Source organism: Pseudomonas sp. NPDC087612 (genome assembly GCF_044743505.1).
In the GTDB taxonomy this organism is placed as follows: Bacteria; Pseudomonadota; Gammaproteobacteria; order Pseudomonadales; family Pseudomonadaceae; genus Aquipseudomonas.
The window spans coordinates 1-51,047 of the sequence record NZ_JBIUWO010000009.1; the positions used below are offsets into that span (position 1 = coordinate 1).

A 51,047-nucleotide genomic window follows, 5' to 3' on the forward strand; every position below is an offset into this window, starting at 1 on the left:
CAAGCAAGCAAGCAAGCAAGCAAGCAAGCAAGCAAGCAAGCAAGCAAGCAAGCAAGCAAGCAAGCAAGCAAGCAAGCAAGCAAGCAATTATAAGCCAAAAACATTATTGGTGGCAAGCACTTTAAGCATACTTTACGGCTGCGCGCCTACTTTTCCGATCGCAAGCACCTTTTTTTCGGAGGACTGCAAAGACCATCAAAGACTCTCAACCTTGAATAATGATTCTTATGAGAATCTCAAGCAAAAACACCCGGAATATTACTGGGAGTTTGTTGAGGGACAAAATAAAAAATGACAACCTCTAAAATTATAGCACCATTGTTTCTATGCTGGCTTTCCAGTAGTGCGTTTGCGAATTGCAGCTACTCAAACTCAGGAAGCACAGCAGTCTCAATACTGATAAATATCAATTCAACCCTGACACTCCCCAGAGACACACCAAACAACTCAACCCTCTATGAATCACCAACACAAACCGCAACTAACGGAGCGACCTTCAAATGTGATAGCGTGACAGCCTGGGGAGTAAAAAACAGTGTTGGGAGCGACTCACCAATTACAACAACATTCCCTATCGGGGATACCGGGCTTGGCTGGCAGTGGATATATCAAAAAAAAGGCCCACTGCAAGGCTATGGGGGGGCTAAATCACTTCCCGCTGGTAGCTACACATACACAGGTTCAGAAAATGCGATCAGGATCATCAAAATAGGGCAGATAAAAAGTAATGCAAAAATACCAGCGGGCGTTATCGGCCATATAAAAACCGCAGACCTATATGGAATTTCACTGCGCATAGCAAATGAAGTGACATTTGTGTCTCAGTCCTGCGAGTCCCCTGACGTAAAAGTAGACATGGGCGACCATGACGTAAGCACATTTCTTAGAGAAGGGTCGCACTCCAGACCCACAAGCTTCAGTATAAAGCTACTCAACTGCCCAACCGGAATCAATAAAGTACAATATCAACTAATAACCACAAGTGGCTCTCCAGCCTTGAGCTCCAGCACTGGCGTCGTAGCGCTTAACAAAAGTTCTACAGCTAAAGGAATTGCACTGCAGCTGATGGACGATACGCAGCAACCGATTGAATTTGGTAAAAACTATGTTTTCCACGACTATTCTTCAACAGGAGGTAGCTTCAATATCCCACTGACTGCCCGTTATCTTCGAATTCTGCCGAGCGGTGATGCAAGTCAACATGATCCTGGTATGGCTGCAGGAACAGCTAATGCTGAAGTCACATTTGTTATGAGCTACCTGTAAGCCATTCTCCTTTAGTGGATGGTCGTACTATCACCATCGACGACGTCCACGTCGAGACCTACACAAAGTTTCCCCCTTCGCCCCACTGCATCACCTGGCCGGGGCGTAGCCATGATCGCCACAATCGCCCAGCCCATCCCCGCCGTGAAGTACGCGGCGGCCATGGCCACGTCCACTGGTCGGCCCTGAGGCGTTTATCGCGTAAACAAGCGTCTACTAATGGTCATGCCCTCTGGCTCTACGAGCAAGAAGCCAATTGAGGTGTGCCACCCATGAGACGCATCCAGAAGATCACCCAGCAGCGCCGCCGGCAGTTGCATGTTCACTTGCCGGCCAGCGGATTAAAAGAGACGTCTTATGGCGGTGGACCAGGCCGAGCGCGACCGGCGCAGGCGCGAGAAGTCCGCGAAGGTGCAGGAAAAAGACCTGCGTTTGAAGGTTCGACCACGGACTGAACAGGTCCTACTGGAACTGATGGAGTGGACCGGGATTGAGGAACAGGCGCGGACTGAAATGCTGCGGCTATCGGCAAGGAAACGAACTGGCCAGCACCTTCGCGCGACGGACCCGGGGGATGAGGTTATTGGCGCCGAAACCTAATCCAGCGCCCCGGTTATCACTTCGTAGATTATGCCCGTGGCAGTAGCAACGAGAATTAGGTCTGTTCCAGCTTGTTGCCACTCATAGCCATCGTAGCGCGGTAGATGGCCAAGAAGTCTCCCGTCGAGCTTTTTGGCAATGCCAGGAGGAAGTGGTTTTCCTCGTGCCAGGTTCTTCTGGATGCCAGGCGGTAATGCTGGACCTGGACTCCAATAACTGTGGTAGCTGTTCAGTACGTTTAGGACGCTACCGCGATCAATACTCGGGCCGTGATCCCAGTCACTCTGTCCTGAACTCTTTCCCTTCGCCCCGCTACCTTGGTTGCCGTGGCCTTGAGAATTTTGAGAGTTACCCTTTCCGTTGCCTTGCCCTTTTCCATTACCGGGGTCAGCGAATGCGCCGACCGAGCCTGTGATTAAGACAAGGCTTGTAAGCAATGAGGCCTTTGTGCGGAAGCGCACATACAGTCTGCCTCGATAGGGATAAGATAAGCGGATACTCTTGTACTTTTCGGAGAACTAGTATGCGAGCTGACCTAAGCACTGGAATCTCAGAGGGAGGTAGTCTGACCACATCCCCCCCAATGTTTCGGCATCCTTATAAGTCACCTCACCTTATTAGTGAATCTAGAGCCGAACCCCTACCAAACACTCTACCACCAGAAGAAGAAAGACAACTCAACACCTTATTAGGTAAACGCATGAAAATAAAGAAAGGCTGTGCGCTTTTTCATGCGAATGACCCACTGCACTTCCTTTATACTGTAAGCGCGGGTACTTTCAAGACGTGCTTAAGTGACAACGAAGGCCGCGAGCGCGTGACAAATTTCTTTATGCCTAGCGACATGATTGGGCTTGACGCTATCAGTACCGAGCGGCATACCTGCAGCGCATTTGCACTAGAGGATAGCGTAGTATTTCCTATATCGTATTATCGCTGGATTTTACTTCCCGGAGACTTCCCAACTATAAAGCAGAGTCTGACCCAACTTCTTAGCCGGGAAATTATTCATGATCATGAAATGCTGTTAATGTTGTGCAGCCTCAACGCCGACGGCCGCCTAGCCAACTTCCTAGTTTCATTATCAAGCCGATTCGTCAAACGTGGCTATTCCGCTAACAAATTTGTACTGAGCATGTCTCGACGCGATATAGGCTCTTACCTAGGCCTTAGGCTTGAAACCATCTGCAGAAGTATAAACTCCCTGAGGACTCTCAATATCGTAAAATTCACAGGACGATCAGTGGAGATAGTTGACATGCTAGCTCTCAAAGCAGTTGAACAGGGTTGCGAAAAACGCAATAAACGTTGGTCGATTGGTCATTGCTTTTAGGTCTTTTTCAGCACAAATTCAAAGCACGCCATAACAATCAGAACCCGCAGCAAAGCGATTAATTAGGGTCGACAAGGGGGCGGGGAAACTCAGCCGATTCAGTGAATCGTAGGTGAGGCGTGACCAAGAACGTGAATCTGATAGTCCGAAACCGCCTGAAACAGAGACTCAGGTAACACGCGCAGGCGCTCTACTTCCTCGCTCGGAGCACCGCTGACGCTTGCCAAAATTCCTTAATGGTATCGATGACCTGCTAAATCAGCGGCTCGCCCGCCTCAATAACTACCGCCAAGTTCTTCTTCAAACTACTGCTCCGCGTGTTTGATCAGCGCAGTATAGGACGCCTCACAGGCCAGCCCAGCTATTCGGGCTCGGTCATAAGCTTTCGCCAGCTCTCCCGCTCGAGCATCAGCCCGTGCGAGCATGTCGGAGAGCACCATGGCGGCGCGGGTGGCTGCCTGGCCTCGGGCGGCAGCGGCGGAATCTGCGGCGCACTTGCTTGCGGCCGCGGCATATCGGCACCAAGCTAAACACCATGATCGAGCGCATGACCTGGGAGCTGTCCGATGCCTTGGTAGAAAACACCGATCTGAAGAATCAGCATATTGGGGGCTGCCCTGCTACCTGGGGCGGATTGCCGCCGAAGGGTTAGCGCTCAGTGCAGCGTGCGTGCAGGTCCGCCAAGCGACCGTAGCTGATACTCAGTGACAGCATGATAGAGTGATTCGGCCTCCAGGCGTAGGCGCTCGATTTCTGCCGCTGGTTCGTCGGCGTCCTGGGCGGCTTGGTAGCGCCGTTGCGCGTCGATTGCCTGCTGAATCAGTGGCTCGCCGGCCTCGATAACTCCCGTCAGGGTCTTCTTCACGCTCGCCGCTCCAGTAATTTGATCAAGCAGTATAGGCCAATAGCGATTCAGGCCTTGCTGTGGGGCGGCAAGACCAGTGACGATCACCAATGTCTGCTTTCGGCCAAAAGGAGCCCATCAGATGTGTCCAGGAAATCAGGGAAGATTCATATGCGCGATGCCATGAAAGGACAGCGATAATGCCGCTTATTCGACGCAAACAACAGACGCTTCTGCACTAGGGAATTCATGCTGTGTTATATAGAGCTGTCCGTTCAGAGCTGCGTAATTTGTTTTCTCTTTTAAAAAAGGGCGAATTTCCGTTTCTGCTTTAAGTGGACCGCACAACTCGCTCGCCCGTCTCTTGACAAAACCAACAACTTGTTCTTGTTTGTTGTAACCGTTACCTTCAAAAGTCACTGTATAGGTATTGGCACCTGTTTTTACGTCGCTGTATCCCCCTTCGTACATTGTCGAGCCTTTAGGAGCATATGGAATACCGGAACAAGCCGAAATAATTACGCAAGAAGCGATTAATGAGAATTTAGATTTTTTTATCATGTATAAACCTGAAAGATTGGCTCTGGAACGATTTTAGACTTGCTCAAGAGGAACGCGATATGGTTAGCGACAAGCCTCGCATTCCCATAAAATTCAGAGCAGCATTCAGAATGCTACTATTTAGCCATCAGCGTGTCCAATGTCCGATTCTGCGCTGAAAAATAGACCTTGCCGAACGGCTACTTCGGGTCGAAAGCGGTCTGTCGCGAATGGCAGCTTTCGACCCATAGCTGTCATTCAAGGCATGCAGAAAGCGATCATCAACAGGCGAAAAACTGATTGATTACCTCTTGGGCCGACTAGATAGGGAGATTGGCGCGGTGGAGCTACACAGTGAGCGTTTAAACATGAGGCAGATAATCGAAGATGACTGGCCGCTGTTCCTCGCGCTGCACGGCGATCAGCGTGTCACCCGATACGTCTGCGATACGCAAACACAATCCGAAGTCCGCGAAAGGTTCGAGTCAAGGCTGCCCCTGTGGTTGCCCGGCTCAACGCACTGGCTATGCCTCGTCATGTTCGATCCACATATCCAAGAAGCTATCGGTGTGACAGGTCTGAAGCTGGCAGAGCCGACCGGCTCGACAGCTGAAGTCGGCTATATGTTGCTCCCGCAATTTCAAGGCAAAGGGTATGGTTCTGAATCTCTACAAGCAGTGATCAGCTATGCCCGAGATGTTCTTTGTTTGGATGCACTCAAGGGCGTCGTTACCGATGGAAATATCGGGTCATGTCGTGTGTTAGAAAAATGCGGTTTTGTGCTTGAAGAACGGCACGCCGATGCCTTCTGCATTGGTGAGCAACTATTTGACGACTTGGTCTATTTGAATCGAATAGGCAGGTGTCTAGAGGGACGCTAATCTGCCTGGTTCAGCCTTTGATCTGTGGCAGCTATTGGCCGATTGCTGCCCTTCGCGAAAGCCCGCTTTGGGTCGAAAGCACTCTCTGTACTGCTTACTTCCCGATGCCTCGTGCGTAGGCCTGGCACGCTCGCAGGGCAATCAATCCTTGGTCACCGGCATCGGTGATGGCGACAATTCGTTGAGCAGCCGCTGCGTCAAGTTCTCCTCTCTTGGCTCCATGAACCAAGCCGCCGGCGGCGGTGGTGGCTGACATCCCACAACCACTACCCTGGGCTGGGGCGGCGAGTAAGACTGACAGCCGGAGATCAGAAGTAGCGAGGCGATCGCGTAGGCGAGCCTGGGTTGCTTGAGCATTGGTTAGCTCCTGATGGTGGGTTTTATCGTTGGCCTGTAGCCGATCTTCAAGGGTGCGGCGCAGGGCCTGCTCTGCGTCCTGCCAGTTGATCACCGCCACAGCAGCGGCCTCTCGTTCAGCCTGGAATTCATTGGCCTGCTTCTCGCTCTTAGCCTGCCATTCCGCATCCATGGTCGAACGCCCGTGCTCGTAAGCTCCCCGGACCGCCCAGACAACCAGCGCCAGCGAAACCGCGGCACCAATCGTGCGCGCACTGATCATGCCGCCTCCAGAAAGAGCTTCCGCTCAGCCTCACGCCGGCGAACAAGGCCAGCCAGAACCTTGCCACCGGCTTTGTTCCAACGCGGGAACTGCTCAGCAGCGCCTGCATAGTCTCCACTGTTCAGCAGACGCAACAGCGTCGACGACTCAAGATTGGCCGAGCCCAGGTTGTAGGTAAAGCTGATCAAGGCATCATGCTGGTTGGTGGTTAGCGGCACCTTCACCAGGCGCTCAACTTCCACTTCGAAACGCGGCACATCATTGGCCAGCATCCGCTCGGCCTGGTCCTTGGTGATCGACATTCCAGGTTTGATGCCGCGCGTGGTGCCATAGCCGATCGTCCACACGCCAACGGCGTCCTGGTAGGACTGCAGACGCAGCCCCTCGAAGGATTTGATGAGGTTGAGGCCTCGTTGGGAAGTTCGCATACATTTACTCCAGATAAGAAAAAGCCCCGACAGTGCGGGGCTTATTGGGCGTGTTCCGCCTCTTGTGGCGGCGGCGCGGTAGCATCCTCGGGGCTTGGCGGCCAGTCGATTGACAAGGGGTAATCGGGCTGCTGGTCCAGGCGATTCAGGGCGATGCGGTAGCGCCTCCAGGCCAGCAGCGCTTCCTGCTCATGCGCTGATGCCTCGCCGAGGTCTACCGCATCCTGCAGGGGCGCAATGCGAGTCGAGGCATAGGCCAACTTCTCGTCGCGCAAGGCCAACCCTTTGGTGCGGATACTCTCGTTCTGCGCCACGGTATCCAGTACCCAGGCGGCGCCGTCCCAGTAATAGAATTCGCCTGGGTATTCCTGGCGGGTCAGTTCGGGAGGCAGCTCGCCAAGGACGCTGTACTCCGTTGCATTGCCGGTCGCCACCTCGTAGACGGTGCCTCGGTTGTCCTCAACCAGGGCCCAGGCATTGCGGGCCAGATCACGAACCACGGCATGGCCTGGCACGGCTTCAGGCGGCGTCTCAAGGTAGGCATACGCTGGAATCAACCAGTGCTCGGCGTCGAGCGGGTCCGGGTCTGCCACACCCTGGCCAATGTACTGCAGGGTTTCAGGGTGTGCGTTGTAGATGATTGGAGCGTCCATTTAAGGCCTCTTCAGTATTTGATACAGGCAAGCAGTGCGATGTTGCGCGGACGCGCTTCGCTGCCGCCATCTGCGTGAATCGTTATGCCGTGAACGTGGTCGGCAACAGCGGCCGCAGTACCAACCACGGGGTGCGCGTGGTTACCACCAGAAGAAGTGAAGTTCCTCCATGCAGTAACCCCGGCGGTGTTGCCCGCCAGCGATACAGCGGTTTCTCCCGGGGCGATGCTGCCGAAGCCCCCCACCCCCACCAGATCAGCGGCGTTTGCAACGGCAGTGGCGGTACCGCTTACAGAGTGGGCATGCCCACCCGCAGCGGAAACCGTGCCGCCGTGCACGTGGTTCGCGTTCTGGCCCGCTTGAATAGAGCCAAGCGCGCGCCCAGGGTCAACGCCGCGTCCTTCATCAAAGCAGCGGATAAACTCCCCGCGCAGGTCCGGTACGTTGAAGGTGCTGTAGCCATCGCCGGCACCGCCAAACGTCCCGATAGCCGCGAACAACGCCGCGTAAGTGGTTCGACTGATCACCGCGCCGTTCGCTTTGAGGAATCCGGGCGGTGGGTTGGCACCAGGGAAGTACACAATGGTTCCAGGTGGCGTGTTGTTGTCGAGCCGCGTCCAGGCGTTCCACTGCTCCCCGTAACAGCTACGGGCATAGACGGCATTGCCCTGGTTGTACTGGATGGCCAATTGAGAGCGGTTCGCTCCCGGGGCCAGGTACCCGTAAAACGTCGTGGTGATATGCCAGTAGTACCTGTTATCCGGCGTGTTGGCGTGCTGGGTCAAAATGACTTGGTTCACGGCCAGGTTGGGGTCTTGATCAACCGGCCCCTGATTCATGCCACTGGCTGCCGTAAGTGCTGCGGCCAGGCCTGAGATGTCCGCCATGGCATGATTGTGCGACGCTGCTGCAGCGCCCAGGGTGTCCCGCGCGGTTGCAGTATTAGCGGCGCCAAGAAGCCCGCGCATCAGTGCCGACAGCGGCGCCATAGCGAACTGATCTACCCCGGTGCTGAAAATGATCTGATTTGCTGCTGTGCTCAGCGCTGCCAGAGCCGACAGGGTGTTATCCATCGGCTGCTTACTTGCCAGCGCATTGGTCATTGTCGTGGCAAAGTTTGGGTCGTTGCCCAGTGCGTTTGCCAACTCGACCAGCGTGTCGAGTGCGCCAGGGGCGGCGCCGATCACGCCATTGATCACGCTTTTAACCCAGGCGGTGTTCGCAATCTGGGTGTCATTCGCCGCTGCTGCAGCGGTCGGCACTTTCGGTGCGCCGGTAAAGCTCGGGCTGTCGATCGGTGCCTTGCTGGCCAGCGCGGCATTGATCGCCTCCAGGTCAGCGATAGTCAGTGCCCGTGACCACTTCATTGACTCGGGGCCTCCCGGGGGCTTGGCGAACTCGCCAAACCAGACCCGGTGCCCGTATTCAAAAACAATAAAGTTCGTCATGTCGGCACGCGGCGTGCTGGCAATAACCCCCAGCAGCACCGAGCCCGTTCCAGCCGGCGCGTTGGGCGTCGGCGCCGACGTTGCCGCACCGTTTGCCTGGTAGAAACCACCCGGCACAATTGCCTTGAAGTCAGGCAGTGCCGGCGCTTTCGTGGCGTCCAAGCCCACTTGGCCAATTTTCAAGGCGTCGGTAATGCCCATGCCGGCGAGCGTGTCCGGGTTCGATGCGCTCACTACGCGGCCGTCAGTGGCTACCTTGACCTTGGTGTACTCGCCTGCAGCCACGCCAGTACGCCCCAAGGCCGGGGCGAAGTTCAGCGGGGTGCTGCCCAGCGTCGGCGGCACCAGGTTGGTCAGCTGCCAGGTAGTGCCGCCGTTGGCCGTGCCGCTCTGCACAGGCACTAGGTGGCCCGGGATGCATTCAACGCTTTCGTTGGCGTCCTGGGCGCGCACCCAGGCCCCGGCCGCTGCGGTGTAGATCCAGTTCTGTGCGGCGTTGACTTGGTTCTTCACCAACACCCGGTCGCCGGCCAGCACGCTCACGCCATCAATGTTCTGCAGACCGCTCAGGGCGATAGGCCCCGTGGTCGCGCAGCGCACCGAACGCTTGGCATCGGTCGCGGTGATGGTCTGAATCGCCTTGAGCAGCTGGCTCAAGTCGCCTTCGGTCGGCGTCATGCCGGCCGAGAGGATCACGTTCAGGATCTCTTCGGTGACAGCGTTGCCCCAATGCGCCGGGATCAGCGAACCGATCTGGCCGAGGGTTGGGTTTTCGTCCACAAACTTGCCGTCCACCAGGCCAACGCCGGGCGTACTCTTGGGGTAGTCCATCAGGGTTTATCCGTATTGAATGAATTCGAGGGTGTGCGCCGGCGCCGAACGCCTGATCACACATTCCAGGGCACCACTTGGGTTCATCCCGAAGCGTTGCCCCCAGTAGCTCGCGCCAAAGCGGCGCCCGAGGCGCAGGCGCGGCCCGGTTTCTAGGGTCCACATAAACTGGGCGGTCCAGGTCCCGAAGTGCGCGGCGCCAAAGCGTGACCGGCCAAAGCGTGGCGCGCGGTGCTCGACCACCCGGGCCTGCGTGTAACCCAGGCTGAAAGCCAGCTCGACAAAGTACGCCGGCGTCTGCCCGCCGACCTCGACCAGCCGGCGACGCACTGCCAGTTGCCGGTCATCGAAGGTCGGCGACTCGCCCAGGCAGGGATCAGGCAGTTTCATGACCCGTTCCCAGTCCGGTACCAGCTCGCGCACGGTGTCCGGCTCGCTCTCGGTGAGCAGGTCCGCCACCCGCAAATCCTCGCGGGCCAGCTCCTGGGCGGCGGCAGCCAACAGCGCGTCAACCTGCGGGTTAAGCTCACGGTCCCAGGCCGGGCCCGGGGGCAGTAGCGCGCGCAATTGCCCGCGGTAGTCCTCTGCCGTCCTTACAGCCACAGCACACCCCCATAGGTCAGCAGCTCATGGGCGGCGGCCGACACGTTGCCCACTGGCGCGGTCAGGGTGTGGTCCCGCTCGCCGGCGGCGCCGCTGATTGCCTCGCTGATATGCGTGGCCAGCAGCTCGGCGCCCAACTCCGACTCGCGGTTGTGCAGATCGATCAACGCCGCCTCGACCGCCCGCCGAACCGCGCTGCTGTCGGGGGTAACCTTGAGCTGGTACTGCACCGGCTTTTCTGCCGGCGGCAGCACGTACACCTCAGCCGTTACCGGCCGTTCTTTCTCGATGTAGGCCGCCACCTTCGCGCAGGCCTCGGCGTTGGGGATGATGTCGATATCGCCGTCACGCACAAAGAACACCCCCACCGTGCCGGGGCCCATCCAGCGGCGTACCACCCAGGCCCGCGTCACCCCGGCCACCTCAAGCGCCCAGGTGACGTAATCGTCTTTACTGCCGCCGTGCGGGATCACCTGATAAGAGCGGATCACCCGGCCGCGCAGTGTCTCGATACTCTCCTGCTCGGTACCGCCCTGCAGGCCGGGCTCCTCAACGGTGAAGACCTCATTGAGCCCGAGCACCGGACTGATAAGCCGCAGCGTGGTACCGGCCGGGGTATTGCCCAGCAGGCCGGCTTCCAGGGCTTCCAGCTTGGCCACACCCTGGGCGGCGCTCAGCTTGACCGTGGCCACCACCCGAAAGCGTGCCCCGTCATCACGCTGCAGCAGCGTGCCGGCATCGAGCAGCGCCGAGACGGCACCGGTAAAGGTCGCGGTGCCGCTGGCCGCAACTGCCGCCAGGCGGTCACGCTTGAGCCGCGCACGGGCCATGCGGCGCAGCGTGTCTTCATCGGCCGTGTCCGGCAGGATCTGCGCGGCGATGTATTCCTGATGCCCATAGCGAGCAAAGGAAGCGCCGCCCAGCACTCGGGCCAGCACTTCCGCGTCAGACCGTAGCAGCGCACTGGAGCCCGCCAAGTCGGCCTGCGCCCGAGCGATCAGCCCGGGTAACGTCGGGGTTTCAAACGGCATTGATCACCTGCCAGAGATTGTCGAGTTTCAGGTCTATGGCGGTGCCGTCCTTCATCGACAGCACCACCAGCATGTTCAGCCGGTCCACCCCGCGCGCGGTCGTTACGCTAACGCTGGTCACCCGCCCGTCCTCCAGCATCCAGGCCAGCGCCTCCCGGGCGAAGGCCACCGCGTCGCGCTCGGTGTCGGCGGTCAGCGTGCGCCGGCGCAGTTGCCACAGGCGCGAGCCAATGCGGTCATTGGCCAGGGTGGGGAAGCTGTCGCCCCACCAGCCATACCGCTGGCTGTCGTCCAAGCGGTCGTCAGCCTCGGCGCGGCGCCAGGTCAAAAGACTGATCACCGCCGCCCGGCGCCAGGCGCTTTCGCAGGCGTCGTCATTGAGCAATGCCATATCAGCCCTCCGGTACCGGCTTTTTGTCCGAGCCTTCGTGAACGTGCAGGGACGTGCTCACGCCGGCGGCGATCTGGTCGCCGGCCGATTCGATACGCCCCGTGGTGCGAATGACCGGCGTGTCGAACTCAACCGCCGTTTCCGCCTTGACCTTGAGGGTCAGCGTGCTGACCTCGATCACGCGGTCACGCTTGAAGTGCAGGTAGTCGCCTTCGTCGGTGTACAACGCCACCTCGCCGCTTTTGAGCCCCTGCAGACGAAAGCGCCGGTCGGACACACAAATCACCACCCCATGCGAGCGGTCGCCGTTCAGAAAGGCCGCCAGGGCCTCCGCGCCGGGTTGGGGATTTGAAGTCAGGCCGTAGGGCTCGAAGTGCTCCATGCCGTCTTTCACTTCATCAGCAGTCAGCCGCATTTGCAGGCCCTGCATCTTGCTGCCGGCGTTCACCAGCGACAGCACGCCCCGGGCCAGGAAGTTTTTAAATCCACTCATGTGCCAGGCTTCCAGTCAGCGGGGATCAGGTATTCGAAGTTGTCCGCCTTGCCGCCCTTCTTCAACTTGCGGGCTTTGTGCGGGTCTTTCGGTTCGGGGTCGAAGGCATCCGGCGGGCCTACGGTGATGTTGGCCACCGTGCCGTTGTCGTCCAGGCTGTATTCGATTTCGCTGATCAGCATGTCGCGGTCGATGCCGATCAGGCCATCGACCACCCGCACGACCATGTTGGGCAGCCATAGCGCGCCGTTGGACTGCCGCCACCCCTGCACCTTGTATTGCAGGGTCAGCGCCTTGCCCATGCGGTTACCGCGCTCCCAGTTGGCCCGCGCCTCGGCGAGCGTCGGCGTCATCTGGCCGCTTTCGTGGATCAGCAGCACCCGCTTGCGCGTGGCGCGCGGATCAGTGACCGACGCCCTCACCTCCGAGGCCTTTTCGGCGAATTCCTCATCCGTGCCCGAGCGCTGGCCGGTCACCCGGTATTCAGAAAACACCCCGGAAAAGTCCAGGGCGGCCGAACCGGTCAGGATGTTTTGCCCCAGCTCCAGGCGGTCAACCGCACGGCCGGCGCTCCCCGGCCGGATGATCACCAATCGGCCGCGGGCATCGTCGGTCGAGAGCAGCCGGGAAAGCGTCAACAGGCGGTCGATCGACTCGAACACCGTTTCTCCCGGCTCGATGCTGTGATCGGCCAACTTCGTGGTTTCGGCCGCCTGGCTCTGCACCTGCACCCCGTAGGGTTCGGCCAGGGCTTGGACGATCTTTTGCACGCTCTGCCCGCGCCATTGCCCAGGTTTGTTGATCGCCGAGCAGTCGACCAGATCAGACGTCACCGAGCGGCCGGCAATGGCCCGATTGACCGACTTGCTGTCGTAGCTAACCGGTGTGCTGTAAATCCAGCCCGATAGCACCAGGTCATCACCAATGCGCACTTGGCAGTAGTCACCCTGGCGCACCGGAATTTCGGTGTCCTGGCCGGGCCAGCGCCAGGTAACGTCGAGCTTGAAGTCTCGGCTCTGCCGCTCGATCCCGGCGCTGATGCTGACTTTTGTCCAGCCGCGATAATCCAGGCCGTTCACGCTCAGCGTGACAGTGTTCAGGTTGTCCATGGGTTTAATCCTGGGCGACGGTCAACACACCCGGCGGCAGGAAGCCCGGGTGTATGGCCTTGTTACGCGTAACGATTTCGCCGGCGCGCGTGGCGTCGCCGAAACACTGATAAGCCAGCACCAACGCCGGCAAACTTTCCTGCGTCGTCACCTCGGTCAGGCGAACGCCCGAGCGGGCCACCTCGGTCAGGTGCCCGGTAACGTGCTTGCGCACGGCTTCCAGCACCTCAAAGTGATCATGCGATGCGGTCTGCGCCGCCTCCCACAGCGCGGCACCGATGGCGTCACGAATCAGCACCACCTCATCGGCCGCCGGCACCTCCGGGCGCTGGATCGGCGCCGCCACCTGCTGGGCCAGGGACGGGCTACCGGGCAGCGGCGCCGGCGCAGCGATCACCGGCATAACCGCCGCCGTGCGCGCGGCCAGCACAAGCAAGGCATCGCGCACAAGCTCGCGGGCCGCCTTGACGACTGCGACCGTAGCCGCGCCGCCGGCAGTGTTGCTGATTGCCTTGTCGGTAGCAGCCTCGGCGGCCAGCGCCCTGGCCGTTTCGACTTGGCCGGTGATATCCCGGGTTGCCGTCACGAAAGTGGTAAAGACCGGCTCAACCTCAGCCAGGCCGGCGACCGTGCGGGCAAACTCCGGGTCGGCCTCAAGGTCCGCCGCCGCGTTGCCGCCGCCCCCTCCACTGCTGCCGTTACCACCGCCGCCGCTCGATCCGCCACCGCCGCTACCCGTGCCGCCACTGCCGCCGGCACCAGAGCCAGAACTGCCACCGCCGGTACCACCCGACGAACCGCCGGCACTGCCCGAACCGCCCGAAGACGGCGCCCATCGGTAGCCCGAGGAGCGCGAATGGCCGCCGATATCGGCAAACTGCGCCCGGATCATCGCGGCGAAGTTGCCCGGGGCGTTGATCAGCATGTCAGCCAGCGCCTCGACGGAACCGACCAGGGCGACCAACTGGCCGAATTCCTGATAGATCGCCATTTGAATGCCGGCAATGCCGTTTTGCAGGGCCACCACCGCCAGGCGCGCCCGATTCACCACCGACATTGCTGCCTTGTATCGGCTGATCGCCGACTCAAGCAGGCTTTCCGATGATTCCTCAAGCTGCCGTGCAGTGTTCGGCACGCCGGCCGGGAAACCCTTCTCCCCGGCTTCGATGAACACCAGGTCAAAGCGCGCCATGCCGCCTTCGCGGCGCTCGTGGGTGACCTCGCAATCCCCCGCCGTTACGTTCATGCGCCCGAACCAGGGATGCACCAGCTCCCCCGGGCCGGGCTCATCCAGCGCTTTCAGCAGGTCGTCCCGCTTTACCAGGTAGTCATCACCAATCACAAAGGCCGTTAGCTTGGTCGTCCGCGTGCGCCGGCCCATATCCTCAACCAGCGGCTTGTCCCGTTGGGGATACTCATGCAACTGCGTGCGCCGGCCGACCGGCATGGCGTCGCTGTCCACATGAAACGGCACCCCGCGAAAGGAGGCCGGGTGCAGCTCATCCCGCCAGGTTCTTTCCATTGTCACCCCCTCAACGAGCGGTAGCCGACTTGCGGGGTTACCGTCAGGCCGGGTTGATTGGTTTGAGGCTGGTCCACACGCATACCCGCCGGGGCGTTCTCAAAGCGCACCAGCATGGAACCTTCCAGATTGGTTTTCTGCGTGGCCGCCGCCTGCTGCACCAGCGACCCGCGCGCGGCTGGCAAACTGGCCGCTGCCGCTAACTGCCCCGCCGATGCGCCCGAGCGTGGCGGTCGGGCCAACTGCTGGGCCGCCTGGGCGGCTTTGAGCATGTCCGCCGGGGTCACCCCCTTGGGTTGCTCAAACTGCGGCACCTTCGGCATCGCTGGCAGCGGCGCCGGTGCAGGGTGCTGCGTCAGTTCGCGGGCCTTGGTTGGCACCACCTGCAGCACCGGGCTCGGCACTTTGGGCGGGGCTACCTGCAGCACCGGAGTCGGAACTTTGGGCGCCTCAGCCTTCGGCACCTGGGCTGCGGCCGGCCGCTGTTCGGCTTCCGGCAGCATGTCCTGCGGGCCCACCTTGGGCACCAGGGCAAGCCTGGGCGGCGCCGGTGCCGGCACTGCAGCAGCGGCGACCGCCGGCGGTGTTGCCGGTACCGGCGGTGCCGGAGGCCATTTTGCGGCATCTGAAAGCGCCGGAGCGGGTGCCGGCGATACCGGCAGCGGTTGCGGCAGCGGTTGCGGTACCGGTTGCGGCTTCAGCAGCGGCAGCGGTGCTACAGGCGCCTCAGCTCCTGGCGCACGCAACAAACTGGCCACGCTGGTTGCCGCCGGCATCAACTCCGGCGCCGGCGCAATCGGCTTGACCAGTTGCCCCGGCGCCGGGTGATTAACCTCATTACGGGCCTTCTGCTGCTCCGTCCAGGCATTGACCTTATCCGTCGCCGCGTTGACCACGCCGGAACCATCAGACTCGAAGCCAAGGAACTTCATCATCGGTTCAATGATGGGCCGCAGCTTCTCCCATAGGCTGCGGAAAAATCCGGTGATCGGCTCCCAGTGCTTGATGATCATGCCCAGCGGCGACCAGTCAAACACCGACTTCAGGAAGTCGAAGAACGGCACAGAAAAGGCTTTGACCAGCTCCCACAGGGCGCCGAAGAACCCGCTGATCGGCTCCCAGTTGGCGACAATCTGCCCCAGCGGCGACCAGGCAAAGGCCGTTTTCATCCAGCCCCATACCACCATCGCGGGCCCCTGAATCCGTGCCCAAATGGCCTCGAAATACGGCGCCACCGTCGCCCAGTTGGCGATCACCAGGCCGGCAGCTACAGCGATGCCACGCACCACCAGGCCAATCGGGCTCATGCTGGCAACGCCATTCATCAGCGTCAGCGCAGCGGTTGCTGCTGCCGTGGCCAGGCGCAGCACGGTAAAGCCCGCTGCCGCGCCGATAATGCCTTTGATCAGCCACGGGTTGGCCCCGGCAAGCTCGGTCACCTTGCCAATGATCGGCCCCACGGTAGCCATGAACTCGTTAAACGGCGGCAGCAGCACACTGCCAACCGTGATGCCCAACCGGGTCACCTGGTTCCGCAGGAGCTGCATGGTGTTTTGCGTGGTCGCCGCGCGGGCCGTGTACTCGGCCTCCATCGAGCCGGCATAGGCCGTGGCGTCGCCGACCTTTTCCAGGTTGCCGCTCAGCAGCTGCAAGTTAGTCACCAGCGGCGTGATAGCTGCCACCGACTCACTGCCAAAAAGGTTGGTCAGCAGCGCCGGACGCTTCGCAGCGTCCACCTGGGAGATCCGCTTGAGCAGGTCCAGCATGGTGGCCTGGGAATCCTTCTGCATCGCTTGCGCGACCTGCTTGGAGTCCAGGCGTAACGACTTGAAGGCCTCGGCCTGCGACTTGGTAGCCGCCGAGCCCTTAGTCATCGCCAACATGAAGTTCTTGATGCCAGTCGCAGCCACGTCTTGTTTGACGCCGACGCCTGCCATGGTCGCGCCGATGGCCGCAACCTGTGCCGACGACAGGCCCGCCACCTCGCCCAGTGCGCCCACCTCCGTGATGATCGCTGAAATCTGCTTGGTGTTCGCCGGCCCGGTGTTGCCCAGGTAGTTGATCTTGTCGGCCAGCGCGACCACTTCCGTCTGGTTCATGCGGAACGCCGTCCGCCACTTCGCCATCATTTCCCCGGACTGCTCGGCCGTCTGATCGAACGCGACGCCCATTTTTACCGCGTCTTCAGCAAACTGCTTCAGCTCCCCTCGCGCAATGCCCGACTGGCCGCCGGCGGCAACAATCTGCGCGATGCCCTCGGCCGCCATCGGCAGGCGTTCGGACAGGTCCAACACGTCGTCGCTCATCGCCTTGAACTGCTCGGGCGAATCGAAGTTAACCACCTTCTTCACGTCCGCCATGGCGCTTTCAAAGCCCATCGCGGCCTGCACCCCCATGACAAACGGGGCCGCTATGGCCCCGCCTTGGATCGCATCCATGAAGGTGATCTTGCCAAGGCCCGAGCTGTTCAACTGCTTGCGCAAGTTGGCTGCGTTCTTGCGAACCCCGCTCAGCACCGGCGACAGCTTGTCGACGCCGGTAATAAGCGCTTTGAGCTGGAACTTATCCGCCATTGCCGCCCCCTACTAACGCCTGAATTCGCCAGGCGTTTTCCTCACTCTCGAACAACACGTCGAGCGGCCAGGCCGTGACCTCACCCGGGCTGACTTTCCAGTACCAGGCCAGGTCGTAGGCCAGTTCGATCAGTCCGTCGATTGAGCTGAAGCGGGGGCCATGAAAAAACCAATGACCATCCACGCCAGGGTGTTCAGGTCGGACAGGTCCAACTGGTTAACCGAGCTGGGCGGGATGCCGGCGCAGACGGCGATGTACTTCGACGCGGTTTCGACATCTGCAATGGGGTAGCCGCTTTCGCCCATGGTGTACGGCAGAAGTTTGATGGCCCGGACCTCCTGCACTGTCGGGCGGCGCAGGTTCAGTTCAGTGACTTCCTCGGCGTGGGCTTGAATGGGGGCGTTCAGCTTGTGGGTTACGGTGCTCATTACTGCCAGTCTCCTGCAATGCCTTCAAACTTCAGCGCGACTTTTGCGTCATCGCCGGTCACTTTGGTTTCATCAACCAGATACGCGCCGCTCAGCACGTAGCTACTACCGTCGGCCAACTCGGCGGTAATGGTCATGTTGGTGGCGTTGGCCAACTTGGCCCGGGGGAAGTTGCGCGTTTTAACCGCATCGACGCTGATGTAGGGCACCAGGTCTTCTTCCTTGTAGAAGCCCCGCGTGATGGTTTCGCGCTTCTTGTCCGACAGCGGGCATTCCACGCCGCCGGTGATCGTGAGCTGTTCACCGTCGGCCTTGACGTAACAAGTACCCGCGACTTTCTGACCCATGAAAGGATCTCCCATAAAAAAGCCCGCACTAGGCGGGCAGGAGTTGAACGAAAAGGGTTACACCGCTTCGGGGTACTGCAGGCGGAACTGATACGCCAGGGCGAACACCCGCAGCTGATTGACCAGATCCGGCGGGAACAGGACGCTGACACGGTTGGGGTTACGCGGATCGCGCTCGACCACCAGGTATTCCTTGAACAGCTCGCTGTTCTCGACAATGCCGTCACGCTCGAGCGCGCCATAGGCGGCGATCAGTTCGCCCCGGATCACAATCGGGGTGACGATTGCCTGGCCAGCACCGAAGCGGGTACCGTCGTTGGCCAGCTTGCTGCGCCCGTACTTGCTGGTAATGATCCCGCGCAGGTAGCGGATAACGTGCGCCGACTGGTGCAGCGTCTCGCTGTCGAGGTAGGAGTCATCCGGCTGGCCCAGGTCGTTACGCTGGTAGGTCGTAACGGCGCGCTCGATGCGGTAGTTACCGCCGGTGTAACAGGCCGTGGCAATGCCGCTGGTCAGCAGCGATTGCCGCTCAGTCAGCATGAAGCGCTCGCTCGACGGCGCCGGCTCGATGCCTGCCAGCGCACCGGTTTGCGTCGGGCGCGCCGGGTCGGCACTGATGAACACGGCAGTACGCGCGGCCCACTGCGCCGCGATTTCCCAAACCGGCTGGGGCACGCCCTTTTCACAGCCGTGAATGCTCACGTGCGGGTCATTGCGCAGGCGCCCCGCCGCCACCAGCTGGCCCAGCGTGCCGCGCTTGGCGGTGTAGACGTGGCCATACAGCTGCTTTGCCCAGGACCAGCGCCCGGCGCTGTCATCCATGGCGACTTTCCAGGCATCGAGCGTCGCGGTGTCAGTCCAGGGCTGACAAATGAACTCGAATTCCTCATCACCCAGGGCCGCCAGGGCCTCGGCAATGTCCGGCGTACCGGCGCCGCCGGTCATGGCAGTGATGGTCAGCACCAGGCCGGCCGGGGTGACCTCGCCGTTATTACGGCCCAGGCGATTGAGCTGCAGCTGAATGTCGTTGCCCAGCTCACCCGAAAACTTGGCCACCAGCTTCACCGCCGTGGCTTCTGCTGTGGCCTTCACCGGCATGTCAGCCGCCGCGTTGATGCCCTCAGCCAGGGCAGCGGCCACCACGTCAGCGGTAGCGCCGGCAACGACAGGGACGCGCACGCGCTGCCCGGCAATGTACAGATTGACCAGGCCGGCCACAGTAACCGTGCCCGTTACGGTAACGTCGGCTTTCGCCGGCGTGCCGACTGCCTTGAGCGGCAAACACCAGACCTCACCGGCCGAGTCAATGGCGCGGTGCTGCTTGTGCATGGCGGCCAGCATCGAGCCATCACCCGCGATAGCGCGGGCCTCGGCGGTGCGAGCCACCAGTACCAGGCTACCGATCTCGGAGCTGTCGGCGTCGTCGTTGACCTGGCCGACCAGCAGCCGGCGCAGGGTCGAGGCGCCGCTATTGGCCTGCGAGTTGTCGACCTCGGCATAAAACAGTGGCACGCGGATGTCGGCCGGAATAGTGCTGAAACCTACGCTCATTGCGCCTTACTCCCTCGGGCTGGCTTGGATTGAGTGACGGGCTCAGGCGCCGCCACAGATTCGGGCTCCACGGCCGGGCTGGCTGCCGACGCAACCTCGACGCGCACCGCGTCACCGTCGTTGATACGGCGTTGCCAGTACGCGTCGTGGGGCACCTTGTCGCCCGCCTCCGGCAGCAGCTGGCCGCCCTTTTCCGGCATGGGGCAGAATCGCCCCGGCGCAGGTTTCACGTTGATTAGGTTCATGGGTTCAAGTCCTCTCGGGTTTCAAATTCGACCCGCCCGTCAGGCCCGCCAGGAGCCGCGTTCGGATCCCTCAGGGGGTCGATAAAGTCGTATCGCGTGTCGATGCCCTCCAGCGGAGGCAGGCCGTCAAGCTCGCGCTCGTGCCACGTCTCAGCCGGGTCACCATCACGACTCCGGCCCAACTGGAACTCAGCGCTGAAGCTGTAGCGGTAGATCACCCGGGCTCGGTTGATGAAGATCAGCGCGCCCCCGCCATAGGTGATGGCGTCGTACTCGCTGTCGGGTTTCCACCCCACCAGTGCCCGCCAGATTTCCGCGCGCAGTTCGTGCAGATCCTGCGCGGCCTCCTGGCCACGTTCATCGCTGGTGTCCAACACAACAACCACGTCGAATCCATCTGAAATAACCTGGCGGACACCGGTCTGCAGGTCATTCGGTTCTGCCTGATCGTCGGAAGCGATCACATAGGCCGATGGGTGCTGCAGCTTGGAACTGCTCGCGACTGCATCCCAGTCGATACCCGCCGCAATACGTGTGGAGAACGTCGGGCAGTAGGCGCGCAAATGCGCGACGATCACATTTAATCTCATCGTGGTTTCCGGTTTGGAGGTCAGTTCAAGGCGGCCGCAAATGCAGCTGATAGCAGCGCCTGCACCGATGATCTGGAGTCCTGCAAGGCATCCGCCATGTAGTTGTCGCGAGGGGTAATACGCCACCCAGCGGCGGCACGGGCGGCAAGAGCCAGCGCCCTATCACCCTTTGCCCGCCGGTTCGATTTGCCTTTACCCATGCCTGGAGCAAGCTTTCCGGGGCGGTTTCCTTTCTTGACCCCGTAATGCAGGTAGGCCGGATAGAACTCCTTCATGGAGCTGGTCTTGCGCGGAGCGATCCGCACGAGAAAGCCGGCCCGCGACACCTTGAAGTTGATCGATTCAAGGGTGGCGCCCGTGCGGTTGACCGGATAGCCGACTTGGCCTCTACCAAGCGCTAGGTTCATCTGCGCTCGTTGCGTGACCAGGCGGCCGGCTTTACGCATCGCCGCGCGGATCTTGGACTTGTCAAAGGCGTCACGCTCAAAACTGTCAAAGCCTTCAAAGTGCACATAGCCTTCGACCGAAGAACGGCTAGCCATAAACGCCCCCTCCAGCGGTCACCCCGCCGATCATCTCCACTTCCAACACCGTGAAACGATGGGCTCCGTTCAGATCAGCCACGCGTCGCACCCTGTAGATCTTGGCCCCGTGAACCACCTCATGATCCTCTGAGATACCGTCCAGAAAGCGAAAGGTAACGCGGTGAGTGACCTTGGCATCCAGCTGAACACCAGCAGCGTAGGCAGCGGTACCAACAGGTAAAATGGATGCCCAGCGCCAAACCTCGCCACTGAAAGCCGAGTCCAAGCCGAAGTCTTTAGCCGGCTTATCGGTGCGTTGCCGAATCATGACTCGCCGGTTTAATTCGCCCGTTGCGGGCTCCCTGAGAGCCATGGCTAAAATCTCGGCGGGACAGTGATGTCCGCTATCAGATGGTCGATAAAGCTCGAAGGCAACTCGGTCAGCGACTGGCCAACGACCATCAGCCCACGATGAGTAAAGGCCGTTTCCGCGGCCATCAGCAGCCAGCTCAAAACACCTGGGTGGGCCTCTAAGTCCACCCCGGCTCGATAGCGGATACGCAACCGGCCCGCAGGTCGGCCGGCTGGAAAGAACAGATAGCTTTCCTTCCCTCCTTGGCGGAGCTCTACCTTCCCTTCGAATTCCGTCTCCTGCCCGACATCGCCGACCGCCAGGACCGATTCGATAGCAACCACCTGGCCGACATCCAGCGAATGCCCCGACGAATACGACGCTGGCCAGTCTTCCTCATAGACCGCTTCTCGAATGGCCGCCCCGGTTTTCGATTCGGCCTGGGCGGTAACCCCGGGGATGATGATCTGATCGATCAGTTCGGGCTGCAGGTCCTCCGGCTCAGCCCTGCACTGAAAAGCCACCTGCTCCAGCGTCAGCACCGGCGCCCCTGTATAAGCGATGCGGCGAGCCATGATTACGGTTTCCCGCTTTCGTCCACTTGCTCATTGGCTTTGCCGGCAGGCGCTGAGCCCTCTTCGCCATCAGGCTTTTTGCTTGCAGGCGCAGAGCCGTCAGCACCGGCTTTGCCTTTCTTCGAAGCCGGCTTGCCCGCTTCTACTGCATAGCCTGATCCGATCAAGCTTTCAGCAACACCAGCGTCAAAGCCAGCGGTTTCACCCGCGGCATAGCCGCGCCAGTTTTTCTCGAAAGTAACGATCGTTTTGCTCATGGGATGTTCCCCGGTTTCAAGTATTGGATGCCCGGCGTGCCGGGCGAATGCCTTACAGCGAGCGGCCCCATTTGACGTCAGTCATCACCGCCACAGACTCAACGTGGCGTGGGCCAAAGTCATGCTTGGCGATCACACGCACGAGCGTCTGATCACGCTGGAAAGAACTGATGACATTGCCGCTGCCGTCCTTGTAGGTGGCTTCCTTGCTGAAATCGATGACCATGGCGTCGTCCTCGCCGATGAAGCAGTCTGCGAAGTCCGCGAAATGGATTTCCGAAGCATCGCCATCGGCGCCCAGGTTGATTGGGATCTGGGTAGTCGAGCCAACCGGAAACCCTTTCAGCATGTTTTGATCCAGCTCCGGGTAGGCCTTGTTGCCGTTACCATCACGCAGGGCCGCCAACCAGCGCTTGGTGCGGGGCGCCATGGCAAAGCCTGGTGCCGTCATGTTGGAGTTGGCATTCTCCAGACGCAGGATCAAGGCTGACAGGGCGAGCTCCACAGCCTGCAGTGTCATTTCCGCCGGTGCGGCGAACACGTTGAAGGCCGGAGCCCAAAAGCGCAGACCCTTGGGCAGGTTTCCAGTGCCGGCGCCACGCAGGAAGGACAAATCTTCAGCCGTCGCTACGGATGCCACCAGGTCGTTCACGACCAGGCGATCAACACTTGGATTAGTGCCGGAGTACGACAGCAGGTCATTACTGATCGGCACCAGGGCCGCCAGCTTCTTCGACGAGAGTTTCAGATCGTCGAACTGCATGTCGGTGGTCGGCATGTCTTCTTCAGTGCCGATGTAACCGACAACTGCACCACCCTTGATTCGTGGCACCGTCAGGTTGCCGTTATGCAGCGGCAACGACACAGCGCCCAGGCTGCGTACCACCGACTTCGGTCGCAGCAACTCGATCACTTCGCTGGAGAAGTTCTGCGGCACCAGTACGCCGCCGGCACCCGGTGTGACAGTGCTGAGCGCCATGGCGATTTCGGGGTTGTAGCCAGAATCTGCGGCCATTTTGGCGGCGGCATGCTGGTCGCCACGCGCGGCAGCCAGCACGCGCACCATCTGCGCCATGTTGGCACCTGGTACCGGCTTGGCGGTAAACGGACCGCTGATATTGCTGGGTGGACCATTCAGACCCTGAGCACTCTCGCTGACAGGAACTGCGCTTGCGGTTGCCATTCGCTCAGCGGCTTCTGCACGCGATAGCTTCTCCGTAAGAGCATTGAACTGGGTGCTGAGTTGTTCGAACTGGGCCAACTGCTCGACGCTGAGCGAGGTGCCCGCGGCTTCGAGCTGGGCCAGCGCCTGGATCTGACTGTTGAGTGTGGCGCGTTCGCTACGCAATTGAGTTACGAGGGACATACTGCCTCCTGGGCATAAAAAAACCGCCCGTAGGCGGTTGGTATCACTGCCGCGAACGCGGTCAGAGTTGGGTCTGAATGGCGAGCGCTGCGGCTTGCACACTGATTCGTTGTCGCGGTATGGCGCCTTGTCGCTGCGCGCGACTGAGTGCGACCGCTTGAGAAAGATTGTCTACCGCGAGCTGAGGCGCTTCGAGGCGATCGGCCAGGCCGGCGGCAATAGCCGCCGCGCCGCGATAGCAGGCTGCCTCGGTCGCAATGATGTCTGCCACGTCACGGTTGCGGTAATCGGCGACTTGCGTGGTAAAGAGCTGATAGCTCTCCTGCACAATATCGTTGAGCACCTGCTGGGACCGTTCGGTCAGTGGCTCGTTGGGGCTCAAGTCGTTCTTGTGCGCCCCCGCGAACACCGTGGTCACTTTCACGCCCATACCATCGAGCATCTTCGAACGATCCATGTGGCTGGCAATCACGCCGATGGACCCCACACCCGATGTCAGGCTGACCACGACTTCGGAGCAAGCAGCCGCGATCAGATAACCGCCGGAATACGCCATGAAATTGACCAGGCCGGTGATGGGCTTCACTTTGGTAGCGGCACGGATATCAGCAGCGAGTTCGAAAGCCCCCACTGCGCTGCCCCCAGGGCTGTCGATATCGAGCACGATGTGTTCAACCATCGGGTCCGCGACCGCCGTGTTCAGCGCAGCGCGCAGTCCTTCGTAGCTGGTCATCGTTTCGCAGGCATTCAAGTGACTACCGCGGCTCACCAGCACGCCATGGACCGGGATCACCTCAACGCCTGTCTGGGCGATAGCAGCGCGGCGCTGCTCTTCGCGGCGGTCCTGCTCAACCTGGTAGTCCTCTTCATCGTGGAACAGCAACGGACCAGCAGCCGCGCCGCCCACGCCTAGATTGACGATGTTCAAGCTCATGGTTTGGTTGGCCCAGCGCACCGCCAGGTCCAGCATATCGGGGGTCGTTAGCAGCGGCTGATTGAACAGCAAGCTGGCAGCGCGCAGATGTCGTTTCATGCAGCAAGCATCCTCAGGATATCGTCGCGCTGCTGCTCGAGCTGGGCGCGGACGTCAGGGTTGTTCATGTCGGGCAGGCCGTGGGCGACGTCGGTCATGTTCAGCGGCTGTAGATAGCTGTCGCCGTTGGCAACGGGCGGCATGTTTTCCAGCCGCCGGATATCGTTGATCGACAACCAGCCCCATTGCCTGCCGATCGCGTAGGCGTCGTACCGACTTTTCTGGTCGCCACGTAGCAGGCCGGAGAGGTTGAACTCGATGAAGTACTCGCGCCGCTCCGCCGGTAGCAGGAAGTCGCGCATCATTGCTTGCTCATGGCGCTTGACCCACGGCACCAGGGCAAAGATCACGTACTGGATCAGCAGCTGTTCAAGGCTGTTGTAGCTGGCCTTCTCCAGCTCGTTGATCATGTGCGGTGGAATCTTGTAAATCCGGGCGATATCCAGGCCAGTGGCCTTGAGGATGCCCAGCAACTCGGCATCGACGTTGTTCATCGACACCGGTTTGAAGGTCATGCCTTCCTGCAGCATTGCGACCTTTTTCGCATTGTCGATCCCAGAGAACTTGTTGCCCCACTGGTCGAGAATCCGATCGATACTGCCCTGCTCTTTGATGGGCGGCGCCTCGCGTGGACGCTCGATAACGCCGCTGACCGCAGTGCCATTGGCAAATGATTTGCCTGCGTATTGCCTGACCGCCTGCGCCAAGCCAACCGCATCGGCATGTAGCTCAACGGGTGAAAGGCCCGTGTAGTGATTCTTGGTGTGCCATCGCACATGATGGACCAGCCGCATAGGCAGAGGATCGTGCCCGCCAATCCGATAGACAGGCCGCAGATCTCCCCCCTTAAGTACCGTCACCTTGTCGTTGCCCAGCGGATAGAGCGCCTTAACTGAACCGTCGTCGTTGCGCTCGATGTAGCTGTAGCAATTACCGCGCAAGCCCAAGGCGAGCTGGCCAGCTTCGCGGTACTCGTAAGGGGTCTGCCAGGGGTTTGGCTGGTAGCGAAGGACGTCATAGAGCGGGTGGGCCGTAGCAGATTCGCGCTTGCCGTCACCCAGTCGGCGATACAGTTCAAGTGGCAGCTGGCCCACGCTCTCGGCCAGAAGCGTGACGCAAGTCTGCAGAACAGTAATTGCAAGCGCGCTGTCTGGAGTTACCGTAACCCCAGCCGCCGAGCGGCTAGAGCCGATCAGGCCCCGCCAAAAGCTGCTTCCCCCATCGGAGACCAGCCCCTCGTTGGCACCGAGAAGGTTGCTGAAGAACATGCTCAGCCTCCCTCAGGCTTATGATTGATTTGCATGCGAGCGGCCGCTTTGTCAGCGAGCCAGGCCCAACCGATGAGACCGACGCCCGCAGTAATGAATGCCGCGGGCACATTGATCAGAGCGACGCCGGCGACCAGCGAGCCGAAGCCAACCAGGCCAGCAACCCACGCAGCGATTGCGATGCTGTTCAAACTCCAACTCCTTCGTCGTATATGGAACTGCCGTTGCTTCCGGATGACGCAGCGCCGCTGATGCCCGTGGCCATGATCGCGGCGATGATGCCGTCGATCCGACCTGTCGCCTTCGCCTTGTCTGCTTTGCGGTTGTTCGCAGGGTCGGAAACGATTACCGCGTTGCCGGCACACCACGTCATTACCGGATTGCCGTCATGACGCAGCGACTCCACCGCTTCTGCCGAGACCGCATCGTCAAAGAATTCCTCGGCTTCATCTTCAGGTCCCGGCTGAAGCTCCGTCATTCCCAGCAAACGCCGCTCAAACTCATCCACTGCAGGCCCCATGTCCTTGAAGCCCTGACCGAACTCGACGAGTTCCGGCAGCGTGATGTCGTACTCGACCATGAGCTGACGCATGTCTTCAATCCGCCAACGGTCAAATGCAATCTTGTCGACCTGGAAGAAATCGCAGATCGTCTGCATCCTGCGCAGCACGTGCAACTTGCTGATCGCACGCCCAGGGGTTGTTTCTAGATCCCGCGATTTGATCCACGCGGCGTAAGGCACCTTGTCGCGGACTTCTCGCTTGTCCAGCTCGTGGTCAGGAATCCAGAAGTACGGGAGCAGCCGCCAGTGCGGATCCTCATAGGTCGGATAGAACAGCAAAACGAACGATGTCAGGTCGGTCGTACTGGACAGATCCAGGCCACCAACGCTGGGACGATTGCGCAGCAGCGACATCGGCACGCGCTCTTCAGCCTGGCTCCAGACATCCCACGAGATCCAGGGCGACTCTGCGCCGGTCCATTCACAGAAGTTCAGGCGGCGCACCATTGCCTCCTTGCTCGGCATGCCTCGCGCCTCTGTGACCTGCTCTCGCAAGTACTTCATGCCTGGGAGGTCGGCGTCTTGCAGCGATGGGTTTGATTTGAACCAACAGCTCTCATCCCTGATGGGATCATCGCCCTCATCAAGCGAGCAGATGTAGGCGAAAAAGCCGTCATCGATCAATGATCCCGCTGCCACCCTATTGCCGTATTCGTGGTATTCCCAGCACGGCCCGCGCTTGTTGGAGCCGCTGTTGGTGATCATGAAGATCAATGCCTGCTTACGGCTTTTTGTGCCGGCTCGCATCATCTCCACGACCATGTTGGTCTTGTGCTCGTGCACCTCGTCGATCAGTGCCATGTGCGGCCTTGGGCCGGACTGGCCATCATCTGAACTGATCGGGCGAAAGAATGACCCCGACTTGAGGTAAGCCAGGTTCCAGATGTTTTGGCCGGTGCCGCTACAGGCGAGGCGCTTGGTCAGCTCCGGCGACTGCTGGACCATCGCAACGGCATCTCGGAACAGGATCATTGCCTGATCCTTCTTGGTCGCGGCCGCATAGATTTCGGCGCGCGCCTCATTGTCGCTGACCAGTCCTTTCAGCCCGACGCCGGCGGCCAAGGGAGACTTGCCCGAGCCCTTTCCGCTCTCGACATACACAACGCGAAAGCGACGATACCCATCCTCGGACTTCCAACCAAAGATGCTGCCGACGATGAATTTCTGCCAGGGCAGCAGCTCGAACGGCAGTCCTTCGAACTCCCCACCATTGAGCTTCAGAACAGTGCGATAGAAGCGAATGGCCTTGTTGGCCTCTTCCAGATCCCAGATCAGCCCGCGCTTAGGTCCTTCCTTTAGATCCCGAAGATGGCGAGCGCATGCGTTTCGGATGTCAGGCCCCGCTATCCGCTGGCCGGAATGCACTTCCTCGGCATACTGGGTCGCCGGATCTTCAACCGAAGAACTCCGCGAACTGGTCTTCTTTCTGCTCATCGTCTTTCACTTGGACCTTGGATCGAGCGGCCGGAGTCAGGCCGAACTCGACCAGGTAGCTTTTGAAGCGACGGTCGACGTCGGCCAGCATGGCAACTGCCGGGTTCGCCTTGAGTACCAGCTCACCTTGAGTGCTGGTGGTTTCGTAGGTGCGCCCCTGTGCATCGACCAGGTCGCGCAGGGCAAGAATTTCGGCGTAGCAATCACAGAGCCGCTCCAGCGCGAAGCCATCGGCTTCAGTGAGCACCCCCATGCGATCCAGCAGAACCGTGAGGCGTCCCCATGCGACCTGGCCTTCACTGCTCAAATGTCCTGGCGCGCTGGGGATACGCTTCGCAGGCTTGGGTTCGTTCTTGTTGATCGGACGCTTACCAGGATTCCCTCTGACAAGCTTCAGCTCCGTCGGAGTGGGTCGTCTCCCGGCCATTTTTTGCTCTCAAAAAAAAACATTTCATTTCGCGGCCTTGCACAAAGAGGGGGGCGAACGGTCAGGGAAGGGCTCGCAAAAAACTTTTTAACCCCCCTACCCTCTGGGATGGGGCCCTGTAGCGCCCGGAGGCTTTCAGGAGGGCCGATTCCAGTGGTGCCGTGGGTCCAGCGGCCTGCCGCTGACGTCGCAACCAGCCTCACGCCCTGACTTCTCCAGGCGCTGCTTGTAGGAGCTGTGGCAGTTGGTGCACAGCGACTGCCAGTTGGTCCGATCCCAGAATAGAACCATGTCGCCGCGGTGCGGCTGGATATGGTCGACGACGTTGGCTGGCTTGTTCAGGCCTGACTGCTGACACCTGACGCAGAGCGGATACTTGCGTAGCCACCCCTCGCGAGCCTGCTGCCAGCGATAGCCATATGGGCTCGGGGTCTTGCCTTGATCGGCGAGGGCCATGTGTCAGCCCTCCGCTTTCTTGCTCATGAAGCGATCCGAATACTCGCGCAGCTTCTCGACGCCCATGAAGCCAACCATGCAGCCAGCGAAGACGGAGAGGTTCGGCGGCAGCGCGAAGTACTCTAGGACGGGCAGCAAGCTTATTGCGATCAGGCCGCAAATAGCGCCCTCAAGAACGACTTTGCGACCTCGACCACCGCCGTAGATCACTCGGCACATAGCAACCGCAGCGGCAATGCCACCTGTATAGAGCTGAGGCTGATGTGCTACCAACCAGGCAAGCGCGGCGGCCCACAGGCCAGGATCCTTCTCGGGCATGTTTGGCATCTCGATTCCTCCCGTTTCTGGGAGCTAAAATGTAAAAACCCGCACTAGGCGGGTTTCAGAGTGAAATGTCTGATGACTTAGAAGAGGCCCTTGGCCCCTGCAAGCCTTAACAGTAACGCGCAAGCGACCTTTCCATTTTCGCTCTGCCCGCGAATCACAGAACTTTCGACAATTGGCCTGTCGATATCAAAGATGTCGTCCCCATCAACCAGCTTTAGGACCTCCAGCAACCGCTCGGCGTTAGCCTCGTCTTGGGCATCTGACGCTCGGTTCGGACAATAGGTATCCAGGAACTCACCAACTGTAAGTGGGCATTTCTGCTGGAAGAAACTAATCATTTCGCGAAGATTTTTAAGGCTGTCCTTGTCAATCATGTAGGCACTCTAGGTTGGTGGATGGCTTGAGTGACAAAAGATTGGGTCAGTGATGGCGAATTACAAGCACAAAAAAACCCGACACTATGGCCGGGCTTTCGGTGATCACTCCTCAACACGTGTAGGAATGACAGGATGGGTTAATATTCGGTCATGCGGCCATACGGTGTCAACCCTTTAAAGTACTAATCCGCAGGGTGCCTTACCGCCCGTCCCATCGCGATACATTCATGAGGACGAAGGCCGCTCCGGTCCTGGTCTTTGAAGAATCCGATCAGGTCAGGCAGGCCGCGCTCCAATCGCTGAGCGATTCGATGCGCATCGTGGAAGAACTCCCACGTGCAGGCGTGGAATTTCGGGTTAAGCAGCTTTAGCGCATCGCCAATACCTTGCGTCCACCGGAAGTTTACCCAATCGGTGTAGTGCAGAAGGTTGTTCAGATCTTGTGCCTGGAACTCGTCCAAGACAAATCTACCCAGCTTGCGCTCCTCCTTCGGCAGCCATTCGCCCTCGAGGGCGTATGCCGCAATAAAGTTGCGCGCGGCGTCGAGCTGGTCAGCCGGAATGTCGGCAGCGGATCGCACCCCAAATGCGGCGTGAGTTTGCGACCAAATCTTGGCAGTAGCGCGGCGCTGGATTGCCGCGGGGAGGCTCGAAACCTTGCCCTTCACTACGGCACCGAGCATATGGAATCCATCAGTGCCGATGGTCTGGCCGATCAAGGTGTTCATCTTGCCTTCGCTGTCCTCGAAGCGGCCATGTTTGCGAATCGCTGGAAGGACTTCGACAGTGACCCATTTCTTGAAGCGCTTGGCCTCTGCCTTACGGCTGCGCATGATCGCCGAATACAGACCAGATTCGTTGATAGCCAGCATTTCCTGGACTCCGCCAAGGGTACTCACAATCTGAGTACCCTTCTCATCGTCGTCGAGGTTGAGCGTGTAATCAAAGACTAACCTCCAAGCCCGGCCAAGCGCCGGGCTTTTCATTCCACAGGACTAACGGATGGCAAAATCAGCTCAGGAACGAGCCGCTCTTCTGCGCCAGGCCGCAATCGATGGGCGGAGCGCCCCGGATGACCTGTTCGGTATGCGAACGTCCGTTCATGAGGCATTCGAGGGCGCCGGGGCTGACAGCAGCCGAGTCTGTGCCCTTCTGCTCTCTTCGCGCCCACCCATTTCAGAGTGGGACTGCTGTCGACTGGAGATGATGGCTAGCCAGATCGATCTAGAGCCTGGCGCTTTCGAGGACCGCCTATTTGGATTGTGTGAAATGGTGCGGTTCGTTATGCCCGACTAAGCAAGCGGCTCCGACGCAAAAAGCCCAGCGCGGGGCTGGGCTTCAGTCAAGGTTTTCGTACAGGAACCATCTCCGCAGCGCCGCCAACGTCGGACGTTTCGTGCTCTTACCTCCCAGTCCTAAACCCTTGCGCGTGAGGCGACATTGTCGGCATCGCTTAACAGCGGCACCTTAGAGTGAACACCAGAGTAGCAGAACTCGTACCACGGAAATGTCGATTGCCAAAATGCATGCGACTCATCATCAATTTCGAGTTGAACGCTAGTGAATCCGTTTGCAAGCCTGAGCAACTTCCAAGACGCGACCGCCTTTTTTCCAATGCCTCGAAGCCTGTGCTCGGGGAAGATGAACATCCTGAAAATCTCAAGTGTAGGCCACCCTCGCTCAACGATGTATCCTACCGACTCATTGTCAGCCTTAATTTCAAAGCACACCTCACGCCATTGCTCCCATGCGTTTTCACCGCTGCAGACCTGCAGCATCTCCCTGCCAGATACCTGGTCTAGTCTCGCCTGCAGGGCTTTCCTTTGCTCCGGATCAGTCAATACTACTTGGACGTGGCGAGCTGGTAGCTTTTCTTTAGAGTTCATGGTCTCCCTCCATTTAATCCAAGACTCTACCTGCCCGCCGCCCACCTATCCAGCTGGACGAAAACCCAGTAACCGGAGACGTCATCTCCGTAGTAGTGTTGCGCCTTCCAAGCACAGCCAAGCGGTACCCGCCCCCTAACCAAAGGAGCAAGTGCGATGAGAGATGTAAGCGATTTAAAGCCAGATCCGGACAATCCTGGCTGGTTCCTTGGATTTGTAGTTGTAAATCCAGAGACGAATGTTGCCTACGACATCTACCCAGGGCAAATCGAAGCATTCCAAGAAGCAAAGCGTCTTGGAGGTGGCTTTAAGTCACTAGGGGGACGTTATTGCCCTGAGCTTCACGAGTATTGGTACTCTCAGTCAATTCTGTTGCGTTAACTCAAGAATTAGCAGTGACACTGCCCCTTCGCAGTCAAAGCCAGATGCAAAAAGCCCAGCGCGGGGCTGGGCTCTTTAATCAGCGTTCCGTCGTCAATTGCTCACCGGACATGTCTTTGTAAGCATCTTGCTCCGTGATGCGAGTGACCTTCTCGACCTGAGCTTTGACAAGCTTGCCAGCCCTGGTTTTCGTAACCAAGTGCAGCATTACAACCTTTCCACCCCATTCCGCCTCTTGGATGGCATCCAAAATTGCATCTGAGACGAACGAGCCATCTTTAGGGAGGGTTGCTGTGATTTCGGTTTTGCGAACCACGTCGTACAGCGATAGCTTGTACTCGGCGCTCGACTTGTGATCAACCCCTTGAATTCTGAACACACCAGCAATGCGGTCCTCTACCGACACATTGCGCGGTGTCTTGCTCAGCTCTTCAACGGCTGGGCCCGACAGGTCGACTCCCTGGACGCTGATAGAGTCGGAGTCCTTGGTAGCTGCAATCAACTTATTGTAAGTGCCTGCCATGTGCTCCGAAATCGTTTGGACCTGAGGAGCGTGCTGAACCACCATACCCATCAAGTTAGCGTATCGCTCAGACGAAGCATCTGAGACATCTTTGACAAGCTCCAGCGTTCTCATTCGCTCGTCACGCTCGGCAGCAGATTCGATTTTGGCTAGCTCAGCTTTCCTTGCCTCTGACTGGTGCTCGAGATGGTTGCTGTATCCAAGATAGCCAAACGCCATGGCTCCAAGCGCAAGAAACGTAATCAGCTTGTGCCTTGAATCCATGTTTTTGAACCCCTCACATAATCCAGCTGTGATGGCGGAGGCCTGCTCCTCCAGCTTAGCAACGAACCCTGAGCTGCCTTCACGAACCTCCACGAGAATCTTCAGATCATCACGATCAGCATTCGTTAATCTCTTGCTGGAATCCGAGTAGCGAACCAGCGCGAACGACTTGTTGATGGTCTTCTGAAGGTCAAGGAAAGACTCCATCAGTTCAGGAGTGATGGTGGAGTGGTAGCGCTCGCCTTTGACGTGCATCTCAAAACGAGGCCAATCCTTGAACTCAACGTCCGGTGCCGGAAGGTCAGGATCTCGTAAAAGAGTCTCCAGCAAAGCCAGCGCTGACTCATCGTTGTCAATTACTACCGTGCCCATCCTAGGTCTCCCCATCGCGATGGGTCGGCACACTACCATAGTGCCATTACGAATTCCCAGCGTTCAGACAGGCGCCCTGTCCACCCATCCACCCTGGACGGAGAGCCAGTAACCAGCCCGGACGGGGCCGTAGTGACGTTGTATCACGCGACTAGCCGCTCGTATCCACTACCGGAAGCCCATGAACCATGTCCGCCAACTTTTCCGGCCCGCCAATCCTAGGCCGCCGTTGAGATAAGAGGCAAACAGCAACCACGCACTCAAAGGGCGCCGACCTTGAATCAAAACCCTGGCGTTCACGCGACATTTCTTATCGCAAGTCCTTCGTAGTCTAGAATGGCGCCGGCAGCCTCCAGTGCCTCGCTCACCATGGCTTCCAGCACATCCTCGATACCCTTTCTCCAGCGCCGACGAGTGCGCTCTGGGCGCGCCTCGGGATCCCAGCGGTTGATGTCGTAGAACTCGGCCGGCAACATGATCATGTCGCTGGACCGCTTACCCCCGATGCCCTTCAGTTTCGGAATGGCCCAGGCCGTCACCGCGCTGACGATGAACAGGTGCGGCGCATGAGACGCCACTAGCGGATGCAGGCGCCCGATGGACTGGACCTTCCGCCCTTTGTGGGTGCTGTACTTCGCCACCAGGGCATCCCAGTGCCGGGGCTTCAGTTGGCTGTGCAGCCGAGCGAACACCCAGCAATCCGCATCGCGGCGAGTGATGCCGTCGTATTCCACCGACCGGCTCAGCGTGGCCAGGTCATGGCCGTCCTCGCTCCCAGGCTGATACAGCTTCTGCCAGGCCTGTTTGCTGGTGTTGTCGATCGCTTCCGCTGCGAGGGCCGAAACGACCGCCGCCAGTACGCTGCTGTAAACCATGTCCTTCCCTCAATCCCCGGTGTAGTTGGTGCCGCCGGCGCCGAGCCGGTTGCTTCCCTGATATCCCGCCTCAGGCCCGCCGGCCTGGGGTCTTTTCAATTGCTCGATCCGCCCGAGGGCGGCTCGCAAGTTCATACCGAGCTGAGCCACCAACTCCCCCAACGGCATAGCCTGATTGGTCCAGCGATCAATCCAGCCGGAGGCGCTGCAGGCATCGCAGGACAGCTCGTGAAATACGCCTTGCACTACCCCGCGGCCTTGGCACTTCGGGCACTCAGCGAGCTTGATCATGTGTTTCTTGAAGGACGGCCCATGGCTCTTCTCTGTCATTTCGAATCCTCGCTATTAACAATTTTCGGAATTGCCTTGCAGGCCACGTCGTTCAAGGGCTGCCCAGGGTTTTGCGAATCTTCATATTGGGCGCCTGTCAGGTTGTGAACCGCGTTAAATCCACGCTCATCTAACCAGGCGTGCCACTTCTTCAGTGCGACTAGACGCTGCTCCCGGGCCTGGGTGTTGATGTAGGTCGAGGCGATCTTGCCCAGCGAATGGTTCAGCAGCATCTCGCCGATATGGCCGTCGATGCCCAGGTCAGTCCAGGCCGTGCGGGCCACCTTGCGCAGGTCGTGGCTGGTCCACTCACCCTGGCCCAGGCGGGTGAACACGGCGCTGGCCTGACCCTCGCTCAGTGCACGGCCACGCCGCGACGGGAACAGGTAGATGCCCTCATAACCCTGGGCAATCTGGGCGGCGCGGTACCGGCTCAGCATGGCCTTGGTCTGGGCGGTCAGCGGCAACCGGTGCTCGGTGCGGGTCTTGGTGTGCTCGGCCGGAATGAACCACTCGCTGTCGGCCATCGAGATATCGGACCAGCGCGCCAGACGGGTCTCCCCCACCCGGGTGCCGTGGCACAGCATCATCAGCGCGAGCATGGCCTCGCAGGGTTCGCTGTAGAACAAGGCGGCCAGCATGGGCACCAGTTCGACCAGGTGCACGCCGCGCAGCCGGGCAGGCTTGGGCATGATCCGGGCCTTGGTGAAGTCGACGAACTTCAGCGCGGCCATGGGGTTGGCGCCGATCAGCCCCAGCTTATGGGCCTGGCGGAATGCGACCACCAGCAGGCCGAACAGTTGGCGCACGTAGGACAGCGAAAGCACTTCCTGCGCGGGCCACATCAGCAGCTTGTCCAGCTCAGGTGCCGACACGGCCCGAATCGGCAGGTCGGCCAGCCGTGGTTTCAGGTGGCAGGCGATGGCCGACTTGGCGCCGGTCTTGCGCTTGGCCGATAACGATCGGTCGCGGCTCATGCGGTCGCTGTACCAGTCGAGCAGTTGGCCCACGGTGGACAGGCCGCCCAGGGCAACAGCGGCGTCCGGGTCACGCAGCAGGCGCTGACGCAGCGCAGGCAGCTCAGCCAGCACCGCGGCGGCGCCCAGCTCGGGATAACGGGCAATCTGGTTCCAGGCCTTGCCCTTGACCAGGTACCACGACCCGCGCTGCCGGTCCTGGCCGAATCGCAGGTAAAGGCCAGGGTGACGCGGGTCGCGCAGGTCATGCACGGCGGGGTCGGCGGCCTGCCGGCGGATTTCGGCGTCGGTGAACTTCACAGCGCGAGTCTTGCTCATGCCACCGCCCTCGTCTGCGGCTGCAGCAGATAGGCGCGGATCGCTTCAATCGCATCAATGGAGCCCCGGCAGACGATCGCCAGATAGCCCTGGTCAAGCAGCGCCTGGATGTAAGCGTCCTGGCTCGGCGACACTGCGGCGTCGAATGGCGGTTTGGCCTTGAACTCGATGTACAAACCGAAGTGCCCGCCGCGCGCCATGGGCAGCACCAGGTCGGGAACGCCAGCCTTCACGCCCTGAGCCTTGAGCTTGGCAGCAACTGCTTTCACCCGGTGCCCGCCATTCGGGACGTGATAGGTCAGCTTGTAGGCCTCAGGGAAGCGCAACTTCAGCTCCTGCATCAGCGAGGCCTGCTCCAGGCCTTCACGGTCTACCGGCTTGGCCCGGGTCTTCTTGCCTGGGAAGAGTGGTGGCGGATTTCGAGCCGGAGGTTTCTGGCTGTTCATGCGTTCTGGCCCCACAGAAACCCAACAAGCCCCATCGCGTCCGCGATTGCAACAATCATCCAGAAGGAGGCCGTAGCGTCACTCGGCCCCATGCCAACCTGGCAAAGAGCGGCCGCGAGACCCACGACCAAAACACACATCAGGGTGAAGAAAATCGAATTACTCATGCCGCGATCACCCCCTCGCGGATCAGCAGGGCCTGGGTGCGCATGACGCCCTCGGCGTGATACTGGCGCGCGGTCTCGCGATCAACGATGTTGCTGCGGCCATCGCAGGCGTCGTGGCAGGCGCTGCAGGCATGGGCGCCCTGCAGGTCGTTCGGTTTCATGCCGACGCCACAGGTGCCGGCCATGCGGTAATGGGCCAGCACGGTGGTGTTGGGGTCGCCGTTGCAGGCACCCGGAATGCGCACCTGGCATTCCCGGCCGCGGGCGGCTTTGGTCAACTTGGATTGCTTCATGAGCGTTCGTCCTTGTGGAGATCGATGACGGTAAAGGTGGTCGGCCACATGCGCAGGCCGTGCAGGTTCGCCGACTGTTCGTCGCGATACAGGGCCACGGGTGGATGTGGTTGGCTGGAGAGGTCCAGCAGGTGCCCACGGGCGTACAGAGCCCAGCGGTACTCAGTCAGATCTGGCGGAAGCAGCATCGAATCGCCCATCAGAAGCGATCCTTGTTGGCATAGCGGCCGGCCAAGCTGGTGACCTTCTCCGCCTGCGCCTTCGGTGCTGGAGCCCAGCCCGCCGCGAGGTTTTCGAAACGGTTGTATTGACCCAGGAAGGCAGTGCGAACGGTTCCAGTCTCAACGTCACGGCCTTTGCCGATGATGATCTCGGCAATGCCCTTGGCCTCGGTGTTTTCGTGATAGACCTCGTCGCGGTAGACGAACAGGATTACGTCAGCGTCCTGCTCGATTGCGCCGGACTCGCGCAGGTCAGACGGCACTGGGCGCTTGTTCGGGCGCTCTTCACACTTCCGGGAAAGCTGGCTCAGCAGCACCACAGGAATGCCTAGCTCCCCGGCCAGTAACTTGCAGCCTCGGCTGATGCTGCTGACTTCCTCGGTTCGGTTGCCACCATCCCCCTCGACCAACTGCAGGTAGTCGATCATCAGCAGGTCCAGGCCGTACCGCATCTTGTGCCGACGCGCCAGGGACCGAATGCGCCCAATCGAAGAACCCGCCTTGTCGGCGATGAACAGCGATGCGTGTTGAATGACTCCTGCGGCCGCTGAAAGCTCAGCGCCATGGTCTTGACAGGCGGTACCGTTCTTCACAAGCGTCAGCGGAATTCGCCCCTCCGACGCCACCAGTCGATCAATGAGCTGCCCCTTGTTCATCTCCAGACTGACAACCAGAGCTGACTTTTTCTGGCGGATGGCGGCCTCACCAACGAACCCCATGGCCAGCGTGGTCTTGCCCATGGCTGGGCGCCCTGCTACCACGTACAGATGATCGGGCTGCAGCCCACCCAGTTTGTCGTCCAGGTCTTTCAGTCCGGTAGAAATGCCGATCAGGGTCTCACCGCGCGCGTGCCGGTCGTGCCGCTCCTGCCAGACATCAATCTGATCGGCCATCACATCGCCTGCTTTGACAATGTCGTCGTCGCCTGCCCCGCAGTCAATCGACATGGCGGCAGCCTGGACAGCTGCGATCTTGGTCTGGACATCCTCCGAGCCCTGGGCAATTTCCATGGCCTGCTCGCCCAGGCTGTACAGGGCGCGTTCAATCGCTCTTTCCCGCACGATGCCCGCGTAGGTCTTGGCGCTGGCCACGCTCGGCGTGTTGTCCACGATCTCGGCGCAGTACGCCAAGGCCCGGTCACCATTCGGCAAGTTACCGATCTGCTCGCCAACAGTCAGGAAATCCACAGCCTTGCCGGTGGCTCGGACGGCCATGATTCCCCGGAACACTTCAGCGTTCTCGACGAAGTAGAACGACTCAGGCGAGAGGTCGTCGCTCAGGGTGTCGATCAGTTCGGGGCGGATCATCATCGCGCCCAGAAGGCCGTGTTCGGCTTCAATGCTGTACGGATCACGCATGGTAATTTCCCTCTACCACTTTGACGAAGTTAGTTGGCGCGACAAGCCAGTCGAAGTTGCAGCGGAACGGCTTGTTGTCACGCCCCCCTACCCGGCCCATCAGCCACTCGCTGGCCTGGACCATGCCGAAGAAGTCGCGCCAGAAATCGAGATCCTGGTGGACAGGGCTCTCAGCCCATCGCGCCTGAATCTTCGACTTGCGATCTTTGTTGACCAGGACAACACGAGGCAGCTCAGGCAGCAGCTCGTTGAACAGCTCGACGATCTGATCGACCGGGGCTTGGTTCGAGCCTTCGCGGGTGCTCGTGGATACTCCTGACGGTTCCTTGATGGTTCCCTTACGGTTCTGGGGGCAGGAGGTGCCGGGGTGAGGGGCATCTGGTGCCGGGGTGGTCGGCATATCCTGCCGGGGTAGGTCGGCATTTGGTGCCGGGGGGCATTTGGTGCCGGGGTCGTAGCTGTATGGGCTTACCGTGTACCAAGTTGAGCGCCCTGCCCGCATGTGCGCAGTGAGAATTTTGACCTCTTCGAGCCAACGCAACGCATTGCGGACAGCGCGCTCAGACAGACAGGTACGCTCAGCAATGCGAGCCACTGACGGCCAGCAGACGCCTTCGTCGTTGGCATTGTCGGCCAGTGAAATTAGGACTGCCTTTTGCGCAGGGCTCATTCCCTGCAATGGCCAGCAAACGCTCATCACGATGGTGCTCACATAGCACCTCTCGACCTGATCACCTGACGCGTCAGATTTGGCGCAATGGCAGAACATGACGCGGGAGGGTGGGTGTTGCCTGTATCGAATGGGGTGTGCATAATCTGGCTTCTCTAGTTTTGCAGATCAGCCGACATTGCCCGTCGGCTTTTTTGTGCCTGCGATTCAGGCGTTATGGGCGTCCGGCACATCCGTGGTAGCTTTTTGCTTCCACACGAAAAGGCCATCGGAGGCCGGACCAATGAAGCATTTGAGCTACGACGCCGTATGGAGAGAAAGACTGGAGGCTTGCGCCCAGGCCCAGGCGCCAGAAGGAGCGACCCTTACGGATCGCGACTTTCGGAATGCGGCTTACGCAGTTTTCCCTGGATACCTCTTGTTCTGCTTTTGCGAGAACTTCAGAAGTCAGCACGCAACCCGTTGGCAGAAATTTGAAGGCCTTGCCCCAGCTCATCTGCATCTCATTGAGAAGCATCACTGGCTTCCCGATCAGGTTGCGGCTCTTGACGAAACGCAACTTGTGCAGCTTCTTCACAAAGAACTGGCAGAGCTTCGCCTTCCTGAACAAGCTCACCAGAAGTTGATTCGGGACTTCCAATACCTGGGTATTCAGGATCTCCATCTAAACCAGCCTGATTAACTCTCTCGTGATAATCCGCCATGGCTTTGTTGGCTAGGCGGATCCGGGCCAGTTCAGCCTCCAAAGCGATTTCTTTTGCTTTCGAGGAGAGGCTTGTAGGCCAGACAACGAGCGGATTTCCGCCAGCTTCCAAAGCGGCAAAGCCAGCAAGAATCTGCTTAGCCGCTTCGACTGGAGTGCCAGTCGCTCGCGAGGCAACCGCATAAAGTGCGATTTCTCGTGCTTGCGGCTCAAGCATTGCCCATCCCTCACCCTGAATCACTCTGCCCATCACTTTCTCCTACTGGTTAAATTCACAGCTAAACCTGATCACTACTGGCGTAATGCTGGGTAGTCGATAATTCATCTGGTCAGGCGACCGAGGACAGCTCTGGCCAAATCGCCTGCCAGTCATCTGGTCGAAGCGATTGGCGTGTGATCAGTCCTTGGGTTTCCCGCTCAAGGTTCGCGGCAACCATGGCGGAGGCCTGCTTGTTGCCGTAAGCGATCTGCTTCAGGTAGCCGCGAGTGGTCCCGGTCCGTGCGATAACGTCATTTGGAACGGACTTGAGCCAATCCAGCATTTGCGTGTTCTTGATTCGCATCACGAATCTCCTCTGTAATGCCTGATTATTACCGCCCGGTAACCATTAAATCAATACCACATGGTCATTTACCAAAGAGTAATAACCGTCAGAGAATCGCCGCATGGACATACGCGAAGTGCGCAGGCACAACCTAAAGAAGTTGATGGATGACAAATTCGGTCCCGGGGCCCGAGGAGCTCAGTCACGTCTGGCGGAAATGCTCGGGAAGCCACAGAACCTTTTGTCCAGGTATCTAGCACCACCTGAAAAATCTGGTTCCAAGACCATCGGAGAAGACTTCGCTCGCGAGGTTGAGGCTGCTTTCGAGCTCCCCCGATACGGTCTCGATCACCCACTTGTAAGCAACAGCCGTGGCGAGATCGGAAGCAACGTAGAGCAAGGCCCGCCAATCATCTCCCCCACTCGAAGGATCGAAATCGTGGGCACGGCCCAGCTTGGAAACGATGGCTACTGGGTTGGGCTTGACACTGCCGACGGGTGGGTGGAGACATGGTCGAGGGACGAAGACGCCTATGCTCTGCGCCTGAAGGGCGACTCAATGGCTCCCGCGATTCGCAGCGGCTGGATCGCAGTGTGTGAGCCAAATCACCGATTGGTGCCGGGTGAATACGTCATGGTCACGACCACTGACGGCCAGAGCATGGTCAAAGAGCTTCTTTTTGAGAACGAAGAAGGCGTGAACCTTGCGTCGGTTAACTCGGCATACGGCGAACGCCGAGTGATCGCTTGGACAGGCATCGAGAAAATCCATTACGTGGGCAACATCCTGGCGCCAAGCAAAGTGCTTGGCCGCTTTTGAGAGATGAAGCCATGCCCCTATCCAAGCCCAACCAAGACCTTCGCCGCGACCTCCAAGGCCTTGCCTCTGACATGAAGTGGTCAGCAGTCGAGCTGATGCGGGTAGCTGAGCGGCTGAGCCAGGCCGGAAACGAAGCTGACGCCCAGGCAGTGATCAGGATCTGCCAGGTGATGCAGGCTGGGGAAGATCGGCTGGCGGCTTATGGGGATGAGGTGAAGGCGGAGCGGATTGAGCGGAAAAGGGCTGAGTGAGATAGCGGTGCTGGATTCTTAGAGGGTATGCCCAGCAGCGTAACGGGCACACTATTTCAATTGTCAGGGATAAGCGACATGGATGTAACGCCTGAGAATAGGCTTCATTTTGAGCTTAAAAACGTTCTCCCAGTTGCGGTGGACGACTACGCCGCGAGCCTGCAGGCGCTTGCCGAAGAGTACAGGCGGTACCTGGCAGCGTTTGAGTCTCCAGAGGACAGCGCCGCAACTAAAATGTACGTTCAGGAAATACGCAGCGGCAGCATCATCAACGAGCTTGTTCCCTACGCAGTCGGAGTTCTGCCGCTTCTGGATGTGGCGAAAACCGTTAGCGAGTACTCTGATTATCTGAAAGCGATATTTGATTGGGCTTTAGGTAAAGTAAGCACTAAGCCTGCGCTTGCTGATGAGCAACACACGTTGAAAAGCATCGTCAGGATCATGGAGCCAACAGCTAAGGATCAGGGTGCCCAGATGAATATCGGCGTGATGAATTTTCACCAGGGAGTGACGGTGAATATATCCTTGAGCGCAATGGAAGCCAATGCAGCTCAAAACTTCCTGTACCGGCATCTAACTCCTCAGCCCAAAGAGACGATCACTGGCGACCATAATTATGTTGCCCTGAAGTGGTTTCAGACTAGGAACGAGCTCAAGAACAAAACCGGCGACAAGGCGCGCATAGAAAGCATTTCGCCCGAGCCAGTGAAGGTACTATTCGGAACCGATGATCTGAAGAATCGAATGGTCATTAACGAGACCAACATCTACCAGAAAGCTTTCATAGTTGACGTGCATGTCGAGACCGTTGATGGAAAACCGATCCTCTACGTAGTGAAGGGCTTGCACGAAACACTCGATATAGCGTCGTAGTCCCAGCCCGACCACGACCCAAGCTTTTCGTACCCGCCTGGTGCTCCTCCCCTCCTCCACTTCAGGCAAACAGCCCCCTTCGGTGTTTTTTTTACTGCCTGCTACGCTTTCCTCAGCACCTTAGAGGAATCGACATGACCGCCCTCCCCGATGATCCGACACCCGCATTGCTCAGCCGCTTGAATCAAAACATCAATGCTTTGGGCGCTGCTATTGAGGAAATCGGCATTTGGATCGACCAGCGAGGCTCTACGGAGACATACAATCGTGTCAGTGAGCACCTTGAAGTGCTGTCAGAAAACAGCGATGCCATCGCCGAGTTATTGATCGACCTGATTGCCAGGTGGAAACCGGAAGAACCCGGAGATCCAGAGGACTGAGATAGCTGGCGAACCGTCATGATTAAGCTACTCCTCAACCAGCTGAAGGATCGGCGCCCCATGTGGGAAAGCGGCCCGCCTTGTGTAGGCTTTTTCGTTGCTTCACAAATTTTTCACCTCTCCGATGGCATGGTGAAGCCTCATCCGTAAATATTTAGCCCGCCCTCCCCTGCGGGCTTTTCTTTGCCCGCTTGTGCGAGCTAGATTTAGTCACCTCGCCTTCGGCGAACATAAGCAATGCTGCGTTGGCCTGACGCACCATCGCAGTCCACTCTGTTGTGCTTACCAAACCAGAATGCTGAAGCCGCTCGGCGACGGCCAGAGCTTGATCATATTCTGGCTCGCGCAAGTAACCCGCCCTAAGGTACTTCGCCGTCCAGTCAAGAATAACCAGGTTCTGATGTTTTCCCTCCATCCCAAAGCCCCCGAGCCCCACAATGCTAAAGGGCGGCGAGATTACATAAAGTCCTCAGCGCGAGATATTCGAACACCATACCGTTCATCCGGTTTTCTCTATAGAAAGCACTAATACTAAAGTCTTATTGTAAGGATAAGTTTCCCTTACAAAAAGGCGACATAAACTTACACCAAAAACCCTCGCGGGCTTCTTATTTGCCTGAGCAAAATCTATGTGCCCTGCCCCAAGCCCTCTACTGCACTGGCATAACGTTCAGTTGCTTCGTAAGCGTTCCGAGAACACACATTGCGAATCCCAGCATTCAGGTGGCCAGTGCCGACTGCTTAAGCGGTCGACTTCACCGGAAATGCTGGGCTCACTGTGCGCCAACGAACTTCTTGAAGTCGTTAGGCTTTTACATACACCCATGCCGTCAACCCGGAGACAAGCCCCACTGCAACACGCTTGTAGTCGGAAACCTCGTAGGCATCCGCTGCACGTAGCTCTTGTGGGGTTATCTGGAAGACCATGCCTGGAACAGTCTCCTCAGGGTTTGCACTAGGGATGACAATTGGATGGTGTGTTTTCCCGCTAGTGGCAAGCACCTCCGGGTCAGTAATTTCAACGTAGGACTCTTTGTAACCGGCCATGTGATCCGGCTGCCCTGCTAGCTCTCGGCCAAAGTTGGCGACCTGAACGGCCTTGTCCTGCAAGGTGCCATAAGAAAACAGCAAAATTTTAAAATCCTGATGCAACGTCATATTTCTTCCTTTCGGTTATCCATCACAAAGGCAAAACGTCCGCTTGGTTAGGACGCTAAATCCGGCGCCCAGCAGTGTGGCAGAAGCAGGCTTATATCAGTCGCACGGTGTGTCGGCGAGCTGTTTCAGCTCTGCCTCGATAGCTTCAAGGTCTGTATCGAGCAGGTCATCCAGCAAGCTGCCCTGAGCCGGGCTAATTTGCTCGCTGCGCTTGGCAAACTTGTGGCGTTTGAGAAGGGCGATTTCGTAGGTCAGCTGTTCAATGACGGTTTCATCGTTCCGGATCTTTTTGCTCATCGCCTCGACTTGGGACTGTAATTGCAACGCCTGTGCCGCCAAGGCACAAAGCTATTCCGGGGTCATCTGGTCGAGATTGGACGAGAAAGTCATGCCGCCGATTGTGCCAGAGCAGGCACGAAACGACGACACGCAGACCGGCCAAATGGCCGGCGGTTAGAGCACGCTGATCACACCGCCTGAGCCGACTCGCTGCCACGGCAGGCCCAGTACCAACGCCTGGAGTTGTTCGCTGTCGAGTTCGACCTCACAGCTATGGCGAATGCCGGGCCAGTGAAACTTGCCTTGATTCAGGCGCCGCGCGGCAAGCCAGACGCCCACGCCATCGTGCACCAGCACCTTCATCCGGTTCGCCCGGCGATTGGCGAACAGATAAGCGCAGTGCGGCTTCGCCGCACCGAACACCGCGATCACCCGGGCTAGTGCGGTTTCGGTTCCGGCGCGCATATCCATCGGCTCGGTGGCCAGCCAGATCGCATCGATGCGGATCATTGGGCCACAGCCCGGATAAATTGCGCGCAGCCCTCAGGATCTGAGGCTGGCCATTTCACCGTGATCAATTGTCCGGCGATGGGCAGTTCGATGACCACTGAGGCTTCGGCTGGTCGTTTGGGTGCGGCTTTCAACGGGACGAATGCCGGCAGCGAGGTTGTAGCGGGTTGACCTCGATAGAGCGGCATCCATTTGCGGATGACGTTGGCATTGATGCCGTGGCTGATGGCGACACTGGACACAGTTGCGCCAGGTTGCAGGCATTCCTGAACGACCTGGGCTTTGAACGGTTTGGGATAAGAGCTTCGTTGGCGCATGGAAATCCTGACGATTAAGGGTAATCGCGTCCGCTTAAAAATACGCGGACACCATCGCCCTTATTGCTGGAGTTCGGAAGGTGAGTTCACCGGACGCTTACGTTGCTTCCAGATCAGCGCATTCTTCTCTTCAGCACCGCTGAGCCCTTGATGCTGAAGCTTGCTAGCCATGCTCACCAGCTCATCGTAATGCTCAGCTGCACCCATACGAGTTTCCGGCGAGGTGAATAGCTCGCGCTGGGCCATAAGTGCTTTTTCCCTGTCATCCCACTTCATGACCATCTCCAGTACCTATTTCTCGGTAGAGATAGCGCCCCCTCCCTACAAGGTTCAGTGAAATGGAACGAGGCCGCGATCGAGCGGGCATTTTTATGCATTTCATAAATTATTACCAAACGGTATTGACCAATATTATTACCGTACGGTAATTTTACCTCGACGCCGGATCACCACCGGCCAGCAACGAAGGCAGCGATGGACAGGCCTCAACAGTCCAGAGGGTTGGCAACTGACCCAGGCGTGCAGCGTAAAGCGCCAAGAACAGTTATCCGGCGGACCAGGGTCGCGGTCGGAGAAACAACGAGCGATGTAAGTCCAGGCTGCCGCCAGTAGCGAGCCTGGGCACTGACCAATCAGTCGCCTCGTGTACGAGGTGATGGAAAGCGTCACTAAATCGGTTGGGAAGGGACATAAACAGTCTCCTTTCCCGCAAGCGTGACCGATTTCACTGGCTGGCCTTGGCGACAGGGCCAGACGGGAAATCAACCGCCCTGGAGGGCAGAAAGATGAGCGAGTTTGCAAAGCTCTTCGAGTTTGAAGATCTCGGCCAGGTATTGGTCAAGCTGGACGACGGTGATGACGGCGCCGAGGTCCGGATCTACTTCGTGCCGAAAGGGCTCGGCGTCTGCTCCGTTGCGATGACCTTCAAGGCTGATGGCCAGGCGGATCAGTTGGGCAAGGCTGAGAAGGCTTTCACCCTAGTCGACAGGGAAAAGGCTCACGCCCTGGTGACCGATACCCTCAGGACCATTCCATCAGGGCTATCGGCAACCTGACTCCCTGACAGCCGGAAAGACGGCCCGATCACCTGGTCTTCCCCAGCACCAGGCTGTATCGGTAGAGCTCTTCCTGGTCCTATTCAAGGGTTCAGGGCGACAGTGCAGGAAGAGCTCTACCAATGCAGCCCAACGGAAATTAATTGCGATGGTAAAGTCATTCAAACAGATGATCAAGGACGGCGAGGTTCGTCGAGCCGATGCGATGAAGGTCAAGCTTGAAGACCTTCATGAGGAACCTGGCTTTAACCTTCGTACTGAAGGTACGGCCCTCGAAACCAGTATTGAGTTGCTTGCCGAGTTCATTGCCGAAGGCGGCCAGATACCGCCGCTTGAGGTGCGCCCGCGGGCTGATGGCGGAGTCTGGGTTGTTGACGGTCACCGTCGTCGCCGAGCGCTCCTAAAGCTAGATGCAGCAGGACGCTTGCCCAGGACACCGAACAAGGACAACCCTGATGTTCTCGAAGCCTGGGTATCCGTTATTGCCTTCGAAGGCAGCGATGCCGATCGGGTTGCACGGATTATCTCCAGCCAAGAAAACGAGAAGCTCTCCCCTCTTGAATTGGCTGAAGGCTACAAGCGACTTCGGGCCTTCGGCTGGACCAGCGATCAAATTGCGAAGAAGGTCGGCAAGACGCGTCAGCACGTTGAGCAGGTCATCACTGTTGGCAATGCAAACACAGACGTACAGACCTTGATTGCAGCAGGACAGGTCTCGGCAACCACTGCAGTTCACGCAGTTCGCCAACACGGCGACGCTGCTGGGCAGGTGTTGAGCTCGGAGCTTGAGAAAGCCCAAGCCAACGGCAAGAAGAAGGTAACCGCAGGAACCATCAAAGGGCCTTCCGTTCCGAAGGCTCGTCTCGAAGCCGTTCATACAGCCTCAAGCAATTTGATTGCAGCGCTCGGTCAGATAGACGAACAGGCCGACACCATTCCGCTGTCCACCGACCTGGTAATCAAATTGCGTGCAGCTCTAGACGGGGCTCAGCTCAGGTAATTCATCATGGAAACGATCACCAGCGGCTCATGGAAGGGCTTCCTTGGGCGCGGCCTGGCTCCGCGTGAATTGGAATGCCTGCTGGCCGTGGCCCAGGGTATGACCGCAAAAGAGATTGCCCGCTTAGTCGACATAGCCCCTGGCACCGTTGTGAAACGGTTGAGCGCGGCCATGTACAAGCTCGGCGTTCAAAGGCGCACCGCCCTAGTCGCCGAGGCAATGAAGCGCCAAATCATCAGCCCGATGTGCATCCTACTGGCCGGCTTGATGGCCATGCATGCAGTCATCGGCGACACCGACCCGATGCGCCGCGACCGCCGTGTGCCAGAGCGCCGCATTGCCCAAGTCCGAATCATCCGCAAGGCCGAATCCTTCGACCTGCACGCCTGACACCCACTCCGAGGAGCTCACCATGCACCCAGCCATGCAGCAGCGCGTGGACGGCCTGGCCGCCCTGCGCGAACGCACCATCCTGGCCACCGCTGACTTCTACGCCAAGATCGGCCTTCCCGCTCCAGCGACTGAGCCGCGGTACAAGGCCGTAGCCAAGGGCAAGGCGTGGCACATCGTCGACGTGGAGACCGGCAAGACGCGCTGTTTCTGCTTCACCTACAAGGCGGCCCTGCGGTTTGTTGATGCTCTGGAGGCAGCTGCGACGCGCAAGCTGGTGGGGCGGCAATGATCGGCGACCCTATCCCCAATAAGCGCCAGCAGGTGCTGGATCAGCTCAGCGCCAGCATTGACCAGTTCTTTGCGGGTGGCGGGCAGCCAACCGAATTGCCCGCCCTCGAGTACCGCCCTCGCCGGCCGCACCACAGCAGCCATAACACCGAGGGCGACTCAACCGCCCGGGCTGCAGCCATCCAGAAGCGCCAACTGGTAGAGCGCGCTCGTGAGGCGGCGAAGACCATGACCCTCGACGAAGCCTATCGCTCCCTCAGCATCAGTCGCACGGAGCTGCACCGCTTGGCCAAGGAAGCAGGAATCTTCTTCCAGAGCTGCGACAAAGAGCGCCGGCGGCGCGAAGTTGCCCGCCAGGCCAAGGCCGAAGAAAAGGCCAAGCTGGTCGAGCTGATCAAGGCGAACAGCGGCATTGGCCTGAGTCGGAACTTCGTCGCCAAGAAGCTCGGCATCAGCAACCACTACCTGGTGCGTCTAGCCGAAGAGAACGGCATTGACTTTCCGCGTTACTGAGGGCTGCTTTCCAGCAGAGTTACCTAAAGGCAATTGGAGAGAATCTGCTTCTAAAGAAGTCGAGAGCTGGATTGCTCGGCATGTAACGAAACAAACCATACTTTTCGCACAGAGGCTTCAATTTACACCCCTCCGAAGTAAGACTGTAAAGCATTATCGCCCTCAACTCCCCGGACGTTAAAGTCGAAGCATATATGTCAGCGTACACCTGCGAATCATTTTGCGCGAGCGGAGCAAACGATGTAACAGCTGCAGCATACTTCAAATTAAACCCATTAAAACCCTTAGAATCCCCATAGCTATCTATGTAAGTCATAACCCTCAGAACCGTACGAAGATACGGGCTCAGCAGCCCTTTAGCGCTTTTGTAAAAATCCTCAGAAAAGTCACTCGTTCTCTTAGCAATTACGGCCTGAGAATCCCCTACAACGCAGTTCGCTCTAAATAGCTGGTAGTCATATACAATAGCCTCTATGGCAGCCACGCCAGACTTTTCAGCTCCTGCATCGCTAACCTCGATTCTAGATGAAATTTTCGAGCACAGCTCTAGAAGATTAAAAAATCCAGACTCGAAATTTTGTCTTTCGAAAAGCTTACTTTGCTCTTTTTGGATTGCCTCAACAGCCTTTGCCTCCACTCTTGCCGCTGCAGCTTCCTGCCTCGCTGCTTTTAATTGAAGGCTTTGCGACTTCAAGCTGGCTAGAACTGCCGCCAAAGCTAAAAAACTTAGCATTGGGTTCAGCATGCCTCCGACAAAGTCCCCAAACTGCCCCCAATAAGGTGCACTTTCAATATTAGTTGCAGAAATATACGGTATATTTACACCAATAAAAAAGTGCACAACAAGCGCACCAAATATCACAAAAATCAGAGCTGTGGCAACCCAAAAAACCCAGCCCACTGAGGATGAAGATTCCTGCGAAATATCATCAACTCCAGTCAAGTCGCTAAGGCTGGACATTTGCTAGTTCCTATTCGTTTCAAAAGTATCGATTGTACTTAAATTGCCACCATGCCGCATCCGGCCACGGAGGGCGGCGCATGCATGGAGAAAGCCATGAGCCAGTTCTACCTGCAGGACAGCCGCAGCCATGTCGGCGACGGCATGATGTTCTGGGCGAAGGAAGGCCGCGGCTACGTGACTAACCTGGATCATGCCGAGCTGTTCACCTTTGAGGAGGCGTGCCGCCACCGCGACACCGATATCCCTTGGCCGAAGGAGTATATCGACGCCAGGGCGCATTTCGGTGTCGACTGTCAGCTGATGGATGACGATCGGCGCGTCGCTGGGCTCCAAGCCGGCGCCCATGTCTACGTGCACGTGCCAGGCGACTGGAACGGGAACGATGTCTACTGGGTCAGCGAGCAACGCGGAAAGGTGACCGAGAACCTACAGCAGGCCCTCAGCATGGATCTGGAAAACGCCCAGTTCACGTATGCCAATCACGCCGGCCAGGGCACGCGAGTTTTCTGGCCAGCAGCCTACATCAAGGAGATTCGCCGGCGCCTGGTGCATCGCCAGAACGTCGACCACAAGCTTGCCCTGCGCGTGGCAGGCGTGAAGATGCCCAGGCCTCCAAAGGTCGCCAAGCGCCGCGAGCCGATGCTCAACTGCTGCGGCTGCGGACGCTTCATCAGCTGGGATGGCCGGTTCCTGAATGACTGCCGCAACTGTGGCGCGAACAACTGCCCCTGACCCTCCGGCGTTGCCCGCCAGCGACCTAGGGTATCAGTCCTGCTCAGTCAGCTCGCAAACGCCATTGGCGCCACCTTTACCGGTATAAGAAACACTCGGTGAACCATCCGGGTTGACCATGAGCGAGATAGTTACCCCGCTGCCCTTGGCCTCAAAATAGGTGTCGCTGAATTTCTTCAGCTTTGCCTCTTTGCCATTGATGTAGATCGGACCGCCTTCATCGGCATGCACCTCAATGCTTCCTGGGCAGATTGCATTCACCAGCGGAATGCCTGCATTGGCAAAACCTGCCACGGAAACCAGCAAAGCGCCCAGCAATAGTTGCTTCATCGAATCACCTCCAAGTTCAGCCAGGTGCTGAAGCATCAGAAATAGCCCACTTCAACGAATCACGCCACCCCGGCGAGGACGAACAATGCCCATCACCTACGGAAGCGTCTGCAGCGGCATTGAAGCCGCGACCGTGGCCTGGCACCCACTGGGCTGGCAGGCCGCCTGGTACGCCGAGATCGAGCCATTCCCCTGCGCGGTACTGGCTCACCACTACCCGAACACGCCGAATCACGGCGACATGACCCGACTGGCCGCCATGGTGCTGGCCGGCAAGATCCCAGCGCCTGACGCCCTGGTCGGCGGCACGCCCTGCCAGGCCTTCAGTGTGGCCGGTATGCGCGAAGGTCTTGCCGATCCCCGCGGCGCCCTAACCATCAAATACGTGGAGCTCCTTGATGCAATTGACCATGTTCGAACCCTGCGAGGTGAGCCAGAGGCCGTCTGCGTCTGGGAAAACGTCCCCGGTGTCCTCTCCGACAAAGGCAACGCGTTTGGCTGCTTCCTCGGCGCCCTGGTGGGCGAATCCGAAGAACTCCAGCCGCCAGGGGGTAAATGGAAGGACGCTGGTTGTGTGTATGGACCCACGCGAACAGTCGCATGGCGGATTCTGGATGCCCAATATTTCGGCTTGGCCCAACGACGCCGCCGTGTGTTCGTTGTCGCAAGTGCTCGAGCAGGGTTCGATCCCCTCGAAGTACTTTTTGAGCGCGAAGGCGTGCGCCGGGATACTCCGCCGCGCCGAAGCGAGGGGCAAGGACCTGCCTCAACAATTACGCGAAGCTTTAGCGGGAATGGCGGCATTCCAGCTGGAAACGACTGCCAGCCTCGCAACCTGATTTTTGGTGGCGGTGCCAACTGCCGGCAGACTGATGTGGCCACCGCTCTCAGCGCCCACCCTGGTGGTACACGGATGGATGCAGAAACCGAGACCTTTGTAGTTGCGGGCACCCTAAGCTCTAGGACCACTGCCGGTGGAGGGCTGGGCACAGACTTCGAGACCGCAGGCGGCCTTCAAGTGGTGACAGGGACACTACAAGCCAACGGCAAAGCCGCAGGCAGTGCTACCCAACAAGATGCCGAGAGCGGGATGCTGGTTATTCACGGCACCCAAGATCCCTGCACCCTAAGGGACCAGGCCCACACTTTGGGTAGAAACAGTGGGCAAGAAAATGCGGTGTTCGACCCAAACCAGATCACCAGCCCCGCAAACCGCAGCATTCCGGAGCCTGGTCTTTGCCATACCCTGCCGGCGGCGAGCAAAGCGCCTATCGCCTTCAGTTGCAAGAACCATGGCTCAGACGCTGGCCAGATCGCTCCAACCCTTAGGGCCATGGGCCATGGCGGCAGCCACCCCAACGCCGGCGGTCAGGTCGCGGTATGCATCACTGGCAAGATCACGCACACGCTGAAGGCCGAGGGCTTTGACGCTAGCGAAGATGGTACCGGCCGCGGACAGCCAACGGTCCAAGGGGGAGCTGGTGTTCGCCGCCTGACCCCGCGCGAGTGCGAATGGCTCCAGGGCTTCCCGAGCGACCACACGCAGATTCCTTATCGCGGCAAACCCGCA

General features: G+C 59.0%; 67 protein-coding genes and 4 pseudogenes (1 of these 71 running past the window's edge). 17 read left to right on the forward strand and 54 right to left on the reverse strand.

Features of this window, described 5'->3' with window-relative positions:
* The 3 genes and pseudogenes from ACIOVF_RS18825 to ACIOVF_RS18835 all read left to right on the forward strand — a co-directional run.
* Positions 1-295 (forward strand): annotated as a pseudogene (locus ACIOVF_RS18825) (hypothetical protein); the annotation flags it as partial.
* Between the two features lie 215 nt (positions 296-510).
* On the forward strand, positions 511-1,266 hold the full coding sequence (locus ACIOVF_RS18830; protein WP_401291438.1) for a fimbrial protein: 756 nt from the start codon (positions 511-513) through the stop codon (positions 1,264-1,266).
* Positions 1,267-1,623: 357 nt separating this feature from the next.
* Positions 1,624-1,827 (forward strand): annotated as a pseudogene (locus tag ACIOVF_RS18835) (hypothetical protein); the annotation flags it as partial.
* Positions 1,828-1,862: 35 nt separating this feature from the next.
* Here ACIOVF_RS18835 and ACIOVF_RS18840 read toward each other — a convergent pair.
* The gene (locus ACIOVF_RS18840) at positions 1,863-2,327 is read right to left on the reverse strand and encodes an anti-virulence regulator CigR family protein (RefSeq protein WP_401291441.1); all 465 of its coding nucleotides are present in this window, start codon (positions 2,325-2,327) and stop codon (positions 1,863-1,865) included.
* 239 nt (positions 2,328-2,566) lie between these two features.
* Here ACIOVF_RS18840 and ACIOVF_RS18845 point away from each other — a divergent pair, with 239 nt between their 5' ends.
* The gene (locus ACIOVF_RS18845; RefSeq protein WP_401291444.1) at positions 2,567-3,199 is read left to right on the forward strand and encodes a cyclic nucleotide-binding domain-containing protein; all 633 of its coding nucleotides are present in this window, start codon (positions 2,567-2,569) and stop codon (positions 3,197-3,199) included.
* A gap of 305 nt (positions 3,200-3,504) precedes the next feature.
* Here the strand turns inward: ACIOVF_RS18845 and ACIOVF_RS18850 are convergent.
* The 3 genes and pseudogenes from ACIOVF_RS18850 to ACIOVF_RS18860 form a co-directional block, all read right to left on the reverse strand.
* Positions 3,505-3,717: pseudogene (locus tag ACIOVF_RS18850) on the reverse strand (DUF2514 family protein); the annotation flags it as partial.
* 137 nt (positions 3,718-3,854) lie between these two features.
* A complete protein-coding gene (locus tag ACIOVF_RS18855; protein WP_401291447.1) occupies positions 3,855-4,064 on the reverse strand; it encodes a hypothetical protein in 210 nt (69 codons plus the stop codon).
* 186 nt (positions 4,065-4,250) lie between these two features.
* Positions 4,251-4,604, reverse strand: a complete 354-nt coding sequence (locus tag ACIOVF_RS18860) for a CC0125/CC1285 family lipoprotein (protein WP_401291450.1) — start codon at positions 4,602-4,604, stop codon at positions 4,251-4,253.
* 347 nt (positions 4,605-4,951) lie between these two features.
* On the opposite strand from ACIOVF_RS18860, the gene ACIOVF_RS18865 reads away from it, so the two are divergent.
* Positions 4,952-5,464: a GNAT family N-acetyltransferase gene (locus ACIOVF_RS18865; RefSeq protein ID WP_213570595.1), complete on the forward strand. Its 513-nt coding sequence runs from the start codon at positions 4,952-4,954 to the stop codon at positions 5,462-5,464.
* A 94-nt stretch (positions 5,465-5,558) separates the two neighbouring features.
* Here the strand turns inward: ACIOVF_RS18865 and ACIOVF_RS18870 are convergent, their stop codons facing one another.
* The 31 genes from ACIOVF_RS18870 to ACIOVF_RS19020 all read right to left on the reverse strand — a co-directional run bounded on the left by ACIOVF_RS18870 (position 5,559) and on the right by ACIOVF_RS19020 (position 31,171).
* Complete coding sequence (locus ACIOVF_RS18870; protein WP_401292059.1) at positions 5,559-5,993, reverse strand: lysis protein; 435 nt, start codon at positions 5,991-5,993, stop codon at positions 5,559-5,561.
* A gap of 86 nt (positions 5,994-6,079) precedes the next feature.
* Positions 6,080-6,511 carry a lysozyme gene (locus tag ACIOVF_RS18875; protein WP_401291454.1) on the reverse strand — a complete coding sequence of 144 codons (432 nt, stop codon included), beginning with the start codon at positions 6,509-6,511 and terminating at the stop codon, positions 6,080-6,082.
* A gap of 41 nt (positions 6,512-6,552) precedes the next feature.
* The gene (locus ACIOVF_RS18880) at positions 6,553-7,164 is read right to left on the reverse strand and encodes a tail fiber assembly protein (RefSeq protein WP_401291457.1); all 612 of its coding nucleotides are present in this window, start codon (positions 7,162-7,164) and stop codon (positions 6,553-6,555) included.
* A gap of 11 nt (positions 7,165-7,175) precedes the next feature.
* A complete protein-coding gene (locus tag ACIOVF_RS18885) occupies positions 7,176-9,443 on the reverse strand; it encodes a tail fiber protein (RefSeq protein ID WP_401291460.1) in 2,268 nt (755 codons plus the stop codon).
* Positions 9,444-9,449: 6 nt separating this feature from the next.
* Complete coding sequence (locus tag ACIOVF_RS18890) at positions 9,450-10,046, reverse strand: YmfQ family protein (RefSeq protein ID WP_401291463.1); 597 nt, start codon at positions 10,044-10,046, stop codon at positions 9,450-9,452.
* Positions 10,037-11,077, reverse strand: a complete 1,041-nt coding sequence (locus ACIOVF_RS18895) for a baseplate J/gp47 family protein (protein WP_045201461.1) — start codon at positions 11,075-11,077, stop codon at positions 10,037-10,039. Before ACIOVF_RS18895 ends, ACIOVF_RS18890 begins: the two co-directional genes overlap by 10 nt.
* Positions 11,067-11,462, reverse strand: a complete 396-nt coding sequence (locus ACIOVF_RS18900; protein WP_177414895.1) for a phage GP46 family protein — start codon at positions 11,460-11,462, stop codon at positions 11,067-11,069. Before ACIOVF_RS18900 ends, ACIOVF_RS18895 begins: the two co-directional genes overlap by 11 nt.
* A 7-nt stretch (positions 11,463-11,469) precedes the next feature.
* A complete protein-coding gene (locus ACIOVF_RS18905) occupies positions 11,470-11,961 on the reverse strand; it encodes a phage baseplate assembly protein V (protein WP_195883550.1) in 492 nt (163 codons plus the stop codon).
* Positions 11,958-13,070, reverse strand: a complete 1,113-nt coding sequence (locus ACIOVF_RS18910) for a phage baseplate assembly protein (protein WP_401291467.1) — start codon at positions 13,068-13,070, stop codon at positions 11,958-11,960. Before ACIOVF_RS18910 ends, ACIOVF_RS18905 begins: the two co-directional genes overlap by 4 nt.
* Positions 13,071-13,074: 4 nt before the next feature.
* Positions 13,075-14,592: a DNA circularization protein gene (locus tag ACIOVF_RS18915; protein WP_401291470.1), complete on the reverse strand. Its 1,518-nt coding sequence runs from the start codon at positions 14,590-14,592 to the stop codon at positions 13,075-13,077.
* Between the two features lie 2 nt (positions 14,593-14,594).
* Positions 14,595-17,165: a phage tail tape measure protein gene (locus ACIOVF_RS18920; protein ID WP_401291473.1), complete on the reverse strand. Its 2,571-nt coding sequence runs from the start codon at positions 17,163-17,165 to the stop codon at positions 14,595-14,597.
* A 129-nt stretch (positions 17,166-17,294) separates the two neighbouring features.
* Positions 17,295-17,594 (reverse strand): phage tail assembly protein, encoded by a 300-nt coding sequence (locus ACIOVF_RS18925; RefSeq protein WP_134063860.1) that lies wholly within the window; start codon positions 17,592-17,594, stop codon positions 17,295-17,297.
* On the reverse strand, positions 17,594-17,941 hold the full coding sequence (locus ACIOVF_RS18930; RefSeq protein WP_134063862.1) for a phage tail tube protein: 348 nt from the start codon (positions 17,939-17,941) through the stop codon (positions 17,594-17,596). Before ACIOVF_RS18930 ends, ACIOVF_RS18925 begins: the two co-directional genes overlap by 1 nt.
* A gap of 57 nt (positions 17,942-17,998) precedes the next feature.
* Entirely contained in the window at positions 17,999-19,492 is a 1,494-nt protein-coding gene (locus tag ACIOVF_RS18935) for a phage tail sheath subtilisin-like domain-containing protein (protein WP_401291478.1), read from the reverse strand.
* Positions 19,489-19,737: a DUF2635 domain-containing protein gene (locus tag ACIOVF_RS18940; RefSeq protein ID WP_401291481.1), complete on the reverse strand. Its 249-nt coding sequence runs from the start codon at positions 19,735-19,737 to the stop codon at positions 19,489-19,491. Before ACIOVF_RS18940 ends, ACIOVF_RS18935 begins: the two co-directional genes overlap by 4 nt.
* Entirely contained in the window at positions 19,734-20,327 is a 594-nt protein-coding gene (locus ACIOVF_RS18945; protein WP_401291484.1) for a hypothetical protein, read from the reverse strand. Before ACIOVF_RS18945 ends, ACIOVF_RS18940 begins: the two co-directional genes overlap by 4 nt.
* Before the next feature lie 20 nt (positions 20,328-20,347).
* Positions 20,348-20,869 (reverse strand): hypothetical protein, encoded by a 522-nt coding sequence (locus tag ACIOVF_RS18950; protein WP_401291487.1) that lies wholly within the window; start codon positions 20,867-20,869, stop codon positions 20,348-20,350.
* The gene (locus tag ACIOVF_RS18955; RefSeq protein WP_240047884.1) at positions 20,862-21,179 is read right to left on the reverse strand and encodes a head-tail adaptor protein; all 318 of its coding nucleotides are present in this window, start codon (positions 21,177-21,179) and stop codon (positions 20,862-20,864) included. Before ACIOVF_RS18955 ends, ACIOVF_RS18950 begins: the two co-directional genes overlap by 8 nt.
* Positions 21,180-21,226: 47 nt before the next feature.
* Positions 21,227-21,778 (reverse strand): hypothetical protein, encoded by a 552-nt coding sequence (locus ACIOVF_RS18960; RefSeq protein WP_401291490.1) that lies wholly within the window; start codon positions 21,776-21,778, stop codon positions 21,227-21,229.
* 2 nt (positions 21,779-21,780) lie between these two features.
* Positions 21,781-22,035, reverse strand: a complete 255-nt coding sequence (locus ACIOVF_RS18965; protein WP_401291492.1) for a hypothetical protein — start codon at positions 22,033-22,035, stop codon at positions 21,781-21,783.
* 52 nt (positions 22,036-22,087) lie between these two features.
* Positions 22,088-23,401: a phage major capsid protein gene (locus ACIOVF_RS18970; protein WP_401291495.1), complete on the reverse strand. Its 1,314-nt coding sequence runs from the start codon at positions 23,399-23,401 to the stop codon at positions 22,088-22,090.
* Positions 23,402-23,462: 61 nt separating this feature from the next.
* The gene (locus tag ACIOVF_RS18975; protein ID WP_401291498.1) at positions 23,463-24,434 is read right to left on the reverse strand and encodes a S49 family peptidase; all 972 of its coding nucleotides are present in this window, start codon (positions 24,432-24,434) and stop codon (positions 23,463-23,465) included.
* Positions 24,431-25,702, reverse strand: coding sequence for a phage portal protein (locus tag ACIOVF_RS18980; RefSeq protein ID WP_045201446.1), 1,272 nt, complete (start codon positions 25,700-25,702; stop codon positions 24,431-24,433). Before ACIOVF_RS18980 ends, ACIOVF_RS18975 begins: the two co-directional genes overlap by 4 nt.
* A 2-nt stretch (positions 25,703-25,704) precedes the next feature.
* The gene (locus ACIOVF_RS18985) at positions 25,705-25,893 is read right to left on the reverse strand and encodes a hypothetical protein (protein WP_045201445.1); all 189 of its coding nucleotides are present in this window, start codon (positions 25,891-25,893) and stop codon (positions 25,705-25,707) included.
* The gene (locus ACIOVF_RS18990; protein WP_401291503.1) at positions 25,890-27,698 is read right to left on the reverse strand and encodes a terminase large subunit; all 1,809 of its coding nucleotides are present in this window, start codon (positions 27,696-27,698) and stop codon (positions 25,890-25,892) included. The genes ACIOVF_RS18985 and ACIOVF_RS18990 overlap by 4 nt, the downstream gene beginning before the upstream one ends.
* On the reverse strand, positions 27,658-28,005 hold the full coding sequence (locus ACIOVF_RS18995; protein ID WP_235376713.1) for a phage terminase small subunit P27 family: 348 nt from the start codon (positions 28,003-28,005) through the stop codon (positions 27,658-27,660). Before ACIOVF_RS18995 ends, ACIOVF_RS18990 begins: the two co-directional genes overlap by 41 nt.
* Before the next feature lie 255 nt (positions 28,006-28,260).
* Positions 28,261-28,581 (reverse strand): HNH endonuclease, encoded by a 321-nt coding sequence (locus tag ACIOVF_RS19000; protein ID WP_401291508.1) that lies wholly within the window; start codon positions 28,579-28,581, stop codon positions 28,261-28,263.
* Positions 28,582-28,584: 3 nt separating this feature from the next.
* Positions 28,585-28,899 carry a phage holin, lambda family gene (locus tag ACIOVF_RS19005; RefSeq protein ID WP_401291511.1) on the reverse strand — a complete coding sequence of 105 codons (315 nt, stop codon included), beginning with the start codon at positions 28,897-28,899 and terminating at the stop codon, positions 28,585-28,587.
* An 86-nt stretch (positions 28,900-28,985) separates the two neighbouring features.
* Complete coding sequence (locus tag ACIOVF_RS19010; RefSeq protein WP_401291514.1) at positions 28,986-29,282, reverse strand: hypothetical protein; 297 nt, start codon at positions 29,280-29,282, stop codon at positions 28,986-28,988.
* A 185-nt stretch (positions 29,283-29,467) separates the two neighbouring features.
* Entirely contained in the window at positions 29,468-30,157 is a 690-nt protein-coding gene (locus tag ACIOVF_RS19015; RefSeq protein ID WP_401291517.1) for a Bro-N domain-containing protein, read from the reverse strand.
* A gap of 543 nt (positions 30,158-30,700) precedes the next feature.
* Positions 30,701-31,171: a GNAT family N-acetyltransferase gene (locus ACIOVF_RS19020; RefSeq protein WP_401291520.1), complete on the reverse strand. Its 471-nt coding sequence runs from the start codon at positions 31,169-31,171 to the stop codon at positions 30,701-30,703.
* Between the two features lie 156 nt (positions 31,172-31,327).
* Between ACIOVF_RS19020 and ACIOVF_RS19025 the strand changes: the two genes are divergently transcribed.
* A complete protein-coding gene (locus ACIOVF_RS19025; RefSeq protein WP_401291523.1) occupies positions 31,328-31,552 on the forward strand; it encodes a hypothetical protein in 225 nt (74 codons plus the stop codon).
* A gap of 79 nt (positions 31,553-31,631) precedes the next feature.
* On the opposite strand, the gene ACIOVF_RS19030 is transcribed toward ACIOVF_RS19025, so the two are convergent.
* The 11 genes from ACIOVF_RS19030 to ACIOVF_RS19080 all read right to left on the reverse strand — a co-directional run bounded on the left by ACIOVF_RS19030 (position 31,632) and on the right by ACIOVF_RS19080 (position 39,632).
* On the reverse strand, positions 31,632-32,711 hold the full coding sequence (locus ACIOVF_RS19030) for a hypothetical protein (protein WP_401291526.1): 1,080 nt from the start codon (positions 32,709-32,711) through the stop codon (positions 31,632-31,634).
* A gap of 296 nt (positions 32,712-33,007) precedes the next feature.
* The gene (locus ACIOVF_RS19035; RefSeq protein WP_401291529.1) at positions 33,008-33,586 is read right to left on the reverse strand and encodes a hypothetical protein; all 579 of its coding nucleotides are present in this window, start codon (positions 33,584-33,586) and stop codon (positions 33,008-33,010) included.
* 9 nt (positions 33,587-33,595) lie between these two features.
* Positions 33,596-33,916 (reverse strand): hypothetical protein, encoded by a 321-nt coding sequence (locus tag ACIOVF_RS19040; RefSeq protein ID WP_401291532.1) that lies wholly within the window; start codon positions 33,914-33,916, stop codon positions 33,596-33,598.
* Positions 33,913-35,211: a tyrosine-type recombinase/integrase gene (locus tag ACIOVF_RS19045; protein WP_401291535.1), complete on the reverse strand. Its 1,299-nt coding sequence runs from the start codon at positions 35,209-35,211 to the stop codon at positions 33,913-33,915. Before ACIOVF_RS19045 ends, ACIOVF_RS19040 begins: the two co-directional genes overlap by 4 nt.
* Positions 35,208-35,657: a VRR-NUC domain-containing protein gene (locus ACIOVF_RS19050; RefSeq protein WP_258702504.1), complete on the reverse strand. Its 450-nt coding sequence runs from the start codon at positions 35,655-35,657 to the stop codon at positions 35,208-35,210. The genes ACIOVF_RS19045 and ACIOVF_RS19050 overlap by 4 nt, the downstream gene beginning before the upstream one ends.
* Positions 35,658-35,820: 163 nt before the next feature.
* The gene (locus ACIOVF_RS19055) at positions 35,821-36,117 is read right to left on the reverse strand and encodes a DUF1364 domain-containing protein (RefSeq protein WP_401291538.1); all 297 of its coding nucleotides are present in this window, start codon (positions 36,115-36,117) and stop codon (positions 35,821-35,823) included.
* A complete protein-coding gene (locus ACIOVF_RS19060; RefSeq protein WP_401291541.1) occupies positions 36,114-36,305 on the reverse strand; it encodes a hypothetical protein in 192 nt (63 codons plus the stop codon). The genes ACIOVF_RS19055 and ACIOVF_RS19060 overlap by 4 nt, the downstream gene beginning before the upstream one ends.
* A gap of 11 nt (positions 36,306-36,316) precedes the next feature.
* A complete protein-coding gene (dnaB, locus tag ACIOVF_RS19065; RefSeq protein ID WP_401291544.1) occupies positions 36,317-37,696 on the reverse strand; it encodes a replicative DNA helicase in 1,380 nt (459 codons plus the stop codon).
* A complete protein-coding gene (locus tag ACIOVF_RS19070; protein WP_401291547.1) occupies positions 37,689-38,408 on the reverse strand; it encodes a helix-turn-helix domain-containing protein in 720 nt (239 codons plus the stop codon). Before ACIOVF_RS19070 ends, dnaB begins: the two co-directional genes overlap by 8 nt.
* A 461-nt stretch (positions 38,409-38,869) precedes the next feature.
* Positions 38,870-39,319 carry a hypothetical protein gene (locus ACIOVF_RS19075; protein WP_401291550.1) on the reverse strand — a complete coding sequence of 150 codons (450 nt, stop codon included), beginning with the start codon at positions 39,317-39,319 and terminating at the stop codon, positions 38,870-38,872.
* Between the two features lie 79 nt (positions 39,320-39,398).
* Complete coding sequence (locus tag ACIOVF_RS19080; RefSeq protein ID WP_401291553.1) at positions 39,399-39,632, reverse strand: transcriptional regulator; 234 nt, start codon at positions 39,630-39,632, stop codon at positions 39,399-39,401.
* 103 nt (positions 39,633-39,735) lie between these two features.
* Here ACIOVF_RS19080 and ACIOVF_RS19085 point away from each other — a divergent pair, with 103 nt between their 5' ends.
* The 4 genes from ACIOVF_RS19085 (at position 39,736) to ACIOVF_RS19100 (ending at position 41,938) form a co-directional block, all read left to right on the forward strand.
* Complete coding sequence (locus ACIOVF_RS19085) at positions 39,736-40,434, forward strand: S24 family peptidase (RefSeq protein WP_401291556.1); 699 nt, start codon at positions 39,736-39,738, stop codon at positions 40,432-40,434.
* Positions 40,435-40,445: 11 nt separating this feature from the next.
* Entirely contained in the window at positions 40,446-40,685 is a 240-nt protein-coding gene (locus ACIOVF_RS19090; RefSeq protein ID WP_401291559.1) for a hypothetical protein, read from the forward strand.
* A 78-nt stretch (positions 40,686-40,763) separates the two neighbouring features.
* The gene (locus tag ACIOVF_RS19095; protein ID WP_401291562.1) at positions 40,764-41,558 is read left to right on the forward strand and encodes a hypothetical protein; all 795 of its coding nucleotides are present in this window, start codon (positions 40,764-40,766) and stop codon (positions 41,556-41,558) included.
* A 134-nt stretch (positions 41,559-41,692) separates the two neighbouring features.
* Positions 41,693-41,938, forward strand: coding sequence for a hypothetical protein (locus ACIOVF_RS19100; RefSeq protein WP_401291565.1), 246 nt, complete (start codon positions 41,693-41,695; stop codon positions 41,936-41,938).
* Positions 41,939-42,092: 154 nt separating this feature from the next.
* On the opposite strand, the gene ACIOVF_RS19105 is transcribed toward ACIOVF_RS19100, so the two are convergent.
* The 6 genes and pseudogenes from ACIOVF_RS19105 to ACIOVF_RS19130 form a co-directional block, all read right to left on the reverse strand.
* Positions 42,093-42,353, reverse strand: coding sequence for a hypothetical protein (locus ACIOVF_RS19105; protein ID WP_401291568.1), 261 nt, complete (start codon positions 42,351-42,353; stop codon positions 42,093-42,095).
* Between the two features lie 389 nt (positions 42,354-42,742).
* The gene (locus tag ACIOVF_RS19110; RefSeq protein WP_153351247.1) at positions 42,743-43,096 is read right to left on the reverse strand and encodes a gamma-glutamylcyclotransferase family protein; all 354 of its coding nucleotides are present in this window, start codon (positions 43,094-43,096) and stop codon (positions 42,743-42,745) included.
* A gap of 117 nt (positions 43,097-43,213) precedes the next feature.
* A pseudogene (locus ACIOVF_RS19115) lies at positions 43,214-43,435 on the reverse strand (transposase); the annotation flags it as partial.
* A 114-nt stretch (positions 43,436-43,549) separates the two neighbouring features.
* Positions 43,550-43,885: an IS66 family insertion sequence element accessory protein TnpB gene (gene tnpB, locus ACIOVF_RS19120; protein ID WP_401291571.1), complete on the reverse strand. Its 336-nt coding sequence runs from the start codon at positions 43,883-43,885 to the stop codon at positions 43,550-43,552.
* Positions 43,882-44,202, reverse strand: coding sequence for an IS66-like element accessory protein TnpA (tnpA, locus tag ACIOVF_RS19125; protein ID WP_401291574.1), 321 nt, complete (start codon positions 44,200-44,202; stop codon positions 43,882-43,884). The genes tnpB and tnpA overlap by 4 nt, the downstream gene beginning before the upstream one ends.
* A gap of 60 nt (positions 44,203-44,262) precedes the next feature.
* A complete protein-coding gene (locus ACIOVF_RS19130; protein ID WP_401291577.1) occupies positions 44,263-44,478 on the reverse strand; it encodes a hypothetical protein in 216 nt (71 codons plus the stop codon).
* Positions 44,479-44,987: 509 nt separating this feature from the next.
* Here ACIOVF_RS19130 and ACIOVF_RS19135 point away from each other — a divergent pair.
* The 5 genes from ACIOVF_RS19135 (at position 44,988) to ACIOVF_RS19155 (ending at position 47,451) form a co-directional block, all read left to right on the forward strand.
* On the forward strand, positions 44,988-45,257 hold the full coding sequence (locus ACIOVF_RS19135; protein WP_401291581.1) for a hypothetical protein: 270 nt from the start codon (positions 44,988-44,990) through the stop codon (positions 45,255-45,257).
* Positions 45,258-45,405: 148 nt separating this feature from the next.
* Positions 45,406-46,257 carry a ParB/RepB/Spo0J family partition protein gene (locus ACIOVF_RS19140; protein WP_401291584.1) on the forward strand — a complete coding sequence of 284 codons (852 nt, stop codon included), beginning with the start codon at positions 45,406-45,408 and terminating at the stop codon, positions 46,255-46,257.
* Between the two features lie 6 nt (positions 46,258-46,263).
* Entirely contained in the window at positions 46,264-46,647 is a 384-nt protein-coding gene (locus ACIOVF_RS19145) for a response regulator transcription factor (RefSeq protein WP_401291587.1), read from the forward strand.
* Positions 46,648-46,669: 22 nt separating this feature from the next.
* A complete protein-coding gene (locus ACIOVF_RS19150) occupies positions 46,670-46,939 on the forward strand; it encodes a hypothetical protein (protein WP_401291590.1) in 270 nt (89 codons plus the stop codon).
* Positions 46,936-47,451 carry a hypothetical protein gene (locus ACIOVF_RS19155; protein ID WP_401291593.1) on the forward strand — a complete coding sequence of 172 codons (516 nt, stop codon included), beginning with the start codon at positions 46,936-46,938 and terminating at the stop codon, positions 47,449-47,451. Before ACIOVF_RS19150 ends, ACIOVF_RS19155 begins: the two co-directional genes overlap by 4 nt.
* Positions 47,452-47,470: 19 nt before the next feature.
* On the opposite strand, the gene ACIOVF_RS19160 is transcribed toward ACIOVF_RS19155, so the two are convergent.
* A complete protein-coding gene (locus ACIOVF_RS19160) occupies positions 47,471-48,412 on the reverse strand; it encodes a putative phage abortive infection protein (protein ID WP_401291596.1) in 942 nt (313 codons plus the stop codon).
* A gap of 96 nt (positions 48,413-48,508) precedes the next feature.
* Here ACIOVF_RS19160 and ACIOVF_RS19165 point away from each other — a divergent pair, with 96 nt between their 5' ends.
* Entirely contained in the window at positions 48,509-49,147 is a 639-nt protein-coding gene (locus ACIOVF_RS19165) for a hypothetical protein (RefSeq protein WP_401291599.1), read from the forward strand.
* A 33-nt stretch (positions 49,148-49,180) separates the two neighbouring features.
* Here ACIOVF_RS19165 and ACIOVF_RS19170 read toward each other — a convergent pair whose 3' ends face one another.
* The gene (locus tag ACIOVF_RS19170) at positions 49,181-49,477 is read right to left on the reverse strand and encodes a hypothetical protein (RefSeq protein WP_401291601.1); all 297 of its coding nucleotides are present in this window, start codon (positions 49,475-49,477) and stop codon (positions 49,181-49,183) included.
* An 85-nt stretch (positions 49,478-49,562) separates the two neighbouring features.
* Between ACIOVF_RS19170 and ACIOVF_RS19175 the strand changes: the two genes are divergently transcribed.
* Positions 49,563-51,047: the 5' portion of a DNA cytosine methyltransferase gene (locus ACIOVF_RS19175; RefSeq protein ID WP_401291604.1), read on the forward strand. The gene runs 114 nt beyond the window's last position; only the first 1,485 of its 1,599 coding nucleotides appear in the window; it begins with the start codon at positions 49,563-49,565; the stop codon falls past the right edge of the window.

Excerpts from the sequence above, each read along its gene's own strand:
- ACIOVF_RS18845 (WP_401291444.1), top strand. The coding sequence starts at position 2,567 with ATGAAAATAAAGAAAGGCTGTGCGCTTTTTCATGCGAATGACCCACTG.
- ACIOVF_RS18860 (WP_401291450.1), bottom strand. The coding sequence starts at position 4,604 with ATGATAAAAAAATCTAAATTCTCATTAATCGCTTCTTGCGTAATTATT.
- ACIOVF_RS18865 (WP_213570595.1), top strand. The coding sequence starts at position 4,952 with ATGAGGCAGATAATCGAAGATGACTGGCCGCTGTTCCTCGCGCTGCAC.
- ACIOVF_RS18870 (WP_401292059.1), bottom strand. The coding sequence starts at position 5,993 with ATGGATGCGGAATGGCAGGCTAAGAGCGAGAAGCAGGCCAATGAATTC.
- ACIOVF_RS18875 (WP_401291454.1), bottom strand. The coding sequence starts at position 6,511 with ATGCGAACTTCCCAACGAGGCCTCAACCTCATCAAATCCTTCGAGGGG.
- ACIOVF_RS18880 (WP_401291457.1), bottom strand. The coding sequence starts at position 7,164 with ATGGACGCTCCAATCATCTACAACGCACACCCTGAAACCCTGCAGTAC.
- ACIOVF_RS18885 (WP_401291460.1), bottom strand. The coding sequence starts at position 9,443 with ATGGACTACCCCAAGAGTACGCCCGGCGTTGGCCTGGTGGACGGCAAG.
- ACIOVF_RS18895 (WP_045201461.1), bottom strand. The coding sequence starts at position 11,077 with ATGCCGTTTGAAACCCCGACGTTACCCGGGCTGATCGCTCGGGCGCAG.
- ACIOVF_RS18905 (WP_195883550.1), bottom strand. The coding sequence starts at position 11,961 with ATGAGTGGATTTAAAAACTTCCTGGCCCGGGGCGTGCTGTCGCTGGTG.
- ACIOVF_RS18910 (WP_401291467.1), bottom strand. The coding sequence starts at position 13,070 with ATGGACAACCTGAACACTGTCACGCTGAGCGTGAACGGCCTGGATTAT.
- ACIOVF_RS18915 (WP_401291470.1), bottom strand. The coding sequence starts at position 14,592 with ATGGAAAGAACCTGGCGGGATGAGCTGCACCCGGCCTCCTTTCGCGGG.
- ACIOVF_RS18920 (WP_401291473.1), bottom strand. The coding sequence starts at position 17,165 with ATGGCGGATAAGTTCCAGCTCAAAGCGCTTATTACCGGCGTCGACAAG.
- ACIOVF_RS18925 (WP_134063860.1), bottom strand. The coding sequence starts at position 17,594 with ATGAGCACCGTAACCCACAAGCTGAACGCCCCCATTCAAGCCCACGCC.
- ACIOVF_RS18930 (WP_134063862.1), bottom strand. The coding sequence starts at position 17,941 with ATGGGTCAGAAAGTCGCGGGTACTTGTTACGTCAAGGCCGACGGTGAA.
- ACIOVF_RS18935 (WP_401291478.1), bottom strand. The coding sequence starts at position 19,492 with ATGAGCGTAGGTTTCAGCACTATTCCGGCCGACATCCGCGTGCCACTG.
- ACIOVF_RS18940 (WP_401291481.1), bottom strand. The coding sequence starts at position 19,737 with ATGAACCTAATCAACGTGAAACCTGCGCCGGGGCGATTCTGCCCCATG.
- ACIOVF_RS18945 (WP_401291484.1), bottom strand. The coding sequence starts at position 20,327 with ATGAGATTAAATGTGATCGTCGCGCATTTGCGCGCCTACTGCCCGACG.
- ACIOVF_RS18950 (WP_401291487.1), bottom strand. The coding sequence starts at position 20,869 with ATGGCTAGCCGTTCTTCGGTCGAAGGCTATGTGCACTTTGAAGGCTTT.
- ACIOVF_RS18955 (WP_240047884.1), bottom strand. The coding sequence starts at position 21,179 with ATGATTCGGCAACGCACCGATAAGCCGGCTAAAGACTTCGGCTTGGAC.
- ACIOVF_RS18960 (WP_401291490.1), bottom strand. The coding sequence starts at position 21,778 with ATGGCTCGCCGCATCGCTTATACAGGGGCGCCGGTGCTGACGCTGGAG.
- ACIOVF_RS18965 (WP_401291492.1), bottom strand. The coding sequence starts at position 22,035 with ATGAGCAAAACGATCGTTACTTTCGAGAAAAACTGGCGCGGCTATGCC.
- ACIOVF_RS18970 (WP_401291495.1), bottom strand. The coding sequence starts at position 23,401 with ATGTCCCTCGTAACTCAATTGCGTAGCGAACGCGCCACACTCAACAGT.
- ACIOVF_RS18975 (WP_401291498.1), bottom strand. The coding sequence starts at position 24,434 with ATGAAACGACATCTGCGCGCTGCCAGCTTGCTGTTCAATCAGCCGCTG.
- ACIOVF_RS18980 (WP_045201446.1), bottom strand. The coding sequence starts at position 25,702 with ATGTTCTTCAGCAACCTTCTCGGTGCCAACGAGGGGCTGGTCTCCGAT.
- ACIOVF_RS18990 (WP_401291503.1), bottom strand. The coding sequence starts at position 27,698 with ATGAGCAGAAAGAAGACCAGTTCGCGGAGTTCTTCGGTTGAAGATCCG.
- ACIOVF_RS19000 (WP_401291508.1), bottom strand. The coding sequence starts at position 28,581 with ATGGCCCTCGCCGATCAAGGCAAGACCCCGAGCCCATATGGCTATCGC.
- ACIOVF_RS19005 (WP_401291511.1), bottom strand. The coding sequence starts at position 28,899 with ATGCCCGAGAAGGATCCTGGCCTGTGGGCCGCCGCGCTTGCCTGGTTG.
- ACIOVF_RS19010 (WP_401291514.1), bottom strand. The coding sequence starts at position 29,282 with ATGATTGACAAGGACAGCCTTAAAAATCTTCGCGAAATGATTAGTTTC.
- ACIOVF_RS19015 (WP_401291517.1), bottom strand. The coding sequence starts at position 30,157 with ATGCTGGCTATCAACGAATCTGGTCTGTATTCGGCGATCATGCGCAGC.
- ACIOVF_RS19020 (WP_401291520.1), bottom strand. The coding sequence starts at position 31,171 with ATGAACTCTAAAGAAAAGCTACCAGCTCGCCACGTCCAAGTAGTATTG.
- ACIOVF_RS19025 (WP_401291523.1), top strand. The coding sequence starts at position 31,328 with ATGAGAGATGTAAGCGATTTAAAGCCAGATCCGGACAATCCTGGCTGG.
- ACIOVF_RS19030 (WP_401291526.1), bottom strand. The coding sequence starts at position 32,711 with ATGGGCACGGTAGTAATTGACAACGATGAGTCAGCGCTGGCTTTGCTG.
- ACIOVF_RS19035 (WP_401291529.1), bottom strand. The coding sequence starts at position 33,586 with ATGGTTTACAGCAGCGTACTGGCGGCGGTCGTTTCGGCCCTCGCAGCG.
- ACIOVF_RS19040 (WP_401291532.1), bottom strand. The coding sequence starts at position 33,916 with ATGACAGAGAAGAGCCATGGGCCGTCCTTCAAGAAACACATGATCAAG.
- ACIOVF_RS19045 (WP_401291535.1), bottom strand. The coding sequence starts at position 35,211 with ATGAGCAAGACTCGCGCTGTGAAGTTCACCGACGCCGAAATCCGCCGG.
- ACIOVF_RS19050 (WP_258702504.1), bottom strand. The coding sequence starts at position 35,657 with ATGAACAGCCAGAAACCTCCGGCTCGAAATCCGCCACCACTCTTCCCA.
- ACIOVF_RS19055 (WP_401291538.1), bottom strand. The coding sequence starts at position 36,117 with ATGAAGCAATCCAAGTTGACCAAAGCCGCCCGCGGCCGGGAATGCCAG.
- ACIOVF_RS19060 (WP_401291541.1), bottom strand. The coding sequence starts at position 36,305 with ATGCTGCTTCCGCCAGATCTGACTGAGTACCGCTGGGCTCTGTACGCC.
- dnaB (WP_401291544.1), bottom strand. The coding sequence starts at position 37,696 with ATGCGTGATCCGTACAGCATTGAAGCCGAACACGGCCTTCTGGGCGCG.
- ACIOVF_RS19075 (WP_401291550.1), bottom strand. The coding sequence starts at position 39,319 with ATGGGCAGAGTGATTCAGGGTGAGGGATGGGCAATGCTTGAGCCGCAA.
- ACIOVF_RS19080 (WP_401291553.1), bottom strand. The coding sequence starts at position 39,632 with ATGCGAATCAAGAACACGCAAATGCTGGATTGGCTCAAGTCCGTTCCA.
- ACIOVF_RS19085 (WP_401291556.1), top strand. The coding sequence starts at position 39,736 with ATGGACATACGCGAAGTGCGCAGGCACAACCTAAAGAAGTTGATGGAT.
- ACIOVF_RS19090 (WP_401291559.1), top strand. The coding sequence starts at position 40,446 with ATGCCCCTATCCAAGCCCAACCAAGACCTTCGCCGCGACCTCCAAGGC.
- ACIOVF_RS19095 (WP_401291562.1), top strand. The coding sequence starts at position 40,764 with ATGGATGTAACGCCTGAGAATAGGCTTCATTTTGAGCTTAAAAACGTT.
- ACIOVF_RS19100 (WP_401291565.1), top strand. The coding sequence starts at position 41,693 with ATGACCGCCCTCCCCGATGATCCGACACCCGCATTGCTCAGCCGCTTG.
- ACIOVF_RS19105 (WP_401291568.1), bottom strand. The coding sequence starts at position 42,353 with ATGGAGGGAAAACATCAGAACCTGGTTATTCTTGACTGGACGGCGAAG.
- ACIOVF_RS19110 (WP_153351247.1), bottom strand. The coding sequence starts at position 43,096 with ATGACGTTGCATCAGGATTTTAAAATTTTGCTGTTTTCTTATGGCACC.
- tnpB (WP_401291571.1), bottom strand. The coding sequence starts at position 43,885 with ATGATCCGCATCGATGCGATCTGGCTGGCCACCGAGCCGATGGATATG.
- tnpA (WP_401291574.1), bottom strand. The coding sequence starts at position 44,202 with ATGCGCCAACGAAGCTCTTATCCCAAACCGTTCAAAGCCCAGGTCGTT.
- ACIOVF_RS19130 (WP_401291577.1), bottom strand. The coding sequence starts at position 44,478 with ATGAAGTGGGATGACAGGGAAAAAGCACTTATGGCCCAGCGCGAGCTA.
- ACIOVF_RS19135 (WP_401291581.1), top strand. The coding sequence starts at position 44,988 with ATGAGCGAGTTTGCAAAGCTCTTCGAGTTTGAAGATCTCGGCCAGGTA.
- ACIOVF_RS19140 (WP_401291584.1), top strand. The coding sequence starts at position 45,406 with ATGGTAAAGTCATTCAAACAGATGATCAAGGACGGCGAGGTTCGTCGA.
- ACIOVF_RS19145 (WP_401291587.1), top strand. The coding sequence starts at position 46,264 with ATGGAAACGATCACCAGCGGCTCATGGAAGGGCTTCCTTGGGCGCGGC.
- ACIOVF_RS19150 (WP_401291590.1), top strand. The coding sequence starts at position 46,670 with ATGCACCCAGCCATGCAGCAGCGCGTGGACGGCCTGGCCGCCCTGCGC.
- ACIOVF_RS19155 (WP_401291593.1), top strand. The coding sequence starts at position 46,936 with ATGATCGGCGACCCTATCCCCAATAAGCGCCAGCAGGTGCTGGATCAG.
- ACIOVF_RS19160 (WP_401291596.1), bottom strand. The coding sequence starts at position 48,412 with ATGTCCAGCCTTAGCGACTTGACTGGAGTTGATGATATTTCGCAGGAA.
- ACIOVF_RS19165 (WP_401291599.1), top strand. The coding sequence starts at position 48,509 with ATGAGCCAGTTCTACCTGCAGGACAGCCGCAGCCATGTCGGCGACGGC.
- ACIOVF_RS19170 (WP_401291601.1), bottom strand. The coding sequence starts at position 49,477 with ATGAAGCAACTATTGCTGGGCGCTTTGCTGGTTTCCGTGGCAGGTTTT.